The organism is Roseovarius sp. MMSF_3350, from assembly GCF_030733425.1.
In the GTDB taxonomy this organism is placed as follows: Bacteria; Pseudomonadota; Alphaproteobacteria; order Rhodobacterales; family Rhodobacteraceae; genus Roseovarius.
The window spans coordinates 57,441-113,271 of record NZ_JASHIZ010000003.1; the positions used below are offsets into that span (position 1 = coordinate 57,441).

At 64.4% G+C, this 55,831-nt stretch carries 59 protein-coding genes (2 of these 59 only partly in view); 33 read left to right on the forward strand and 26 right to left on the reverse strand.

Annotated features, from left to right (window positions below):
* The 4 genes in view from RBB31_RS04370 to RBB31_RS04385 are tightly spaced (at most 8 nt apart) and all read right to left on the reverse strand, a layout consistent with a single transcriptional unit that may run on beyond the window.
* Positions 1-470: the 5' portion of an ABC transporter ATP-binding protein gene (locus tag RBB31_RS04370; RefSeq protein WP_306128037.1), read on the reverse strand. It extends 217 nt beyond the left edge of the window; the window shows 470 of its 687 coding nt (coding positions 1-470); its start codon is at positions 468-470; the stop codon falls past the left edge of the window.
* Entirely contained in the window at positions 467-1,216 is a 750-nt protein-coding gene (locus tag RBB31_RS04375) for an ABC transporter ATP-binding protein (protein ID WP_306128039.1), read from the reverse strand. The genes RBB31_RS04370 and RBB31_RS04375 overlap by 4 nt, the downstream gene beginning before the upstream one ends.
* Entirely contained in the window at positions 1,209-2,192 is a 984-nt protein-coding gene (locus RBB31_RS04380) for a branched-chain amino acid ABC transporter permease (protein WP_306128266.1), read from the reverse strand. The genes RBB31_RS04375 and RBB31_RS04380 overlap by 8 nt, the downstream gene beginning before the upstream one ends.
* An 8-nt stretch (positions 2,193-2,200) precedes the next feature.
* Positions 2,201-3,121 (reverse strand): branched-chain amino acid ABC transporter permease, encoded by a 921-nt coding sequence (locus RBB31_RS04385; RefSeq protein ID WP_306128040.1) that lies wholly within the window; start codon positions 3,119-3,121, stop codon positions 2,201-2,203.
* 316 nt (positions 3,122-3,437) lie between these two features.
* On the opposite strand from RBB31_RS04385, the gene RBB31_RS04390 reads away from it, so the two are divergent.
* From RBB31_RS04390 to RBB31_RS04440, 11 genes are all read left to right on the forward strand, one after another.
* Positions 3,438-3,740: an STAS domain-containing protein gene (locus tag RBB31_RS04390; protein ID WP_306128041.1), complete on the forward strand. Its 303-nt coding sequence runs from the start codon at positions 3,438-3,440 to the stop codon at positions 3,738-3,740.
* Positions 3,737-4,099 carry a response regulator gene (locus tag RBB31_RS04395; protein ID WP_306128042.1) on the forward strand — a complete coding sequence of 121 codons (363 nt, stop codon included), beginning with the start codon at positions 3,737-3,739 and terminating at the stop codon, positions 4,097-4,099. Before RBB31_RS04390 ends, RBB31_RS04395 begins: the two co-directional genes overlap by 4 nt.
* A 15-nt stretch (positions 4,100-4,114) precedes the next feature.
* The gene (locus RBB31_RS04400; RefSeq protein WP_306128043.1) at positions 4,115-6,295 is read left to right on the forward strand and encodes a chemotaxis protein CheA; all 2,181 of its coding nucleotides are present in this window, start codon (positions 4,115-4,117) and stop codon (positions 6,293-6,295) included.
* Positions 6,288-6,758, forward strand: a complete 471-nt coding sequence (locus tag RBB31_RS04405) for a chemotaxis protein CheW (protein WP_306128044.1) — start codon at positions 6,288-6,290, stop codon at positions 6,756-6,758. The genes RBB31_RS04400 and RBB31_RS04405 overlap by 8 nt, the downstream gene beginning before the upstream one ends.
* Complete coding sequence (locus RBB31_RS04410; RefSeq protein ID WP_306128045.1) at positions 6,755-7,699, forward strand: protein-glutamate O-methyltransferase CheR; 945 nt, start codon at positions 6,755-6,757, stop codon at positions 7,697-7,699. Before RBB31_RS04405 ends, RBB31_RS04410 begins: the two co-directional genes overlap by 4 nt.
* Entirely contained in the window at positions 7,696-8,082 is a 387-nt protein-coding gene (locus RBB31_RS04415; protein WP_306128046.1) for a response regulator, read from the forward strand. The genes RBB31_RS04410 and RBB31_RS04415 overlap by 4 nt, the downstream gene beginning before the upstream one ends.
* 34 nt (positions 8,083-8,116) lie before the next feature.
* Positions 8,117-8,467, forward strand: coding sequence for a hypothetical protein (locus tag RBB31_RS04420; RefSeq protein ID WP_306128047.1), 351 nt, complete (start codon positions 8,117-8,119; stop codon positions 8,465-8,467).
* A gap of 47 nt (positions 8,468-8,514) precedes the next feature.
* Positions 8,515-9,732 (forward strand): PAS domain-containing protein, encoded by a 1,218-nt coding sequence (locus RBB31_RS04425; protein ID WP_306128048.1) that lies wholly within the window; start codon positions 8,515-8,517, stop codon positions 9,730-9,732.
* An 83-nt stretch (positions 9,733-9,815) separates the two neighbouring features.
* Entirely contained in the window at positions 9,816-10,385 is a 570-nt protein-coding gene (locus RBB31_RS04430; protein ID WP_306128049.1) for a PDC sensor domain-containing protein, read from the forward strand.
* Positions 10,386-10,410: 25 nt separating this feature from the next.
* On the forward strand, positions 10,411-12,333 hold the full coding sequence (locus RBB31_RS04435; RefSeq protein ID WP_306128050.1) for a methyl-accepting chemotaxis protein: 1,923 nt from the start codon (positions 10,411-10,413) through the stop codon (positions 12,331-12,333).
* Between the two features lie 36 nt (positions 12,334-12,369).
* Positions 12,370-12,975 (forward strand): chemotaxis protein CheD, encoded by a 606-nt coding sequence (locus RBB31_RS04440; protein WP_306128051.1) that lies wholly within the window; start codon positions 12,370-12,372, stop codon positions 12,973-12,975.
* 291 nt (positions 12,976-13,266) lie between these two features.
* Here RBB31_RS04440 and RBB31_RS04445 read toward each other — a convergent pair whose 3' ends face one another.
* The 14 genes from RBB31_RS04445 to RBB31_RS04510 all read right to left on the reverse strand — a co-directional run bounded on the left by RBB31_RS04445 (position 13,267) and on the right by RBB31_RS04510 (position 28,181).
* Positions 13,267-14,709, reverse strand: a complete 1,443-nt coding sequence (locus tag RBB31_RS04445; RefSeq protein WP_306128052.1) for an ABC transporter ATP-binding protein — start codon at positions 14,707-14,709, stop codon at positions 13,267-13,269.
* Entirely contained in the window at positions 14,706-15,518 is an 813-nt protein-coding gene (locus RBB31_RS04450; protein WP_306128053.1) for an ABC transporter permease, read from the reverse strand. The genes RBB31_RS04445 and RBB31_RS04450 overlap by 4 nt, the downstream gene beginning before the upstream one ends.
* Complete coding sequence (locus tag RBB31_RS04455) at positions 15,515-16,444, reverse strand: ABC transporter permease (protein ID WP_306128054.1); 930 nt, start codon at positions 16,442-16,444, stop codon at positions 15,515-15,517. Before RBB31_RS04455 ends, RBB31_RS04450 begins: the two co-directional genes overlap by 4 nt.
* Positions 16,441-17,940 carry an ABC transporter substrate-binding protein gene (locus RBB31_RS04460; protein WP_306128055.1) on the reverse strand — a complete coding sequence of 500 codons (1,500 nt, stop codon included), beginning with the start codon at positions 17,938-17,940 and terminating at the stop codon, positions 16,441-16,443. Before RBB31_RS04460 ends, RBB31_RS04455 begins: the two co-directional genes overlap by 4 nt.
* 22 nt (positions 17,941-17,962) lie before the next feature.
* Positions 17,963-18,226 (reverse strand): DUF6525 family protein, encoded by a 264-nt coding sequence (locus tag RBB31_RS04465; RefSeq protein WP_306128056.1) that lies wholly within the window; start codon positions 18,224-18,226, stop codon positions 17,963-17,965.
* Positions 18,223-18,855 (reverse strand): DUF1826 domain-containing protein, encoded by a 633-nt coding sequence (locus RBB31_RS04470; protein WP_306128057.1) that lies wholly within the window; start codon positions 18,853-18,855, stop codon positions 18,223-18,225. The genes RBB31_RS04465 and RBB31_RS04470 overlap by 4 nt, the downstream gene beginning before the upstream one ends.
* Entirely contained in the window at positions 18,852-20,063 is a 1,212-nt protein-coding gene (locus RBB31_RS04475) for a GTP-binding protein (RefSeq protein ID WP_371931289.1), read from the reverse strand. The genes RBB31_RS04470 and RBB31_RS04475 overlap by 4 nt, the downstream gene beginning before the upstream one ends.
* A gap of 537 nt (positions 20,064-20,600) precedes the next feature.
* Positions 20,601-21,416 (reverse strand): phosphodiesterase, encoded by an 816-nt coding sequence (locus RBB31_RS04480; protein ID WP_306128059.1) that lies wholly within the window; start codon positions 21,414-21,416, stop codon positions 20,601-20,603.
* Entirely contained in the window at positions 21,416-22,447 is a 1,032-nt protein-coding gene (locus RBB31_RS04485) for an ABC transporter ATP-binding protein (protein WP_306128060.1), read from the reverse strand. The genes RBB31_RS04480 and RBB31_RS04485 overlap by 1 nt, the downstream gene beginning before the upstream one ends.
* Positions 22,444-23,232: an ABC transporter permease gene (locus RBB31_RS04490; protein ID WP_306128061.1), complete on the reverse strand. Its 789-nt coding sequence runs from the start codon at positions 23,230-23,232 to the stop codon at positions 22,444-22,446. The genes RBB31_RS04485 and RBB31_RS04490 overlap by 4 nt, the downstream gene beginning before the upstream one ends.
* 4 nt (positions 23,233-23,236) lie before the next feature.
* A complete protein-coding gene (locus RBB31_RS04495) occupies positions 23,237-24,040 on the reverse strand; it encodes an ABC transporter permease (protein WP_306128062.1) in 804 nt (267 codons plus the stop codon).
* Between the two features lie 59 nt (positions 24,041-24,099).
* Positions 24,100-25,095, reverse strand: coding sequence for an ABC transporter substrate-binding protein (locus RBB31_RS04500; protein WP_306128063.1), 996 nt, complete (start codon positions 25,093-25,095; stop codon positions 24,100-24,102).
* Positions 25,096-25,099: 4 nt separating this feature from the next.
* Complete coding sequence (locus tag RBB31_RS04505) at positions 25,100-26,188, reverse strand: LacI family DNA-binding transcriptional regulator (RefSeq protein ID WP_306128064.1); 1,089 nt, start codon at positions 26,186-26,188, stop codon at positions 25,100-25,102.
* Between the two features lie 1,108 nt (positions 26,189-27,296).
* A complete protein-coding gene (locus RBB31_RS04510) occupies positions 27,297-28,181 on the reverse strand; it encodes a LysR family transcriptional regulator (RefSeq protein ID WP_306128065.1) in 885 nt (294 codons plus the stop codon).
* 148 nt (positions 28,182-28,329) lie between these two features.
* On the opposite strand from RBB31_RS04510, the gene RBB31_RS04515 reads away from it, so the two are divergent.
* From RBB31_RS04515 to RBB31_RS04560, 10 genes are all read left to right on the forward strand, one after another.
* Positions 28,330-29,103, forward strand: a complete 774-nt coding sequence (locus tag RBB31_RS04515; protein WP_306128066.1) for an SDR family oxidoreductase — start codon at positions 28,330-28,332, stop codon at positions 29,101-29,103.
* 100 nt (positions 29,104-29,203) lie between these two features.
* Entirely contained in the window at positions 29,204-30,553 is a 1,350-nt protein-coding gene (locus tag RBB31_RS04520) for an aldehyde dehydrogenase family protein (RefSeq protein WP_306128067.1), read from the forward strand.
* A gap of 9 nt (positions 30,554-30,562) precedes the next feature.
* A complete protein-coding gene (locus tag RBB31_RS04525) occupies positions 30,563-30,820 on the forward strand; it encodes a hypothetical protein (protein ID WP_306128068.1) in 258 nt (85 codons plus the stop codon).
* Positions 30,817-31,371 (forward strand): DUF924 family protein, encoded by a 555-nt coding sequence (locus RBB31_RS04530; RefSeq protein ID WP_306128069.1) that lies wholly within the window; start codon positions 30,817-30,819, stop codon positions 31,369-31,371. Before RBB31_RS04525 ends, RBB31_RS04530 begins: the two co-directional genes overlap by 4 nt.
* Before the next feature lie 34 nt (positions 31,372-31,405).
* Positions 31,406-32,602 carry a low temperature requirement protein A gene (locus tag RBB31_RS04535; protein ID WP_306128070.1) on the forward strand — a complete coding sequence of 399 codons (1,197 nt, stop codon included), beginning with the start codon at positions 31,406-31,408 and terminating at the stop codon, positions 32,600-32,602.
* On the forward strand, positions 32,599-33,270 hold the full coding sequence (locus tag RBB31_RS04540; protein ID WP_306128071.1) for an ion channel: 672 nt from the start codon (positions 32,599-32,601) through the stop codon (positions 33,268-33,270). Before RBB31_RS04535 ends, RBB31_RS04540 begins: the two co-directional genes overlap by 4 nt.
* A gap of 31 nt (positions 33,271-33,301) precedes the next feature.
* Positions 33,302-33,700 carry a nuclear transport factor 2 family protein gene (locus tag RBB31_RS04545; protein ID WP_306128072.1) on the forward strand — a complete coding sequence of 133 codons (399 nt, stop codon included), beginning with the start codon at positions 33,302-33,304 and terminating at the stop codon, positions 33,698-33,700.
* 495 nt (positions 33,701-34,195) lie between these two features.
* Complete coding sequence (locus RBB31_RS04550) at positions 34,196-34,501, forward strand: hypothetical protein (protein ID WP_306128073.1); 306 nt, start codon at positions 34,196-34,198, stop codon at positions 34,499-34,501.
* Between the two features lie 798 nt (positions 34,502-35,299).
* On the forward strand, positions 35,300-35,713 hold the full coding sequence (locus tag RBB31_RS04555) for a hypothetical protein (protein ID WP_306128074.1): 414 nt from the start codon (positions 35,300-35,302) through the stop codon (positions 35,711-35,713).
* Between the two features lie 313 nt (positions 35,714-36,026).
* Positions 36,027-36,392 (forward strand): hypothetical protein, encoded by a 366-nt coding sequence (locus RBB31_RS04560; protein WP_306128075.1) that lies wholly within the window; start codon positions 36,027-36,029, stop codon positions 36,390-36,392.
* Between the two features lie 711 nt (positions 36,393-37,103).
* Here the strand turns inward: RBB31_RS04560 and RBB31_RS04565 are convergent.
* Complete coding sequence (locus tag RBB31_RS04565) at positions 37,104-39,362, reverse strand: adenosylcobalamin-dependent ribonucleoside-diphosphate reductase (protein ID WP_306128076.1); 2,259 nt, start codon at positions 39,360-39,362, stop codon at positions 37,104-37,106.
* 317 nt (positions 39,363-39,679) lie between these two features.
* On the opposite strand from RBB31_RS04565, the gene RBB31_RS04570 reads away from it, so the two are divergent.
* From RBB31_RS04570 to RBB31_RS04580, 3 genes are all read left to right on the forward strand, one after another.
* Positions 39,680-40,114, forward strand: a complete 435-nt coding sequence (locus tag RBB31_RS04570) for a DUF1489 family protein (RefSeq protein ID WP_306128077.1) — start codon at positions 39,680-39,682, stop codon at positions 40,112-40,114.
* Positions 40,115-40,396: 282 nt separating this feature from the next.
* The gene (locus RBB31_RS04575) at positions 40,397-40,993 is read left to right on the forward strand and encodes an outer membrane protein (protein ID WP_306128078.1); all 597 of its coding nucleotides are present in this window, start codon (positions 40,397-40,399) and stop codon (positions 40,991-40,993) included.
* Between the two features lie 304 nt (positions 40,994-41,297).
* The gene (locus RBB31_RS04580; protein WP_306128079.1) at positions 41,298-41,891 is read left to right on the forward strand and encodes an outer membrane protein; all 594 of its coding nucleotides are present in this window, start codon (positions 41,298-41,300) and stop codon (positions 41,889-41,891) included.
* Positions 41,892-42,137: 246 nt separating this feature from the next.
* On the opposite strand, the gene arsC is transcribed toward RBB31_RS04580, so the two are convergent.
* From arsC to RBB31_RS04595, 3 genes are read right to left on the reverse strand one after another with little or no spacing between them, the layout of a single operon-like run.
* Positions 42,138-42,485: an arsenate reductase (glutaredoxin) gene (arsC, locus tag RBB31_RS04585; protein WP_306128080.1), complete on the reverse strand. Its 348-nt coding sequence runs from the start codon at positions 42,483-42,485 to the stop codon at positions 42,138-42,140.
* The gene (locus tag RBB31_RS04590; protein ID WP_306128081.1) at positions 42,476-43,534 is read right to left on the reverse strand and encodes a quinone-dependent dihydroorotate dehydrogenase; all 1,059 of its coding nucleotides are present in this window, start codon (positions 43,532-43,534) and stop codon (positions 42,476-42,478) included. The genes arsC and RBB31_RS04590 overlap by 10 nt, the downstream gene beginning before the upstream one ends.
* Positions 43,531-43,869: a DUF952 domain-containing protein gene (locus tag RBB31_RS04595; protein WP_306128082.1), complete on the reverse strand. Its 339-nt coding sequence runs from the start codon at positions 43,867-43,869 to the stop codon at positions 43,531-43,533. The genes RBB31_RS04590 and RBB31_RS04595 overlap by 4 nt, the downstream gene beginning before the upstream one ends.
* A gap of 102 nt (positions 43,870-43,971) precedes the next feature.
* Between RBB31_RS04595 and RBB31_RS04600 the strand changes: the two genes are divergently transcribed.
* From RBB31_RS04600 to RBB31_RS04610, 3 genes are read left to right on the forward strand one after another with little or no spacing between them, the layout of a single operon-like run.
* A complete protein-coding gene (locus RBB31_RS04600) occupies positions 43,972-45,531 on the forward strand; it encodes a bifunctional UDP-sugar hydrolase/5'-nucleotidase (protein ID WP_306128083.1) in 1,560 nt (519 codons plus the stop codon).
* Positions 45,532-45,589: 58 nt separating this feature from the next.
* A complete protein-coding gene (locus RBB31_RS04605; RefSeq protein WP_306128084.1) occupies positions 45,590-46,777 on the forward strand; it encodes a bifunctional 2-polyprenyl-6-hydroxyphenol methylase/3-demethylubiquinol 3-O-methyltransferase UbiG in 1,188 nt (395 codons plus the stop codon).
* 4 nt (positions 46,778-46,781) lie between these two features.
* The gene (locus RBB31_RS04610; RefSeq protein WP_306128085.1) at positions 46,782-47,447 is read left to right on the forward strand and encodes an SOS response-associated peptidase; all 666 of its coding nucleotides are present in this window, start codon (positions 46,782-46,784) and stop codon (positions 47,445-47,447) included.
* 21 nt (positions 47,448-47,468) lie between these two features.
* On the opposite strand, the gene RBB31_RS04615 is transcribed toward RBB31_RS04610, so the two are convergent.
* The 4 genes from RBB31_RS04615 to RBB31_RS04630 all read right to left on the reverse strand — a co-directional run bounded on the left by RBB31_RS04615 (position 47,469) and on the right by RBB31_RS04630 (position 50,823).
* Positions 47,469-48,464 carry a type I glyceraldehyde-3-phosphate dehydrogenase gene (locus tag RBB31_RS04615; protein WP_306128086.1) on the reverse strand — a complete coding sequence of 332 codons (996 nt, stop codon included), beginning with the start codon at positions 48,462-48,464 and terminating at the stop codon, positions 47,469-47,471.
* Between the two features lie 88 nt (positions 48,465-48,552).
* The gene (locus RBB31_RS04620) at positions 48,553-49,902 is read right to left on the reverse strand and encodes an MATE family efflux transporter (protein WP_306128087.1); all 1,350 of its coding nucleotides are present in this window, start codon (positions 49,900-49,902) and stop codon (positions 48,553-48,555) included.
* Positions 49,895-50,404, reverse strand: a complete 510-nt coding sequence (locus RBB31_RS04625; protein WP_306128088.1) for a PaaI family thioesterase — start codon at positions 50,402-50,404, stop codon at positions 49,895-49,897. Before RBB31_RS04625 ends, RBB31_RS04620 begins: the two co-directional genes overlap by 8 nt.
* Positions 50,401-50,823 (reverse strand): PaaI family thioesterase, encoded by a 423-nt coding sequence (locus RBB31_RS04630; protein ID WP_306128089.1) that lies wholly within the window; start codon positions 50,821-50,823, stop codon positions 50,401-50,403. Before RBB31_RS04630 ends, RBB31_RS04625 begins: the two co-directional genes overlap by 4 nt.
* Before the next feature lie 114 nt (positions 50,824-50,937).
* On the opposite strand from RBB31_RS04630, the gene RBB31_RS04635 reads away from it, so the two are divergent.
* From RBB31_RS04635 to RBB31_RS04660, 6 genes are all read left to right on the forward strand, one after another.
* Positions 50,938-51,306 carry a MerR family DNA-binding transcriptional regulator gene (locus RBB31_RS04635; RefSeq protein ID WP_306128090.1) on the forward strand — a complete coding sequence of 123 codons (369 nt, stop codon included), beginning with the start codon at positions 50,938-50,940 and terminating at the stop codon, positions 51,304-51,306.
* 189 nt (positions 51,307-51,495) lie between these two features.
* Positions 51,496-51,897, forward strand: coding sequence for a MerR family DNA-binding transcriptional regulator (locus RBB31_RS04640; protein ID WP_306128092.1), 402 nt, complete (start codon positions 51,496-51,498; stop codon positions 51,895-51,897).
* Between the two features lie 40 nt (positions 51,898-51,937).
* A complete protein-coding gene (locus RBB31_RS04645) occupies positions 51,938-53,716 on the forward strand; it encodes an acyl-CoA dehydrogenase C-terminal domain-containing protein (protein WP_306128093.1) in 1,779 nt (592 codons plus the stop codon).
* 59 nt (positions 53,717-53,775) lie between these two features.
* Positions 53,776-53,988, forward strand: a complete 213-nt coding sequence (locus RBB31_RS04650) for a hypothetical protein (protein WP_057796430.1) — start codon at positions 53,776-53,778, stop codon at positions 53,986-53,988.
* Positions 53,989-53,999: 11 nt separating this feature from the next.
* A complete protein-coding gene (locus RBB31_RS04655) occupies positions 54,000-55,139 on the forward strand; it encodes an acyl-CoA dehydrogenase family protein (RefSeq protein WP_306128094.1) in 1,140 nt (379 codons plus the stop codon).
* Between the two features lie 145 nt (positions 55,140-55,284).
* A protein-coding gene (locus RBB31_RS04660) for a glutathione S-transferase family protein (protein ID WP_306128095.1) crosses the window boundary here: on the forward strand, positions 55,285-55,831 show its 5' portion. The gene runs 92 nt beyond the window's last position; 547 of the gene's 639 nt are visible here — the first part of the coding sequence; the start codon lies at positions 55,285-55,287; its stop codon lies beyond the right edge, outside the window.

The window sequence follows — 55,831 nt, forward strand, 5'->3', positions numbered from 1 at the left end:
GTCGCCTCGTCGAGGATCATCAGCCTTGGGTTGGTCATCAAGGCGCGGCCAATCGCCAGCATCTGCTGCTCGCCCCCCGACAACGACGCCGCGACCTGCCCCGCCCGTTCGTCCAGCCGCGGGAACAGTTCCGCCACACGCGCCCGGTCCCAAGGGCCGGGCCGGGCCGCCGCCAACAGGTTCTCCGCCACCGTCAGGTCCCGGAAACACCGCCGCCCTTCGGGCACCAACCCGATCCCCAGCCGGGCCGCCCTGTGGCTGGGCAAGCGGTGCAAGTCTTGGCTATCGAACCGCAGCACGCCCCGACTGGGGATCATCCGGCAGATCGCCCGCACGGTGGTGGTCTTGCCCATCCCGTTGCGCCCCATCAGGGCCACGGCCTCGCCCGCGCCCACGTCCAGGTCCACGCCGAACAGTGCCTGGCTTGCGCCATAGCTTGCCTCCAGCCCCTCGACCCGCAACAGGCTCATACTTGCTCTCCCAGATACGCCTCGCGCACCGCCCGGTCCGCCCGGATCTCGGCCACCGTGCCCGTCGCAATGATCCGCCCGTAGACCAGCACGCTGATCCGATCCGCCAGGGCAAAGACCGCGTCCATGTCATGCTCGACCAGCAGGATCGGCGCCGTGCCGCGCAACTCGCTCAGGAAACCCGTCATCCGTTTCGAGCCTTCCGCGCCCAGCCCCGCCATCGGCTCGTCCATCACGAAGGCGCGGGGGCCAAGCGTCAGCGCCACCGCCACTTCCAGCTGCCGCCGCTGCCCGTGAGACAGGTCCGCACAGCGCACCGCCGCCACGTCCCCCAGCCCAACCTGCGCTAGCGCCGCTTCCGCCCGGTCCCGCAATTCCGCATCGCGCAGGGCCGCCCCGAAGAACCGCCAGGGCCGTGTCGCCGCGCCCAGCGCCCCCAACAGCGCGTTCTGCAACACCGTATCCTCCATCGCCAACTGCGAAACCTGGAAGGTCCGGCCCAGCCCGGCCCTGGCCCGCGCCGCCGCCTCCAGCCGGGTAACCTCCGCGCCCCCCAGCCACACCTGCCCCGCATCGGGGCGCATGAGCCCGCAGATCTGTTGGATCAAGGTCGACTTGCCTGCGCCGTTCGGACCGATCACCGCGTGGATTTCCCCCGCCCTCAGGTCCAGCGACACGTCCTCGCTCGCCGTCAGCGCACCGAACCGCTTCGTGATCCCCCGCGTCTCCAGTACCGGCTCAGTCATGCGCCACCGACCTTCCCGCCAAGAGCCCGACGAGGCCGCCCCGCGCGAACAGCACGATCACCAGCAGGATCACCCCCAGCCAGATCAGCCAGAACTCCGTCAGCCCGCCCAGCCAGTGCTCCAGCACCACAAAGACCGCCGCGCCCACGACCGGGCCAAACAGCCGCCCTACACCACCCAGAATGACAAGGATGATGATCTCGCCCGAGAACTGCCAGCTGAACATCGTCGGGCTGACGAACCGGTTGAGATCGGCAAAAAGCGCCCCCGCCAGCCCCGTGATCGCGCCCGAAATCACGAAGGCCACCAGCTTCAGCCGCACCGGGTTCAACCCGACCGTCTCCACCCGCACCGGCACCTGCCGCGCGGCATTGAGCGCAAGGCCGAAAGGCGACCGCATCAGCCGCGCGTTCAGCCACAGCACCGCGCAGAGGATCGCGAAACACAACCCGAAAAATTGGATCGGCACCAAAGTGTTCAGCCCCGGAAATCCGTTGCGCACATAGATCGACAACCCGTCCTCGCCGCCATAGGCGCTCCACGAGATCGCGAAGTAGAAAAACATCTGGCCGAAGGCCAGCGTGATCATGATGAAATAGACCCCGCTCGTGCGCAGGCTCAGCACCCCGATCACCAGCGCCGCCAGCGCAGAGGCCACGACGGCCACCAGCCAGATCACCGGCATGGACTTCGTACCTTCGATCAGCATCGGCCACTCGGCGACAGCGGTGTAGGTCTGCGCATGATGCGCCAGGATGCCCATCGCATAGCCGCCGATGCCAAAGAACACCGCATGGCCCAGGCTCACCAGCCCGCCCAGTCCCAGCGCGATGTTCAGCCCCACCGCGGCCAGCGCCAGGATCGCCACGCGCGTGGCCAGCGTGATCGTGAATGGCTCGTCGACCGCCAGCGCCCACAGCGGCACCGCAACCAGCCCCGCCAGAACCGCGAGGTTGATCAGGGCCTCCCGCCTCATGCCCCCGATCATGCCCTGGCTCCGAACAGGCCCGTGGGCCGCCAGACCAGCACCACGCTCATCAGGATGTAGATCGCCATCGACGCCAACGATGCCCCCACCTGCGTACCCGCCGCCGGCTCCATGAACAGCTTGAAGAACTCGGGCAGAAAGATCCCCCCCAGCGTGTCCGTCAGCCCCACCAGGATCGCACCCACGAAAGCGCCCTTGATCGAGCCTATCCCGCCGATCACGATCACCACGAAGGCAAGGATCAGCACCGGCTCGCCCATCCCCACCTGCACCGACTGGATCGCGCCCACCAGCGCCCCCGCCAGTCCCGCCAGCGCCGCGCCCAGTGCAAAGACCAGCGTGTACAGCTTCGAGATATCCACGCCCAACGCCGCGATCATTTCGCGGTCGTTCTCGCCCGCGCGGATCCGGATGCCCACCCGCGTCCGCTCGATCAGCAACCACAGGCCCACGGCGACCGCCAGCCCCACCCCGATCAGCGCCAGCCGGTACAGCGGATACTGGATCCCGCCGGGTAGCGTCACCGGCCCCGACAGCGCGTCGGGAATGTCCAGGTACAGCGGGAAAGAGCCAAAGAGGTACCGTGTGCCCTCGGAAAAGATCAGGATCAGCGCGAAAGTGGCCAGCACCTGGTCCAGGTGATCGGTCGCGTATAACCGCCGGATCACCGCCACCTCCACAACCGCGCCGACCGCCGCCGCCACGGCCAGCGCCGCGCCCAGCGCCAGCAGGAAACTCCCCGTCGCCGCCGCCACCGCCGCCGCGGCAAAGGCGCCGACCATGTACAGCGACCCGTGCGCGAGGTTGATGAGCCCCATCACCCCGAAGATCAGCGTCAGACCCGCGGCCATCAGAAACAGCATGACGCCGAACTGAAGCCCGTTCAGAACCTGTTCGATGATCAGAATGCTCGACATCCGCGCCGCTTTCCCCTGCCGCTATCCGCTCCCCGATGGCGCGGGGTTAAACCACGCCCGGCGCCCAAGGCCAAGCCCTGGCGGCGCGTCTCGAAGCCGGTGCGCTCCGCTGACGGTCCCCCCCGCCCCCAACGCCCGTGAACGGCCCGGCCAAAGGGGCGGGCATCCGCAGCCCACCGAGTCGCACCCCCACGGCTGCCCGGCTCAGAACCCCGTCGATTCTTTATTGATATCAGTGACTTGGCATTTAACCCGATTTTAAGCCCACGGCTCTAGCCTGCCACGAACCAGGCATGTGCAGTGTGAAGGGCCCCGCATGACAGAGACAGCCAATTCCGTCGACGACGCGTCGCTCGACCTCCCCGAACGATTGGATTTCGCCGCCTGCGAAACCTTGGCGGCAAGTTTTGCTGCCCGGCGCGGCGCCGCCCTGCACCTGCGGGCCGGCAAGGTCGGCTTCCTCGGGGCCCTCGCGGCCGAGATTCTTCTGCGCGCCCGTCTGGAATGGCAGGCCGACGGCACCGCCTTCGACCTGGCCGATCCGTCTCCCGATTTTCTCAGGGGGCTGGCCCTGCTCGGCATCCCCCGACACGCCCTGCTTCAAGAGGATTCCGCATGACCCGCATTCTGGCCGTCGACGATTCAAGAACCATGCGCAGCATGCTGCAACAGGCGCTGACCGGCGCCGGGTTCGAGGTCGAGCTTGCCGAGGACGGGGTCGACGGGCTCGAACGCCTGGAAGCCGCCGATCCCGACCTGATCATCACCGACATCAACATGCCGCGGCTCGACGGGTTCGGCTTCATCGACGGGGTGCGCAAGGGCGACAGGATCTCGTCCGTTCCGATCCTCGTGCTGACCACCGAAAGCGGTGACGCGCTCAAGCAGCGGGCGCGCGATGCCGGGGCCACCGGCTGGATCGTCAAGCCCTTCGACGAAGAGAAGCTCGTCCAGATCATCCAGCGTCTCGTGGTCTGAGGGAGGGCGCCGCACATGAACGATCTCAACCAGATGTTCTTCCAGGAATGCGACGACCTGCTGGAACAACTTTCCTCCGGCCTGAACGATCTCGAGGCCGGCACCGGTGACGCGGAAACCGTCAACAGCATGTTCCGCGCCGTGCACTCGATGAAGGGCGGCGCCGGCGCCTTCGGCCTCGATCAGATGGTCTCCTTCGCCCACGCCTTCGAGAACGTGCTCGACGATATCCGCAGCAACCGTCTCGTGGTGAGCGCCGATGTCGTGAACCTCCTCCTCACGGCCAGCGACCACCTCGCCGACCTGGTCGAGGCCGCCAGTCAGGCCGCAGAACTTCCGCCAGACCAGGGCGCCTCGATCCTCAGCGACCTCAAGCACGTCAGCAACGCCGCTAACGGCACCTCCGGCGATGCGGGGCAGGCTGTTGCAGAGGCCGAAGAGCCCGCTTTCCAACCGACCTTCCTCGCACTCGACGGCGACCTGCCCGCGCTCGACGAGATGGGCGCGCCCGAGGGTAACGGCACTGTCGAGATCCGGTTCAGAGCCTCGCCCCAGCTTTTCGCCAACGGCCATGACCCCGCGATCCTGTTCCGCAGCCTCGAAGCTCTCGGCACGCTCGAGGTCGCGGCCGACCTCTCCGCGCTCGCACCCCTGCGTGACGGCCCATGGTCCGACCCCGCGCTCAGCTGGACGCTGACCTTCACCGCCGACGATTCCGTCGACGAGGCCGCCATCCGCGAAGTCTTCGAATTCGTCGAAGGCCTGTGCGAGCTCGAGATTTCCGCCACCGCGACCGGCCCGGGCGGCCTGCCGCCTCTGCCCGCGCCTTCGGATATGGCGCCGCTTTCGGACGCCACCTCCGCCGATATGATCGCGGCGCCACCCGGCGACAATCTGTCCACGCCCGAACACCCCGCCGCCGCGGTGCCGGCGTCCGGTGCTCCCGCCCCCGCGTCACGGCCCGCAAGTTCGCGCACCAGCACGATCCGCGTCGATCTCCACCGTGTCGACCGCCTGATCAACCTCGTGGGCGAGCTTGTCATCGCCGAGGCGATGCTGCGCCAGTCGATGGACGAGATGCCCAGCTCCGCCAACAGCGGCGTGGACGAGGCCATGAGCCAGCTCAAGACGCTCTCGGGCGCGATCCAGGAAAGCGTCATGGCGATCCGCGCGCAACCCGTGCGCAGCCTCTTCCAGCGCATGTCGCGAATCGTCCGCGAGACAGCCCGAGAGGCCGGGAAATCCGCCCGTCTGGTCACGCTGGGCGACGCCACCGAGGTGGACAAGACCGTCACCGAACGGCTGGTCGAGCCGCTTACCCACATGATCCGCAACGCCATCGACCACGGGCTCGAAATACCCGAGGCGCGGCGCAGCGCCGGCAAGGACGAGCGCGGCACGGTCACGCTCGAGGCCAGCCACCGCTCTGGTCGCGTCGTCATTCTGATCAAGGATGACGGGGCCGGCATCAACCGCGAGAAAGTGCGCCAGATCGCGATCGAGAAGGGCCTGATCCGGCCCGAGGATGATCTCAGCGACAGCGATATCGACAACCTGCTCTTCCGTCCCGGCTTTTCCACCGCGGGCGAAATTTCCAACCTGTCGGGCCGCGGCGTCGGCATGGATGTCGTTCGCAACGAGATCCAGTCGCTGGGCGGGCGCGTCAGCCTGCAATCGGTGCCCGGCCGCGGCACCTCCGTCACGGTCTCCCTGCCGCTCACCCTCGCCGTGCTCGAGGGCATGGTGGTCAAGGTCGCCGACCAGTCGCTGATCGTGCCCACCCTGCCCCTGCGCGAAATGCTGCAACCGGGCCAGGCCAAGGTGCACACGCTCTGTGACGGCGACAACGTGCTGGCGCTCGACGGCGAGATGGTCCCGATCAAGGATCTTGGCGCCGCGCTCGGCTTCCGCTCCACCCCGATGTGCCTGGGCAAGCAGTCCCTGCTTCTGATCGAGGGTGATTCCGGCCACCGCTACGCCCTCGCCGTCGACGGTATCGCCGAGCAGCGCGAGGTCGTGATCAAGGGGCTGGAACAGAACTACCAGAAAATCCCGGGCATCGCCGCGGCCACGATCCTCGGGGACGGGAAAATCGCGCTCATTGTCGACACCGACCAGATGATCGCCCCCCCTGGCCAAGGCGGATGGGTCGACCGCGCCTGGCCAGACACCACAGGAGACGTTCATCATGCATGATACCCAGACCGAATCCCGCACCGTCAACCGGGTGGAGATCGTCTGCTTCACCGTCGAGGATCAGGATTTCAGCATCGAGATTTCCCACGTTCTCGAAATCCGCGGCTGGACAAGCACGACAACGCTGCCCCACGCTCCCGATTTCGTCGTCGGAATGATGAACCTGCGCGGCATCGTCCTGCCCGTGGTCGACCTGTCCCTGCGGCTGGGCTTCGGCAAGACCGAACCGGGCAAGCGCCATGTCATCATCATCGCCCAGATCGACGACAAGATCGTCGGCTTTCTGGTCGACGCCGTCTCCGACATCATCACCGTCGACGAGTCCGAGATGCAGGCGACCCCCGAAGTCTCCTCCTCGCGGACCCAGGCGTTCATCCGCGGCGTCCATTCGCTCGACGACAAGCTCGTGCGCGCGATCGACGTTCGCGAGGTGCTGCCGCAAGAGGCCCCGTTGAGCGCATGAATGACCAACCGCAATCCGCGGCCCCGCCCCTGATCAGCCCCGACGACTTCGCCATGGTCGCCGACCTTCTCAAGCGTATGACCGGCATCCATATCGGCGGCAACAAGCGGGCGATGGTGTCCGGACGCCTGGCCAAGCGGCTCAAGGCGCTGGGGATCGGCTCGGTCGACGCCTATTGCACCTGGCTGCAACAGCCCGGCAATGCCACCGAGCAGGATGCATTCATTTCCGCGCTGACCACCAACATGACCCGGTTCAACCGCGAGGATCACCATTTCACGCACCTCGCCGATCGCATCCTGCCCAATCTAGCCGCCGCCGCCCGCGCGGGCCGCCGCGTGCGGCTCTGGTCCGCCGCCTGCTCGACCGGCGAAGAAGCCTACGACCTGGCCTTTCGCACGCTTGATGCCTGCCCCGAGGCCGCCCGGCTCGACCTGCGCATCCTGGCCACCGACATCGACAAGGCAGCGCTCGAGATCGCCCGCGCCGGCGCCTACCCGGCCTCCAGCCTCACGGATCTGCCGGCCGGCTACGCCGAGCGGCATCTGGACCGCGGCGCAGGGCGAAACGGCATGGTGCGCGTGGCACAGGCGCCGCGCGACCTGATCACGTTCCGCTGCCTGAACCTCAACGGCGAATGGCCGTTCCACGGCGGCTTCGATGTCATCATGTGCCGCAACGTGACGATCTATTTCGACGACGACACGCAGGCCCGGCTGTGGCAGCGCCTCGCGGATCGGATCGCACCGGGCGGCGCGCTCTATGTCGGCCATTCCGAAATGCTGCCCGAACCCATCGCCCGGCGGTTCACCCAGCAGGAGCGTGGCGCCTTCTGCCTGCCCCGGGACGTTTCGCCAGATCCAGCGCACAGGCGCGCTGACGTTCCCCCCCTGAAAACCACCGGCGCCCGGCGTCCAGACAGCAACGGAGCCCTCGGATGAGCCTGAAAGAGAAACTGCATATCCTTGTCGTCGACGACATGTCCACCAGCCGCGGTCTTCTGACCCAGGCGCTCGACGAACTGGGGATCAAGAATTACCGCACCGAGGCTGACGGCCACACCGCCTGGAGCAGCCTTGCTTCCAAGCCCGTGCATCTCGTGATCTCCGATTTCAACATGCCCCGCATGGACGGCCTGCAACTGCTCGAGGCGATCCGTTCGCACCGGGCCATCGCCCGGACCGGGTTCATCCTGGTGACCGGCCGCGCCGACAGGGACATCATCGAGCGGGGCACCCGGCTGGGCATGAACAACTACCTCAAGAAGCCGTTCCAGACCGCGCAGCTCAAGGCCTGCATCGAAAAGGTCGTCGGCCGCCTCTGAGCCGCCGCCCCCCGTCAACCATCAGGAGCATTCCGTGACGCCTCGCCCCATCTCCCGCATTCTCGCCATTCTGGCCGAGGAAACCGACGATCTCGCGGGCATCGCGCAGCGTCTGGACACCCTGATTCCCGAACTGGTCATGCACCTGCCCGAGCATGCCACGGCGGATCTGCGCGACCTTCAGCGGGTCGATGCGCTCTGGCAGCATCTGCGCGACATCTCACGCGTGCTCGACACCGTGTCGGCCTCGGTCGAAACCGGCGCGCGGCTCGATCCCTCCGCGCTGCTCGACCAGGTCCGCCTCGATTATTTCCGGCACCGATTGCTGGATGATCCCGTGAAGCCCGATCTGGGTCGCGGCGACGGCCAGCCGATCCTGTTCTGACACCTCTGCGGCGCGCGGCGCGGCCACCTCTGAAAGGACCTTTCGCGATGCAACAAACGGCAACCGCTACCGACCACCCCACACCGCCCGGGGCCGAGGTCGACTATCCGCCTGAACAGCTTCTTGCCTCGGCAACCGATCCCCGCGGTGTGATCGGCTATGCCAACCAGGAATTCTGCCGGGTCGCGGGCATGCCGAAGGAGGATCTCGTCGGTGCGCCGCACAAGGTCGTGCGCCATCCCGACATGCCCCGCGGCCTTTTCCACCTGATGTGGGCCAGGCTTCATGCCAAGCTTCCGGTCTGCACATATGTCAAGAATTCCACAGCCGATGGCGGCTTCTACTGGGTCTTCGCGACCGTCACGCCGACGCGCGACGGGTACCTTTCGGTCCGGATCAAGCCGCGCTCGGACTTTTTCGACCTGACACGCGACATCTACACCGCCATGCTCGCAGAAGAGGCCGGCGGCATGCCCCCGGACAAAAGCGCCGATTGGATGCTGGGGCGGCTGGCCGAGCAGGGGTACCCCGATTTCGACGCCTACAGCCTTGCCGCGCTCGACGCCGAGTTCAACAGGCGCGAGGATATCGACCAGGCCGCGGAATCCGACCTGAGGAAGATCGCCCAGCTGACAGAGCTGATGAACGAGTCCGATCTACTGGTCCAGAGGATCATCGAGATATTTCAGCAGGTGCGCGGCGAACCGATCAACCTGCGCATCCTCAGCAGCCGGTTGGAGGGCGCGGGGGTCGCGATCGGCACCATCTCCAAGAACTACGAGACGATGTCGTCGGACATGTACCAGATGATCGAGCGTCTGCGCTGCGACGAGACGGGCCTCTTGGTGCGCATGCGCGGCGCCCTTGTCCGCGCCCAAAGCCTGTCTCAGATCGCCGGACTGATGGACCTGACCGCCCGCCAGTCGGCCGTGAAATACGACGCGGCAAACCGCAATCTCGGCGGGCGCGAGATCCTGCATGCCCAATCCGCGTCACTCACCGAGATCAGCCGCGCCGCCGTTTCCGAGGTTGCCAGCCTGGGCAAGCTTGTCCCGGATGTCTGCCGCCAGCTGCGCCGCCGGATCAACGGCCTCGACCTCGTCAAGCTGCTCTGCCGTGTCGAAAGCGGCCGGATGAGCGACGTGGACACCGGCCTTGTCGGCATCATCCACCGTCTCGAGGAGGCCCATCAACAGACCGACCGACACCTTGCCGCGCTCTCCGCCACCGCGTTCCAGATCGACGCCACGTCCAATGCGCTCTGATCTGACGGGGGTTCAGAGGATCTTAAATCTTATCGCCGATCATGCCGGCTGACCTTGACCAAATCCAACCTTCGGAGGGACCCATGAAGAAGACGCTTACCACCCTTGCCGCGACGATTCTCGTCGCCACCGGCGCCCAGGCGGCCGGCGAATATGACGGTGCATTGACCGATCTTGCCAACAGCACCATTGCCGCCTGGGTCGCCGATCCGGTTGTCCTCGGCGCCGTCCGCGCCCAGAACGTCTCGACCGCCAGCCTGACCGAGCACGAGATCATCGCGCTCGACGCCACCTGGCGGCAACAGACCGTCTCGGGCGGTGATCTGGTCGACACCGTGCTGTCGAACACGCTGTCGGCCCACCTCAAGGATATCCACATGCAGGGCGCCGGGCGCTATACCGAGATTTTCGTCACCGACATCCGCGGGCTCAATGTCGGCCAGAGCGGCATCACCTCGGACTATTGGCAGGGGGACGAGGCCAAGTGGCAGGTCCCGCACGAGACGTCAAGCATCCATATCGGCGATATCGAATTCGACGAATCCACCCAGTCCTACCAAAGCCAGGTCAGCGTTCCGATCATGGATGACGGCAGTTTCGTCGGCGTGATCACCGTCGGCGTCAACGTCGAAATGCTTGCCTCCGCAAACTGACAATTCCACCCTAGGGGAGTCCGTGATGACCACGACCGCACCAACCACCGACACCGGTACCGGCCGGATTACCGCCGCCCTGTCGGCGCTCAGCATCCGTTCGAAGCTTGCGGTTGCCGTCGCCCTGGGCTTCCTTCTCACCTTCAGCGTCTGTTTCGCACTGCTCAGCGTCAACCTCAGATCCATGAGCCAGGCAAAACAGGTCGAACACCAGGCCGACTTCGCCGAAATGCTCTCGAGCCAGATGCGCGGACCGATGCAGTTCAAGGACGGAAACCGACTGACCGAAATCTACCAGCCTGCCACCGAAAAGGATCCGTCGCTGGTCGCCGTCGATATTCTGCACGTTTCGGGCGAGCACCTGTCGGCCTACAACGCGCGCGCCACCCCGCAGGCGCAATTGCCCCATGTCTTGCAGGACGCGATCGACACCAAGCGTTTGGCCCAGGTTCAGAATGGCCATATCGACATCGTCGCCGTACCGATCCTGGCCAAGGACGGCGAGACGGTTCTGGGCGCAGCCGGTTTTGCCTGGGACAACGGCATTTTCCTTGCCGCCCAGCAGATGCAGATCCTGCGCGTGCTGGGCATCAGCTCTGTCGTGGCCATCGGCGGACTGGTTGCGATCGTTCTTGCGATCTCGCATCTGGTGACCGGGCCGATCAAGGCGCTCAGCCGCGCCATGCAGGCCGTCTCCGACCATGATTACACGACCGCCATACCGGGCGCCCGGCGCGGCGACGAGATCGGCACGATGGCGCAGGGCCTGGAAGGGTTCCGCGACACGCTGCTGCGCGACCAGACCGAGGCCCGTGAGCGGCAGAAGCTGACGTTGATGCGGCAAAACCTGCTGCACCAGCTTGGCGAGCGCATGTCGCGTCTTTCTGCCGGTCAGACCGATTGCATGATCCAGACGGCGGAGTTCGAAGGGCTCGATTCCGACCACATCGAGATCTGCGACAATTTCAACGACGTCGTCTCGAACCTGCGCAGCATGCTGTCGACCATCGTCTCCACCGCCGACAGCGTGCGCACCAGCTCTCAGGAAATCTCCGAGGTGGCCGAGGAACAGTCCAAGCGCTCCGAGGCGCAGGCCGCAACACTCGAGGAATCCGCCGCCGCCATCGAGGAACTCAATACCAGCGTGCAGACGACCGCCACCCTGGCGATGGACGCCAACGAGCGGATCGCCGACAACAAGACGCGCGCCGCCACCGGCGGCGCGGTCGTCGACCGCACGGTCAAGGCCATGCGCGATATCGAGGAATCCTCCCAACAGATCACCGCTATCATCGGCGTGATCGATGACATCGCGTTCCAGACCAACCTTCTGGCCCTGAACGCCGGCGTCGAGGCCGCGCGCGCCGGGGATTCCGGCCGCGGCTTTGCCGTGGTCGCCTCCGAAGTGCGCGCCCTTGCGCAACGGGCCTCGGATTCCGCAAACGAAATCAAGGAACTCATCATGCGCTCAAGCGAGCATGTCACCGAAGGCAGCGAACTTGCCAACCAGGCTGGCGCGGCGCTCAGCGACATCATCGACGGCGTCAACCACGTCTCCGACCTGGTGTCGCGCATCGCCAGCGGCTCCAGCGAACAGGCGACCAATCTTGCCGAGATCAAGGACAGCGTCACCGAACTCGACAAGGTGACCCAGCAGAACGCCGCCGTGATCGAGGAATCCTCGGCCGCCAGCCGCAGTCTCAGCCACGAGGCGCAACGCATGTCCGACATCCTGCGCCAGTTCAACCTTGACGAGTTGCGCGATACGTCCACCGCCAGCGCCGGACCGGGTGACATGGCACCCCGCAAGACCGGCTGGGAAGGTGAACTCGCCCGGACCGATCCGCACGCGGCCGCCCCGGCCCGGCCGGGCATACCGGCCAAGGCACCCGCGCCCGCCGTCAGTGCCGTCGCGGTGAACGGCGCGGAAGACTGGCATGAATTCTGATCGAACCCCCGCCCCACCGCGGCGCCAGGAGGCAGAATGACACGTCCCGACAGCCGCGGCGGAGCGCAGCCGGTCCGGGCCGGCCTGCGCGGTCAGGCCCCCGGCCCGGTCGAAGGAGCCGTCTTCATTCCGCTGTTTCAGGGCGAAACTCGGATCTCGTCCCGGCGCGACGAGGTCATGACCACGATTCTCGGCTCGTGTATCGCCACCTGCATGTGGGACGCGGTGACCGGTGTGGGCGGCATGAACCACTTCCTGTTGCCAGGCGGGAACAGCGATCGCGGCGACAACATGCGCTATGGCGTGAATGCCATGGAACTGCTGATCAACGGCCTTCTGAAAAAGGGCGCGGACCGCCGTCGCCTCGAGGTCAAGCTTTTCGGCGGCGCCAAGATGTTCGACGGCGGCTCCGAGATCGGGGCCAAGAATGCCAGCTTCGCCAAATGGTACATGGAAAACGAAGGCTTCAGCGTGACGGGCAGTTGCCTCGGCGGCACGAGGGGCCGCAAGATCAGGTTCTGGCCCGTCTCGGGTCGGGTCCAGCAATGCTTCATGTCGAGCATGACGGATCCCGCCCTGCCCGTTCCTGCGCGACCGCAGCGGGACGACACCGCGTCGCAGGGTGATATTCAACTTTTCTGATTATCGGCCCGATTTCGCAATCGTGCCTGGAGGATCAGCTATGGCGCTCCACCGGTTTCCGCAGTCTGACTTCTTCCTCACGCGCGGACGGGCCAAAGTCGCGGATCCGGGAAACCACAGATAGTCTCAAGCAAGCCCGTTTCGCCGGGGCCCACCCGACGGGCAGAAAACTATGGTTCGCCTCGAGACCCCAGCGAGTGCCGGCGCAGTGCCTCGACAGGGAGACCTGACAAGGTGGTACCGAAGCCAGTCGGCATGACATGCGCGTATAGTTCGCGCGTGTCTTGCGGGTCAACGCAATGCCCCTGCAACGATCGGGCCGTTCATTTCCGTGTGCGATCCCTCCGCGCCCAGCGACAGGACGTGGTCCGCCGTCGCCCCGACCAGCGCCGCTTCGTGGCTGACCAGCATCAGGCCGCATCCTTCACGCTCGACGGTTTCGGTGAGAAGGCTGATCACTTGTCTCTGCGTGATCGGATCGAGGCGCGAGGTCGGCTCGTCGGCAAAGATGAACCTGGGCCGGACAAGCAGAAGGCGCAGCAGCGCGAGGCGCTGAAGCTCACCGCCGGAGACGGCGCCGGGCCTGCGGTTCAGCAATACCGGCGCAAGGCCGAGGCGCGGCATCAGAGCATTGATCCGATCTTGCGTCTGACCGTGACGGCGGGCCACATCGGCCAGCGTGCGCCCCAGCGTCCGGTGCCGCGGAAAGGCCGCGACCGGATCCTGGTAGAGCTTCTGAAAGGCGGTCGGCGGAAGGCCCGCGGCCCGTTCCACCCGCCCTGCGACAGGCCGCACAAGACCCAGAACGACATCGCCCAGCGTGGACTTGCCACAACCCGAGGGCCCAGTGACCCCAAGAATGCGTCCTTCGCAGAGATCGAAGGAAATCTCCGAGAATAGCCGGTTGCCGCCGCGCTCTGCCGCAAGGCCGGTGGCGGTCAGCACGGCGGCGCCGGCAGGCGGCTTGCGCCGGGCGGTCCAGGTCTCGGGATCTGCGGCGATCAATTCGCGGCTGTAATCCTTGGCAGGGGCGGCCATGACGGACCGCGTCACGCCAGCCTCCACCACCTTCCCGTCGCGCAGGATGACGATCCGCCCGCCGATCCGCCGCGCCAGTGCAAGGTCGTGGGTGATGACCAACAGCCCCCCGCCCTGCGCCAGTTCCGCCAGCAGCAGGTCGGCCACCTCGTCACGGCGCGCGGCGTCCAGCCCCTTGGTCGGCTCGTCGGCGATGACGATTCGCGCACCGCCCGCCCGCGCTGCAGCGATGGCCACGCGCTGCGCCATGCCGCCCGACAGCTCGTGCGGATACCGGTCCTCGGCACCGCCGAGGCCCAGCCGCGCGAGATCATTCTGCGCCTGCGCGCGCGCCTCGGCAGCGCCCAGCCCGCGCACCAACCGGTGCGCCTCGCTCACCTGCGCCCGGGCCCGCATCAGCGGGTCGAGCGACAGCCACGGCTCCTGCGCCAGGACCGCCATCTCGCGCCCCCAGAGCGGGCGGAATCCCGCGGGCCGCGCGGCGTCAAGCAAACGCTCACCCAGAACCACGCGCCCTTTCGACGAGAGATCCTTGGGCAATGTGCCCATGATGGCCTGTGCCAGCAAGCTCTTGCCCGATCCGGTCTCGCCCAGCACGACCAGCGGCTCGCCGGGGTCTAGATGCAGGGACACCGGGTGCAGGATCGGGGTGTCGCCTTCGGAGACGGTGATGTTCTCGGCACGCAACAGGGTCATGTCTCACGGCTCCCGGCCAATAGTGTCAGTCCAAGCAGCAGCACGAAGGTCGCCACCACCGGCGACAGCAGCGCCAGCGGCGCCTCGCGCCAATAGGGAAGAAGTTCGACCATCATTAGGCCCAGTTCCGGCGTCGGGGCGCGCATTCCCACATGCACGAAGCCCAGCGCCGCGATGGCCATGATCGCCGTTGCCGTCCCAAAGGCGGCGGCGGTCAGCATCATCGGCGCGATTTCGGGCCAGATATGCGTGCGGAAGACATAGACCGGGCCGAAGCCCAGCAGGCGCGACGCCTCGACGGCGGGCGAGGCCAGCGTGTCGCGCGTGGCGGCCCGCGTCAGGCGAAAGAACTCGACCCACAGGACCAGCGACAGCCCGGCCCAGAACCCCAGCGCCGTGCCCGGCACGATCGCCAGCACGATCAGCACCAAAAGCAGCCCCGGCAAGGCCAGAAGCGCATCGGCCAGGATCGTCAGGATCCGGTCGATCCAGCCGCCCCGTGCTGCCGCCAGCGTGCCCAGCACCAGTCCCGCGCCCCCTGCGGTCAGCACCGCGGCGATGGCGATGACGGGCGACAGGCGCAGGGCATGGGCCAGCCGGTGAAAGATCGACCGGCCAAGGTGGTCATGGCCCAGCGGCGCGGTCGCGTCGGGCGCGCCCAGCGCCTGCATCAGCGACTGCGCATAAGGGTCGCCCGGCACGATCATCGGGCCGATCAGGGCAAAGGCGAGCACCGTCGCCACCAGTGTCGCGCCGGCAAGGCGCACGGCCTGTCCTGCGGGACGCGGGATCGCAACAGCATCGGTCATGCGGCCCTCCTTGGATCGATCCGTTGCGTGACAAGGTCGATGACCGCGTTGATCACGACGAAGCTGAGGCCCAGAACCAACGCCGTGCCCTGCACCATCGGCACGTCCCGCGAAAAGATCGCATGCACCAGGGCGTGGCCGATCCCGGGCCAGCCGAACACCGCCTCGACCACCACGACACCCTCGACCAGCGTCACGAATTGCAGGCCGAGATAGGTCAGCAGCGGCACCGACACGTTGCGCAGCCCGTGGCGCATCAGGGTCTGTCGCCGGCTGAGGCCTTTCCACTGGGCGAAGGCGTAATAGGGCATGGCACCCACCCTTGCCATCGCGTCCCGTGCGATGCGCGCGTTCACGGCGGCAAGGCCCAGCGCCAGCGCCAGCGCGGGCAGGATGAAGTGGCGTGCTTCACCATGGCCCGCTGCGGGCAGCAGTTTCAACTGGACCGAAAGGACCAGGATCAGGATCAGCGCCATCAGGAATTGCGGCACCGCCTTCAGCCCCGTCGAGACGATCAGCAGGGCGCGGTCCAGCACGCCGCCCGGGCGCAGGCCCGCCAGTATGCCCAGCGGCGGGCCGATCAGAAGCGACAGCAAAACCGCCACCGCCGCCAGCGCGAGGCTGGCCCCCAACTGGTGGCCGATTTCGGCGATGACGGGATTGCCGGTCACCAGCGAGGTGCCGAAATCCAGCCGCGCGAGATCGCCCAGCCAGTTCAGGAAGGCGGGCAGCGCAGGGCCGCCCAGCCCCAGTTCTTCGCGCACCGCGTCGGCGGCGGCGGTGTTGACGTTGTCGTATCCATAGCGCCCGGCGGCGATGCGATAGGCCGCATCTCCCGGGAGGCTGCGCATCATGGCGAATGTGGCGGCCCCGATCAGGACCGCCACCATCACCGCCTGGATGCCGCGTGTGATCAGTGTCTTCATTGTGCCAGCTTCAGGTCCTGCAACCCAAAAGTCCGCTCCCACGGGTCGATGACGGTGCCCTCGACACCCTCTGCGACGGCCAGCGTCTGGCGGTACCACGCGATCGGAATGATGGGCAGCTCGGCCTGCAGGATCTCGGCGATCCGTGCACGCGCATCCGCGCCACCGTCACCGCGCCCGACACTTCGGGCCAGCTCCGCGATCTCGTCGTTCTGCCATCCCATGGCGCCCCAGTCGCCGGTCGGCGCGTAATCTGACAGCACCGTGCCCACCGGGTTGGGGATCAGGCCGAAGTTCCGCGCGATCAGCCCAAGGTCGAGCGAGCCGTCGGCGTGACCCGAACTGATTTCGCTGGAATTGGTTGTGTTGATGCTCAGTTCCACGCCGATGGCCCGGAATTGCTGCTCCAGCACCGAGGCGACCAGCGGCAGTTCGGGCCGGTCGGGATAGGTGGTGAGCGTCAGCGCAAACCGTTCGCCGTCACGCGTCAGGATGCCGTCGCCGCCCGCTTCCCATCCCAGGTCGGCCAGCATCGCCTTGGCCGCTTCGGGATCATGGGCCAGCGGGTCGAGCGTCTCGTCATGCCATTCTCCCACCGCAGGCGGGAACAACTGCGTGGCGCCTTCGGGGTAGCGCAGAACGGCCTTCGCGATGCCCTCGCGATCGATGGCCAGTGACAGGGCCTGCCGCGCCTCGGGCTCGGTCAGGAAAGGATGCCCGGCGTTAACCTTTAACAGCAAGGTGCGCGGGATGGCGACGGAATGGACGGTCGCCGCCTCGGTCGCATCCAGCCGCGCGACCGAGGCCGGGTCCAGCCCGAAAACGAAATCGGCCTCGCCGGACTCGGCCATCAGCGCGCGGGTTTCGACCCGGCTGACAGCGGCATAGCTGACATTGGGCACGTTGGGCGCGGGGCCCCAGTATTCGGCAAAGGTCTCGGCCTTAAGGCTGAGCGGCGGCGCAAGTTCGGTCACCTTGTAGGGGCCCGTGCCGATGATCTCGACGCCCGCGCCATCCGGGCCGTAGGCGTCCGGCGCCAGGATCTGCGCGCTGTAATGCGCAAGGTAGGCCGGAAGCGCTGCAAAGGGCTCCGACAACGTGAACATCACGACACCGTCGCCTGCTTGGATCGCCTCGACCGGCGCATCCGATAGCGGGCCGGGCTTGCCCTGTGCGATGGTCAGCGCGTTGGCCGCGGCCTCCGGCGTCATCTCGGTACCGTCGTGGAACATCACGCCCTCCCGCAGAGCGAAGGTCCAGGTCAGCCCGTCGTCGGATGTGCTCCAGTCGGTGGCCAGCCCGGGCGTCAACTGACCCTCTGGGTCGGCATTTGTCAGCGTCTCGGTGACACCCATGCGGGTGAAGATATAGCCCGAGGTCGAGGGTTCCGGCGACTGGATCTCGAATTGGGCGACGACATCGAGCGTGTCGTCGGCCAGCGCGGGTGACGTCGCGGCGAGCAGTGCCGCAACGATCAGGGACAGGGTGCGTTTCATGGTCTTCGGTCCTTTGGTCTTGTCATGTCTTTGTGTTGCTGGCCGCACAGGTCAGCCTGTCGCGGGCCAGCGTCATCCGCTCGGCCCGGTCGAGCCGGGCAAGGATGGTGTCGGGCGCTTCACCTTCGGCCCGCGCCTTTTGCCAGATGCGGCGGCACGAGGCCGGCGACCACGCCAGCGCCGCCTGGTGCATCCAGTTGCGCAATGGCTGGGGCAGGGCATCGAAATCACGCATCGGGTCGCTGCGCCGCCGGCGGCGCAGGCTGGTGGCGATGTTGCGGCTCATGCCTCGGCGTCCGGATCGGTGACCGGGTCGAGCGCCAGCATCAGGCGGGTATCGCCCGTGCCCTCGATCGGCGGAGATCGGTGCAGCAGGTGCGGATCGGGTTGCGCCGGCCAGAGCGTGCCGCGCATGACGAAAGGCGATCCGGTCGGCACCGTATGGATGGTGGCCGGCACATCGTCGCGCGCCACACCGTATTGCGTGCCGGCGCCGCGATAGGTGCATACCAGCCGAGCCGTGACCCTGTCGATGTGGAACCGGCGACAGGCATTGGTGGCAATCGGGTCCAGCCGCAGCCGCAGCCACCGCGCACGTGTCATCTCGGCAAAGCTGGCGGCCAGTCCCGCGATATCGTCGATGAGGATCCGACGCTCGGGCGCGTCGGGCAGCCCCGCCTCGTCGCAGGCCAGGGTGACGGCCGAGGCAATCTCGCCGGGTCGCACGATGACGCGGGTCGCGGGCAATGTTTCGGGTGGTAGCGTCTCCAGCCAGTGCAGCACGGTTTCGGGCAGCCTGCGCCGGCAGATCACGCCACCGACTCCCGGCAGCCTGATCGCGCCCATGTCCTCGGGGCCATTGACGCTCAGCACGCCCGTCCCGGCGCCTTTTGGAACAATCGGATGCAGGGTCATGACGCCCTCCGCCACGCGGGGAACGGATCGGGCAGATCGGGCAGGCTGTCCGGTCCCGGCGCCACCGTCGCGGGCACCAGCGCCGCGTCCAGCCGCGCCTTCAGCGCCGGCCAGTCGATACCTGCCCCGATGAACACGATCTCCTGCCGGCGGTCGCCCCACGGCTCCTGCCAGTGCGCCCTCAGGTACTCCTGCGCGCCGGCGTGGTCGGGATGCCGCTCCTTGGGCACCGTGGCCCACCATTGGCCCAGCGGCGTGACCGAAGACAGCGCCCCGGCCAGCGAATATTCCGCCACCCAGTCGGGCCGCGTGGCGATCCAGAAATGTCCCTTGGCCCGGATGACGCCCGGCAGGTCGCCGTTCAGCACCGCCATGATCTTTTCCGGCTCGAACGGCTGCCGCGCGCGATAGACGAAGGAGGCGACCCCGTATTCCTCGGTTTCCGGAACATGGTCCGCAAAGCCGTAAAGCTCCTTGGCCCACATAGGGTGCTCATGCGCCTTTTCGAAATCAAAGAGGCCTGTATCCAGGATCTCGGCCGCCGCGACATCGGAGTGATCTGTCTCGATGATCCTAGCGTCCGCGTTCAGGCTGCGGATGATCTTGCGCGCGGCATCGGTGCGCTCGGGCCCGGCATCGCTGACCTTGTTCAGGATCACCACATCGGCGAACTCGATCTGGTCGGTCAGCAGGTGAACCAGCGTGCGCTCGTCCTCCTCCCCCATCGTCTCGCCGCGGTCGCTCAGAAAGTCGTGGCTGGCATAGTCCTTCAGCAGGTTCACCGCGTCGACAACCGTCACCATCGTATCGAGACGCGACACGTCCGACAGGCTCTCGCCCGCTTCATCGCGAAACTCGAAGGTGGCGGCGACGGGCAAAGGCTCTGAAATGCCGGTGGATTCGATCAGCAGGTAGTCAAAGCGCTGTTCGCCGGCCAGCTTGCGCACCTCCTTCAGCAGATCATCACGCAGGGTGCAGCAGATACAGCCGTTGGACATTTCGACCAGCGTCTCGTCGGTGCGCGAAAGCGCGCTGTCGGCCCGCACGAGGTCGGCGTCGATGTTCACCTCGGACATGTCGTTGACGATCACGGCGACGCGCCGCCCTTCGCGATTGTTCAGGACGCGGTTCAGCAATGTCGTCTTGCCGGCGCCGAGAAACCCGGAAAGAACGGTGACAGGAAGGCGGGGTTGCAAGGCTGTGTTCATATAAGCACCAGTTGACGAGTGGACGAGGTGAACGGTTTGGGATTGGGGTGTCGGCACCCGACGTGCAACGGCCTCGCCGAAAGCCTCGCCCCCGGCAACCCGGGCCGCGTCCCTGCCTTACGTGCGATCTCGGAGCAGTCTCTTTCCGAGGGGTCTTCAGAACGTCTCATTTTTCAGTCCGGGCCAGTCCGCAATATCGAACCTTAGCAGCACAGTTTATGCTACCTTATAACATCACAGTGTTATCTTATATCATTTTGGAAAACGCAAGTAACAGAATGCTTGGTCGGACCGATTTCGCTCGTGACCTGGTTTTCCGTTCAGACTCGAAAACGGTCATCCGGCAAGCCTGCAGCGACCGGACGCCGCATCCGGATACGGAACGTCTGACGCAGCACGGCGGCCAGCGCATCCATCGGAACCTGCCCGTCGCGCCGGGGCCACATCCAGAACACGCGCCTTCCTGTTGGGCATGCGACCGGCGGGACCCACCGAACATGCAACAATCTTGCTCGGGTTCGTTTGTCCCGAACTCGATCAGTCCTGAAACGGCCATGGGCCGGGGAACAGGCCAGTCGGGATGACATCGGAGGCCAGTCCCGGGACGGGCCGGTCGAGCCAGCGATGGACCATGACGGCGCCCGGTTCCAGCATCAGGCGAGGGTCGGCTACCGACCGGTGATCGGTCAGCACCGCGTGGCAGGTCGCCGGCGCGATCTGGCAGGTCACGCGTCCGATCTGGGTGGTCATCGCCCGGTGGACATGGCCGGATATCATGCGGACCGGGCCAGGATGGGCCTCCAGCCGCGCCATCATCGCCGCGCCGTTGCGCAGATTGTCCGCGTCCATCGCGGGAATGCCCGCGTGCATGAAGGGGTGGTGCGTGGCCACGACGGCCGACTGGTCGCCGATGGCGGAAAGCGCGGTGTCGAGAAATTCCATGCCCTCGTCGCAAAGCGCACCGTGATGAGCGCCTTCCAGAAGCGTGTCGAGACCGATCACCGAGAAGGGGCCGAAATCCCGCACCCACTGAACGGGGCCTTTGCGGGGCATCCAGAACGCATCCGCCAACGCCTCGCGCATCGGCGCGCGCTGATCGTGGTTGCCGGGGACGGCATGCCAGGGCAAGGCGAGGCCTTCCATGATCGAGAGGAAATGCGCGTATTCCTCGGGCGTGCCGTGATCGGTCAGGTCGCCGGTGATGATGGCACAGTCGATCCCGCTCCAGAGCGGCAGCTTGGCGTTGATCGTTTCCACCGCGCGGCGCAGTGCATCGGCCGTGTCCGATCGTCCATAGGCCAGCCTGCCGGGGGTGACGATATGGGTGTCGGTAATCTGAACAAAGCCGGGCATCACGCGGCCGTATCCAGCGGGAGAACCAACAACGCCTCCGGCGGAATGGAGATACGCACCTTGTCCCCCGGCTTCGGTGCGCTGAAACCCGCGTGCAGCATGAACAGAGGCCCGGTCATCGCGCCGGACAGGGCGATCCGATAATGCGTGCCAAGAAAGGTCACCGTCTCGACCCGGGCCGCGATCGGGCCTTGCGGGTCGATCCGGATATCCTCGGCCCGGACCAGGACCTGCTGGCCGTCGCTCGCCCTGGGCAGGCCCAGCATGCCGCCCTGCAGATGCAGGGTTTCGCGCTCGATGTGCCCCTCCAGCGGCATCGCATCGCCGACGAACCGGGCCACGAAGCCGGTGGCGGGGTTGCGGTAGAGCGCTTCGGGCGTGCCGATCTGGGCAACCTCGCCCTGGCTCATCACGGCCACGCGGTCCGCAATCGCCATCGCCTCGTCCTGGTCGTGGGTCACGAAGATCGCCGTGATCCCGAACTCGCGCAGCAGCAGCGCCAGCTCGTCGCGCAACTGGCCCCGCAGCGCGGCGTCCAGCGCCGACAACGGCTCGTCCAGCAGCAGCACCCGCGGACGCGGCGCCATCGCGCGGGCCAGTGCGACGCGCTGACGCTGGCCGCCGGACAAGGCGGTGATCGCGCGGTCGGCGTAAGGCTCCAGACGGCAAAGCTCGATAACCTCTTCCACCCGCGCGGCGATCTCGGCCCGTGGCAGCTTCTGCATCTTCAGCCCATAGCCGATGTTGCCGCGCACCGACATGTTGGGGAACAGCGCGTAGGATTGGAACACCATGCCGATCTTGCGGCGGTCGACCGATTGATGGGTCACATCCTCACCGTCGAAGACGATGGAGGCGCCGGGGTCCGGCGTCTCCAGCCCCGCGATGATGCGCAGCAGGGTGGACTTGCCGCAGCCGGAGGGCCCCAGCAGCGAGAGGATCTCGCCCTGCTCGATCTCCAGGTCGGTGGGCCTCAGCGCCCTTGTGCCGCAGGGAAAGGTCTTGGCGATATTGCCGAGTGTCAAAGTCATTGCGTGATCCTTTGGGCGCGGGCGCTGGCCCATTGCATGGCCATCAAAAGCGGGACGATCATCACGAAGAAGACCAGCGTGTAGGCCGAGGCGACTTCGAGCCGCATCGAGGCGTAGCTGTCGGCAAGGCCCACGGGCAGCGTTTTCAGGTATGGCGTGTGCAGCATCCAGGTCAGGTTGAATTCACCGATCGACAGCGTCACCACGGTCAGCGCACCGGCAAGGATGCCGGGCATGGCGTTCGGCACGACGATGTCGATGAACCGCCGCACCGGGCTCGCCCCCAGGGAGGCCGCCCCTTCCTCCAGCGTCTTCAGGTCGATGGCGGCCAGCACTGACAGGACCGACCGAACCATGAAGGGCAGGGTGTAGAGGACATGCCCGACGAGGATGAAGGTCCAGCTGGTGCGGAACCCCTGAACGGTCCCGTAGAGCTGCAGGAGCGCCAGCGCCAGCGCGAGGCCGGGGATTGCCAGGGGAAGCGAGATGAACTCCTCCAGCACGCGGCTGGTCCGGCCGGGATTGCGCGCCAGCACATAGGCGGCCGGCACACCTAGCACGAGCGTGACGGCCAGACAGGCCATCGCCAGTCCGATCGAAAGGAAGATGCTGTCGGAATACAATTCCCAGACCTGGCCGATCCATTTCAGCGTCAGGCCCGAGGACAGGCCACGGAAATAGTTCACCGTCAGCCCGGCCAAAATCGACTGGATGATCGGGATCAGCAGGAACGCGCAGGCCAGCAGCGTGACGGCCAGCGGGAGGTGGCGGGTGACATGTCGCATCGCCTCAGCCCCCCGCCGCGACGGCGCCGCCGGAGAAGCTGCGCGCGATCAGCAGCATCGCCCATGTCACCACCCCCAGCACCACCGACAGGGCCGAGGCCATGGCGATGTTCGCCGACAGCGTGAACTCGGTGTAAATCACCATCGGCAGGACGTCGATGTCGGTGGCAAGCGTAAAGGCGGTGCCGAAGGCCCCCATCGCGGTGGCGAAGGCGATGGCCCCGGCCGCGATCAGCGCGGGCGCAAGCGCGGGCAGCAGCACATCGGTCACGATGCGCCAGGGCGGCGCCCCGAGCGTGCGCGCGGCCTCTTCAAGCGCCGGGTCGATCTTTTCCGCCGCCGCCATGACCGTCAGCAGCACCCGCGGGATCGAGAAATACAGATAGCCCAAGAACAGGCCGAAAATCGAATAGGCAAAGACCCAGTAACCGGGCAAAAGCTGGTTCACGAGCCCCTGCCGCCCGCCCAGCAGGATGATCATGAAACCCACCACGACGCCCGGAAACGCCAGCGGCAAAGTCAGGATCGACAACAGCGTGTTCCGCCCCACGAAGCGGTTGCGCACGAGGTACAGCCCCGCCGTGGTCGAGATCGCCAGCGCCGCCACCGTAACGGCAATCGAGACGACGACCGTCTGGACCAGCGTCGACAGGTAGCGCGGGGTCTGCAGGATCTGAAGGTAGATCGCCCAGCCCGCCTCGCTTTCGCCCGAGGCGAGGATCAGCCGCGCCAGCGGGATCGCCAGAAAGGCCAGCGTGAAGATGACGAGGGGCAGCAGGCAGAGGAATATGAAGTGCCTCTGGGACATTCTCGGCTCCGATCCGGGGGAGGTGCCGGGCAGGCGCGTGCCTGCCCGGCGTCTCGGGGTTACTCGACTTCGTTCAGGTAGCGTTCGCCAAAGGCCGCCTGGGCGCGCTCCATCTCGGCATAGTCCACCGCCACGGCCCGCTCGTAATCGGAGGCCGGCAGGAACTTCTCGGCCACCTCGGCGGGCAGATCGACCGGGCGTGCCGGCTGAAGATAGGCATTGGTCCAGATCGCCTGGCCCTCGTCCGACAGGATGAAATCCAGCACCCGCTTGCCGGCATCCGGGTTCGGCGCATCGGCCACGAGGCTCATGACGTAAGGCACGCGTACCGATCCTTCGCAGGGCAGCACGAACTCGAAATTGCCGTCCTCTTCGTATTTGCCGCGATAGGCGTTGAAGTCGTAGTCGAACAGGATCGGAATCTCGCCCGACACCACGCGGGCGTAGGACGTCTGTTTCGGCACGATCGGGTCGTTCTCGGCCAGCGCGTTGAAATACTCGATGGCCGGGTCGAAACTGCCCAGATCGCCGCCGTTGGCCAGATTCACGGCCACGGCACCGGCATAGCCGACGAAGGCCGAGGACGGATCGAGATAGCCCACCATGCCGCGATACTCCGGCTTGGTCAGGTCGGCCCAGCACTGCGGCACCGGCGCCCCGGCCAGCGCGTCGACATTCACGAACAGGCCAAGCGTGCCGTAGTGGATGGCGAACCAGTTGCCCTCGGGGTCCTTCAGACCTTCCGGGATCTCGTCGAAGCCTTCCGGCTTGTAGGGCTCCACCACACCCTCGGTTCCGGCCTTGATGCCGGTGGTGACGCCGTAATAGGCCACGTCGGCCACCGGGCTTGCCCGTTCCGCCAGAAGCTGGCTCAGGGTCTGGCCCGAGTTCTTGTTGTCATGCGGCATCTGGATGTCGAGCTTTTCGTCGATCGCCTCCAGCATCGAGGCCCAGTCCGCCCATTGCGGGGGACAGTTGTAGCAGATCGCATCCTCGGCCAGCGCGGGCGCGGCGATCGCGGTTGCGAGAAGCGCCGAAAGAACGGTAAGTTTCATGGGTTCATCCTTGTTTGAGTTCGGTCTTGAGCGAGTGAACGGACGGCGGCCAGGTCGCACCCTGGTCGTCGTCGCGGCTTTCCGTCCGGGGCGGCGCAAGCGTGCCCCCCGCGCGGAAATTGAAGGGCAAGGGCGGCTGCTGGATACAGGCCTCCCCTTGCATCAGGTCCAGCAAGGTGCGCGCGGCCTGACGGCCCATGGCGTCGGGCGCGGTCTCGATCGTCGCCAGCGGCACGTCGAGCAGGCGTCCGATCTCGATGCCGTCGAACCCCACCACCGACAGGTCCTGCGGCACGATCTTGCCCATCAGCCGCGCGGCCTTCTGCACCGCGATGGCCAGGAAATCGTTCGACGCGAAGACTGCGCTCAGCCCATCGAGCGTAGAGAGGATCTCAGCCAGAAGCCTGGGCGTGTTGGCCTCCGCCTCGCTCAGCTCGATGAGCGCCGGGTCCGGCATGCCCCGCGCGCGGCACTCGGCGTGAAAGCCCGCATAGCGGTTGCGCGACCGGTCCGAGGTGGAGAACCGCAGCGCCAAAAAGCCCGTGCGCCTGTGGCCCAGCTCTGAGAAACGGCGGGCGACCTCCCGTGCGGCTTCGAAATTGTCCACATGAGCACTGGGCAGGCCATCTATCGGGTCATGGAACATGAGCGACAAGGGAACGCCATGCTGGCACGCCCGCTTCAGCGCCACGCTCTTTTCCGGCGCGACCATGGTGACGATCAGGCCGTCGACCTCTTTCGCCAGAAGGGTCGCGATGGCGTCGTTGTCGGCCTCCCCGTCATAGTTCGAGCTTGCGATCAGAAGCTGATACCCGGTGCCCGAAAGCGCCTCCTGCACACCCTGGACCGCTTCGGCAAAGACCGGATTGGCAAGCGAGGGCACGAGGCACCCGATCGTCATGCTTCGGCTGCTTTGCAAGGCCCGCCCGATGGCGCTGAAGGAAAACCCCAGATCGCGCGCGGCCCTCTCCACGCGATCGCGCACCTCGGCGCTGGCGGGCCCGGATCGGTTGAGCACCCGGCTGGCCGTCGCAATACCGCAGCCGGCCTCCCGCGCGACGTCCTTGATGGTGATCTTCTGCCTCTGGCTCACGCGATTCTTCCATGTGAAAACGTTTCCACCTGTTTGATACGGAAGATTCATAACGTGAATGTGACACCGCCGCTGGCGCCCGGCCACGACGCATCCAGATAAGCCGAGATCTCCTCGATCTCACAAGGCAGTTCCCGGCCTTGCGGCCATCGACTTGTCCATTCTCCAAGCTTATAAGGTCCATTTCAGCCCGCTGTGCGGCGGGCGATGGTAGACGTCAACAACATAGCGAACGAGAACCGAACAAAACTCTTTTGGGTTCAATAGGGTATCTGTGACGTTACGCTGTGGCTCATCGAGAAGCACAGCCTGTCTCGTGTCCACGTCTTGGTTAACCGGCCCCACGCGCAGAACGGCCGGAATGATCAAAAATACCTGCGAAGACACTTTCGGTCACCCATTCCGTTTGATGCCGCGCGGAAAGGACCAAAGGTTGCTTATGATGGGAAGCTTCCAGTCCATGGTGCGACCGGTGAGGATGCGTTCCTCCGGCCCCAGATAGACGACACGTGTACAGGCATCCGCGTTAGACACCGATGCTACCACGAGGCCGAGGCAGAGCGTTAGATTTGAAAAGATGCGCGCATGCATGAAGTTTTCCTTTGAAATTTATCACTGAAGCCTGTCAAGGCTCGCTCAAGACCCGATCAAGAAATGGCGACGCTACCGCTTCTTCACACTCCGAGGTACACGGTGCGCTTGCCTCGGAATGCTCGCACCCATGTAGGATCGGTCAGATATATGAGCCTCGTCAAGGTGCTCAGTGTGACATGTGTTCAAGCTATGCATGGCCTGTCATTCACATCCGGAAATTGCACAAATGCAGACTATTTCTGAAGCAGATCGAAGGGCATCTTGGTCCGTACTGCGGACCTCGGGTCGGAAGACGATGCTGCACGTTGCCACGAAGGGCCGGTTCGGGGGAGCTGCGGCGCAGCGATGGCCAACCTCGTGAATGTCCGAAGAGGGCCGTTCGCGACGGTCCGACATGTCGGGCGGGAAGGGGACCTTCGCTGCGTTCTGCGCGAAGGTCCGAGTTGTAAAACATGGCTCACATTGGCTGCGCTTGCGGGAGGTCAGCTTGTTTTCTGGAAGACCAGATACATCCTCAAATTACATCTTTCCTTCGAAACAATCCCTGCACCCACTCTCGGAACGCAATGATCCGCGCTGGCACGTTGCGACGTTCGGCGTAAAGCAAGGAAAGTTGCATGGGCGGCGGGGCCAGCTTGGGCAATACCTGCACCAGAGCTTCGCGTTTCAGCAGATAACGCACGTCATAGGCAGGAAGCTGGATCAGACCTAACCCTGCGCGCGCCGCGGCGATGTAACTTTCGGCGTTGTTGACCGCCACGCGGCTGCGCATTTGCAGATCGATCAGGCCATTCTTGCCCTCATAGCAAAAGGTTGGCGGCTCAGCTGACAGTCTGGGCCCGTAGTTCACCATCCAGTGTCCAGACAGGTCTGAGGCAGTCTGCGGTGTCCCATGGCGTTCGAGATAGCCGGGGCTTGCACAGGTAATGATTCTCAGATCACCAAGCGTGCGGCAAATGATGTCAGCATCATGCAGGGTGCCGACGCGGATCAAACAGTCGATCCCCTCCGAGATCAGATCGATCTTACGATCGGTCGTGCTGACCTCGATTTCCAGTTCGGGGTTCTCATCGAGCAGCGCAGGCAGTGCGGGGATCACAATACGACGGCCGATCCGGCTGGGCATATCTACCCGCAGCTTTCCCCTGAACCGGGCCGCGTCCCCTCTGAACATCTGGTCGGTGTCCTGAACAGCATCGACAATCTCGCGCGCTGTGCGCAGGAACCGCTGGCCTTCGTCGGTTGGCATCATTTGGCGGGTTGATCGGCGGAGAAGTTGGGTGCCAACCCGATCTTCCAATGCCTGAATCACGGTCGAGACAGTCGAGCGCGGCATCCCAAGCGCGTCCGCCGCGCGGGTGAAGTTCCCGCTCTCCATGACTTGGATGAAGACTTCCATCTGCCGGATACGATCCATGACCCCATTGTTCGGCCAGACTGACGAGTGATGTCAAGATTCGTCGGATTATCCGAACCTTTCCTGCGGTTATTCTGTCTGTAAGCAGGCCGAGAAATGGCTTCGCATAACAACAGAAAGGGAACAACTAATGTCCAGAACATGCATTGAGGGCAAAAACATCCTTATCACCGGTGGGGCCAAGAACCTCGGCGGTTTGATTTCGCGCGACCTCGCGGAGCGTGGGGCCAAAGGCGTCGCCATCCACCATCACGGCGACAACAGCCGGAACGACGCAGAGGCCACCGCAAAGGCCGTCGAAGCCGCCGGTGCCAAAGCCGCCATCCTCAAGGGCGACCTGACAACAGACGCGGCCAATGCCAAGCTCTTCGAAGATGCCAAGGCTGGCCTCGGCAGCATCGACATCGCCATCAACACCGTGGGTCAAGTGCTGCGCAAACCTATTGCCGAAACCTCCGAAGAGGAGTTCGACCAGATGTCGGCTGTGAACAACAAGTCGGCCTATTTCTTCATCAAGCAGGCCGGGAAGCATCTTGAAGATGAAGGCGCGCTTCTGACGATCGTGACCTCGCTTCTGGGGGCCTTTGCACCGGGTTATTCGACCTATGGTGGCGGCAAGGCGCCGGTCGAGCATTACACCCGCGCGGCGGCCAAGGAGTTCGGCGAACGCGGCATTTCGGTCAACGCCATCGGGCCGGGCCCAATGGATACCCCATTCTTCTATGGTCAGGAAAACGACGATACCATCGCCTTTCACAAGATGATGACTGCCTTGTCCGACTATTCGACCAAGGGCCTGACCGACATCGAGGATATCGCACCGTGGGTCCGTTTTATCGTGACCGAGGGCTGGTGGATGACTGGTCAGACGATCCTGATCAACGGCGGCTACACCACCAAGTAACGATTGATCCTGTTTGGACCGGCGGGCGTTCATGTCAGCCGGTCCCCTTCGATTGCGAGAGGAAGTTGCGATGAGCAATCCGTTTCAAGACATTTTCGACTTGCAGAATGACGCGTTCCAGAGCGACCGCAGCAAGACGAAAGCTTGGCGTCTGGACCAACTGGAAAAGTTGGAGAGGATGTTGCTCGACAACCGCGAACGCTGGACCGACGCGCTCTACAAGGATTTCGGAAAGCCGCCCTTCGAGCAGGAATTCGAGATCGTCGTGCCGATGGGCAACATCAATTACTACCGCGACAACCTGGACGATCTGATGGCCCCCGAGCCGGTCGCGTTGCCCGCAGGGCTGGCCGAGACCGGGCATGAGGGCGTGATCCACCGCGAGCCCTTTGGTGTGACACTTGTGATCGGACCCTTCAACGCGCCTATCCTGCTGCTGCTCGATCCTGCCATCGCGGCCCTGGCGGCGGGTAACCCGGTCATGCTAAAGCCTGCCAACACCACCCCCGCCACGGCCAGGTTGTTTGCCGAGCTCGTGCCAAAGTATTTCGACCCGCGTGACGTGGCAGTCGTCACCGGCGGGCGGGACGAGATTTCCGCACTTCTGGAATTGCCATTTGATTTCATCTTCTTCACCGGCTCTTCAAAGGTTGGGAAGGTGGTGATGCGCGCCGCCGCTGAACATCTGACGCCGGTGATCCTCGAACTTGGCGGGCAGAACCCGACGCTGGTAGACACCAGCGCCGATCTGGAACGCGCGGCCGACTACATCGCCTGGGGCCAAAACGCAATTTCCGGGCAATGGTGCATCGCGCCCGGCTATGTCTGCGTGCATGAAGATGTCGCAGATGCCTTCGTCGAGAAAGTGAAGGCCTCGATCCGCAGGATGTATGGCGATGATCCGAAGAAGAGCCCGGATTTCGCGCGGATGATAAGCGAAAAAGATGCCGAGCGCGTGGCGTCCTACATCGTCGAAGATCAGATTGTCCTGGGTGGTCGGCACAGCAAGGCAGACCGCTATGTCGAGCCGACGCTGCTCTATCCCGCTGGGTGGAGCGACCCGGCCATGCAGCAGGAGATCTTCGGACCGGTATTGCCGATCCTGCGCTATCGCGATCTCGCTGACGTCGTCGGCAGAATCAAGACGCTCGACAAACCGCTCGCCGCCTATGTCTTCAGCCGGGATCGGGCGGTGGCCGAACGGTTCATCCATTCGGTTTCCTTCGGCGGCGGTTGCGTCAACATGACGAACCTGCATTGCTGGGTAGACAGCCTGCCATTCGGCGGTGTTGGTAGTTCCGGCATGGGAAAATATTATGGCAAAGCCGGGTTCGATGCGCTCAGCAACCTCAAATCCATGCTGGTTTCGCCCGTTGATCAACTGCTCGATGTGTTTCCGCCTTATGTGGAAAAGGACATCGAGAAACTGCTGGCCCCCTTTGCCGGATAGTATAACCTCATGCATATACTTACGCTTATCTTCTGCGGCTTGGCCCTTCTGGCGGTCTTCTGGCTGGTTTCGCGCATCTCGCGGTCTTCCCTGCGCGACCTGCTTCCTGCCTATCTTGTGGTTTGGCTGATCGTCAGTGCGATTAACATGTGGATCGGTGTGACACACGCGGGTTACACGGTCATGGAAGAAGCGCTGGTTTTTCTGCCGGTCTTCGGCGGTCCGGCCCTCGCTGCGATATTTCTGGCAAGGCGGAAACGCACATGACCTTTGCGAGAGCTCAGCCGCGGACGATTTCAGACGTGTTGACCTTCTGGAGCCGATCCCGCAATCACTGGTTTTCCCACGATCCGATATTCGACCGCCGGCTTACCAGGCAGTTTGGTTCGTTGCATCAGCAGGCGGCGTCGGGCGCGCTCGGCGGCTGGGAAGAGACACCGAATGGATGTCTCGCGTTGCTGATCCTTCTCGATCAGTATCCGCGAAATGCGTTTCGCGGGAAGGCGCAGATGTATGCGCACGACGCCGAGGCGCGTCGGATCGCCCGTCGCATGGTCGATCACGAGTTTGTCGAGAAGGTGCCGGAAGAATTGCAGCTTTTCTGCCTTCTACCCTTCGCCCATTCCGAGAATATTGCGGATCAGGAGCAATCGGTCGAGTTGCATCGCAGGTTTCTGCCGGGCGGTCTCGATCGGGCCCGTCGCCACCGGAAAATCATTGCACGGTTCGGGCGCTTTCCGCACCGCAACGCGATACTCGGTCGCGCGGCCCGACCAACAGAGACCGACTTTCTAAGAAACGGCGGGTTTCAGGGGTGATTTTGCGTCACACCAGCCCATTAGGAGACTCTCAATGACAACACCTTTTCTTGACCGCTTCGCTCCGTCATCGGCGCTCCGTGAGAGGGAAGGCGGAACGCATCTGAAAGTCACGACAGTCGAGTTGTTCTTCGATCTGGTCTATGTGTTCACGATCATCCAACTCTCGCATTACCTGCTGGAGCATCAGACCTGGCTGGGCGCGCTGGAGGCGGCGACGCTCTTCGCGGGCGTCTGGTGGGCTTGGAACTATACGGCATGGGCCGCGAACTGGATCGATCCGGACAAGACGGCGGGACGGATTCTCATGCTGGTGCTGATGGCCTGCGCGCTCATGATGGCGGTGGCGATCCACTATGCCTTCGAATACCGGGCATGGCTTTTCGCGCTGGCTTATGTCGCCATGGCGCTGATCCGTGCGTTCTATATGGCCGCCGTGATGCGCGGCACACGGATGGGACAGAACTACTGGCAGCTCGGCATGTGGTCGGTTCTCTCGGGTGTCTTCTGGATCGCCGGCGCGCTGATTGAGCCTTTGCGCCTGCCTCTTTGGATCGTCGCGGTGCTGATCGACTACGCGGGACCCTACGCAGGCTACCATGTGCCGGGCCACGGGCAGACCCCGATGGAAACATGGACCTTGAAGGGCCTGCATCTGCTGGAACGCAACCAGCTCATCTTCATCATCGCGCTGGGCGAAAGCATTCTCCTGCTGGGACATACCATGGTCGATGCCGATCTCTCCGTGCCCCTCTTTCTGACGGCAGCTATCGGCTTCGCGCTTATCGTCTCGATGTGGTGGCTCTACTTCGTGCATTCCGGCGAAGCGGGCGAGGAGGCGTTCCACTCTTCCGGAGATCACACCAAACTCGGCCGCGCGAGCCTCGCCTACGCCCACGGGATCATGGTTTGCGGGGCCATCGTGGTGGCGGTCGCCATCGAGATCATCGTCGCGCACCCCACCGATGCGGTTCATCTTCCGTCCATCTTGATCGCCTGCGCCGGGCCGATGATCTTCATGACCGGCAACACGCTGTTCCGCCTGGGCCTCGGCCGGAAAATCCCTTGGACCTACGCCTTGCCTTTCGCGGCAATGCCGCTGATCGGCTGGTTCGTGCATGAGACCCATGCCTCCGGCATCGTGCTGGGCCTGGGGATGCTGCTGGCCGGGCTGGCGGTGGCCGCGGTGAACCCGGACCGCAGCGGGCTGAAGGTCGGGACGCCGTCGTGATCGCCTCCGCTGACGACAGGCCCATGCCCGCCCTGTCGGAGGTCGCCAAGACAGGCGCCCTTATGGCGGCGGTGATCGTCCACAACCTGATCTATCCTCTCAGCACCTGGGGCGGCGTCTGGCCGGCGCTGTTCTATGGGTTTTACGCAGGAATGTTCTGGGCCGGTATCTGGGCTCTGACGGCGGATCGCGCGATGCGCTTCTTGGCGACGCTGACCTCGCTCGCCGTCTTCGCGGCCGGGATCGTCAATTCCTACTCGCCCTCTTCCGCGGCTGCGTTGGCAGTCTACCTGACCTCAATCGCGCATCACCTCGTGATCCTGATCGTGCTGACGCGCTACACGTTCACCCGGCGCGAGGTATTCACAGAAGTCATCCTGGCTGCTACAGCGCTCTACCTCATCCTCGGCTCGATCTTTGCGGCAATCTATGGGCTGATCTTCTGGTTCGACCCCAGCGCCTTTACCTCGGCTACCGGTGGTGAGGTCGGATGGCAGCAGCTACTCTATTACAGCTACGTGACTCTCACGACCCTCGGCTACGGCGACGTGCTGCCGGTCGGCCACGTCGCGCAATCCATGGCGGCGTTCGAGGCGATCGCCGGTACGCTCTATACCGTCCTGCTGCTGTCACGGCTGGTCGGGATGCATACCCCGGGCAGTGCCTGATCTCATTACCTCTAACCGAAAGGACAACACCATGCCGACCCGCAGACAGATCGTTATGGCCACCGCCGTCCTCGTGTTCGCTCCTGGCCTTGCAGTCGCCGACGACCTGACCCCACCCGAAACGGTGGTCAGCGAACTCCTCGCAGCTATGGAGGTGAATGACGCTTATCGCATCCGCACTGTTTTTGCAGAAGATGCGAGCCATACCTACGGCGATAGAAGCCCCAAAACCGGTGAGGATTTCCGCGCCTGGCTGGCCTCTGACATCATAGAACCGCATGGACGTGTGGACGGAGCGGAACTGGCCGGCGATGGCAACGCAGTGGTGGTCACGGGGCAGTATCGCAACGATGACGGCTACAGCAGTGCAGCCGATTTCCTGATGACAGTTGAAGATGGGAGAATCATCAGTTGGCAAATGCGGTACTGATCGGCGTGAGGATTAAGACCAGCTTGCAACAAATGTGGTTCTCCCAACAATCGTGCATAACGCGACATAGTTTTGCGGCCTGATGGCGGCGGTGATCGTTTACAAGCTGATGTCACCAGCCAGCATATCGGGCGTGGTCTCTCCAAAGTCATTCCGGAAACCACGTCGCTCTACCGCATCCCCGGCTCGACCTTCGCAGCGATCGCTGGACCACTCTATACGGTCCATGCCGCTGCCACGGCTGGTCGGGATGCACACGACCGAGCCCCGCGACTTTATATAGCTGCTCTATAGCGTTTCAGAAAAGTGGTCAGAGATGCGCCCCTTAGCATTGGCCTATACCGGACGTTCGTCGCAAAGTTTATGAATGGCAGGAATGGGCCGTTCTCGATAGTTCGACAGTCGGGGCGGCTACCTCTACTCGAGGCAACCTCGGCGTGTCGACATCCAGTGCTCAAAGAAACTTAGGCTGGCGTAGTGCTGGCTCCCGGCGTCGTGGACCACGCGCACCCGGACATCGAGTTGCAGTATTCCTTGCCGGATGTGTGGTCGGTGCGCATCTTCGTGGCGCTCTGCCGCAAGCATATGGTGCGACCCTATCGCTATCCTCGGCAGCGGCGCACCCCCCTCATTGTCCGGACGCGGCAAATCAGCTTCGGGCGCACGGTCGCAACCGAGTTCCGCGCACTCTACCGCGAGTCAACGGCGTATTTCGAAGCGACGGTGAACCATCTCATCGCCGACGCAATGAAATCCGATGGCGATGACGAAGCGCTCGAGCGGCGCCAGCTTCCGAGATAGCACGCCGAGCCAAGCCGTCCGCCTGGGCGGGGACGGCGAGGACTATTCCGGGCAAACCCGTCGCGGCGCTGCGTGCGCCGACAATCCTGGACCACATCACCAAGGGCAATCCGGCACCATCATGTGATGTTGTATTCTGGGATCCTGATGTCGGGGTCAGCATGCTCCTTCTGGTCAAATAGAACGGGCGCCACCGCGCCCGTGGAAGATTCCCGTCGGTGGCCGGGACTTCGAAGACCGCCTGGGACGGACTTCTCTGACAGACGAAATGGAACTTCGCTTCGGATGCACGTTGTCGCTTCCGCTCACGCGGATACCACCAGCTCTGAGGAGTGATCATGTCCCCGCAGCGCGCTGCGTCTTCAGTGGTGCACAACAATGTTCACGAGCGCCCAGACCATCTGGATCTTGCCCTGCCTCCTTTCTCGTCGCTCGTCGCGCGGTCCTCAACGGCATCTCCATGCCGGTCCGTCATACCGAAGAGATGGGATGATTGATTCCAGCCAGAAGCATTTTCTCGCCAGGGATCAAAAAATCTTTGTGGTAACCGGTCCCACGGCCAGGAGTCCGCATTCGGCATCATGGGGCCGATTGACGACCCTGAAAGCGAGATTCCCCGCAGTGCCGAACAAAACTGAAGTTTTTGCTTCGTGCCGGCGGCGATTGGCCAATCTCCATATCAACGCCGAAACAACGACCATTCAGCCGACGCAGCAAAAGGAGGATCATCTCGGAGAAACAACATGCGGACGGGCTTGATGCTGCCACGAACGGCAGACGCGCAAAAGGAGGACCACTATGCTGCGTAACCTACCCACAATTGCCCTGTCCGCAGACCTGCAACTCGCTGCCGCACGGGCGCATTTCGACAAGCACGGATCGGCTCTGTGCAACGCCGCGGGGCTAATCGACGGCGAGGCCGGAACGGCCCGCGTCCTGCGTTTGATTACCGGCTTGCGCGAAGCGTCGCGTCTCGACCGGGCGACGCGGCGCAGGCTCGTCGATCTGCACCGGCTGCTGTCTTTCGATCTGGTCAGCGATAGTCTCGACCCGGACCTATCACCTTGGAGCCTTCTCGATCCCGCGAGCCCGGAAGTGGAAGAGCTCTGTCTTCTCACCGACCGACTGTATGACCTGCTGGTCGAAATCGGAGAGCTGGACGACGAGCGGGATGCCGTGGCGCTTGCTCTCCCGTCGCGGGACGCGGCCTGACCTGCGGCGCCGGCCACGCGCGGTTTGCACGGCCGGCGTCATGCCCTCGGACGAATGCAAGGTCCGATACTCAGCCTTGCACCATCGTGGAACGTCTTCGCCGATGCGGCGCGACAAAAAAAATCATGCGCCGGGCAGTTTTCTTCTTCGTCGTCCGGATGATCGACCAATGTTCTCATCACCAGCACAGAAGTCCAGTCATTGAGAACAACCGAAAGGAACCTGCCAACGTCCACCTTCTCCCTGCGACGGAACATGACGCCGATGAACCAGGCACACCACCGATTCCGACACTGCATGAAGCGAGAACATCATGCTCAATTCCACCACCCTCAACACCACCACCACCGACACCGCCGAGGCCCGTCTCGGCGCGGCTTACACTGCGGAGCAGCACCTCCGCCGTCACGGCGCGAGCCTCTGCGACCTGCTGGATGCGCTCGATGATCCGAGCGGGTTCGCGGCGCTCTGTGACCTGCATGGCGCCTTCGGTGCGCCGATCCCGAACGCCGATGTCGTCGAGGCCGCGCTGCGCGACATCCGGCGCATCCTGGCCGACCAGCCACCGTCGTCGCTCGACCGGATCGGTCACGAACGGGGTCTGCCAGCCTCAGGCATGACCCTCTGGCACGGCGCGCGCGTCAGCGAACTCCTCGCGCGGTTCCCTCGAACCGAGTGAAACTCGGCCGTGTCCTTCAGGTGGCGTGCAAGCGCCGCCTGAGCGTCTATCCTGACGAAATCGGGATGGAGCAGGATGTCTGTGAAGTTACGCTAAGGCTCATTGAGAAGCACAGCCTGTCTCGTGTCCACGTCTGGGTGAACCGGCCCTACACGCGGATCGGTCGGAATGATCAAAAATACCTGCGAAGACACTTACGGTTACCAGTTCTGCGACGGGCATGACTCGAAACACGAAGCCATTCGGGCGTAGGCGCGAGTCGAAGTTGCCCTGCGCCACTGGCGATCGGCATGAAAAACCAAATGGTTCTCGAAGAAGGGCGGCGAAAGCCGCCCTTTTTTGCGCCCCGTTACGTGGGTCGTCGTTCCAATGTTGCCTATCGCCTCATCCCATGACTTCGAGACAATGACTGACGCACTCACCTCGGTGAACCGGTGAACGGTGACAGTTGCGCAAAAGTCCAGGCGCGCTATCGGCCCAGACCAAACCCAAGAAAAATTCCCAGTAGCGCTTCTGTTGCGTGTTTTCACTTCCCAAACCCATCTGGTCCGACTCGAACCCTCGTTCGCGCGAGAAACCGTAGAAAAACCAGAAGATCCAGCGCCTACGCCCGATTGACCTTTTTCGCTTGCAAAATGGACATTTCAAGCCCGCCGGTGGCCATTAATTGGTAGTCAGAACATCGGAACAGCCGTTAACCCGCTGCCCGCCTCACGCGCATTTGGAGTGCCCGCAGGACGCGCAGGTCAGGCAGCCCTCGACCTTGCGCATGTCATAGCTTCCGCAGGCCGGGCAGGCCGGACCCCGCGGCGCGTCAAGGTTCACCACATTGGCCGTCGGGTCCTCCTTCAGGCCCAGCCCCTCGCCTTCGAGAAAGCCGATATTGATCATGTGGCTCTCCAGCACGCCGCCGATCGCGGCCAGCATCGAGGGGATGTATTTCCCGTTCATCCACGCCCCGCCGCGCGGATCGAACACCGCCTTCAGTTCCTCGACCACGAAACTCACGTCGCCGCCCCGCCGGAACACCGCACTGATCATCCGCGTCAGCGCCACGGTCCAGGCGAAATGCTCCATGTTCTTGGAGTTGATGAACACCTCGAAGGGCCGCCGCCGCCCGTCCAGCACGATATCGTTCACGGTCACGTAGATCGCATGGCTGCTGTCGGGCCACTTGAGCTTGTAAGTCGCACCCTCCAGCTCCGTCGGCCGGTCCAGCGGCTCGGACATATAGACAACCTCGCCACCCTCCACGGGCATCGGCACCTTGTCCTCGGATTCCACGCTCAGCACGCTGCCGGTGATGTCGTTGGGCCGGTACGTGGTGCATCCCTTGCAGCCCGTGTCCCAGGCCTGCATGTAGACTTCCTTGAACGCCTCGAACCCGATATCGGCAGGCACATTGATCGTCTTGGAGATACTACTGTCGACCCATTTCTGCGCCGCCGCCTGCATTTTCACATGTGCCTGCGGTTCCAGCGTCTGGGCATTGACGAAATAGTCCGGCAGTTCCGCGTCGCCTTTCGTCTCGCGCCACATCTGCACGGCGTAATCCACCACCTCTTCCTCGGTGCGGCTGCCATCCTTCTGCAACACCTTGCGGGTATAGGAATAGGCAAAGACCGGCTCGATGCCGCTGCTGACATTCCCCGCATAAAGGCTGATCGTCCCGGTGGGCGCAACACTGGTCAACAGCGCGTTGCGGATCCCGTGCTCGGCCACCGCCGCGCGCACATCCTCGTCCATCGCCTGCATCATGCCGCTCTGCAAATAGGGTTCCGCCTCGAACAGCGGAAACGCCCCCTTCTCCTTGGCCAGGTCCACCGACGCCAGGTACGCCGCCCGCGCGATCGCCTTCATCCACGCCTCGCACTGCGCCGCCGCGTCGTCGTCGCCGTAACGCAGCCCGCACATCAAGAGCGCATCGGCCAGCCCCGTGACCCCCAGCCCGATCCGCCGCTTGGCCTGCGCCTCGGCGCGCTGCTCGGGCAGCGGAAATTTCGATGCGTCCACCACGTTGTCCATCATCCGCACCGCCGTGCCCACCAGCTCGGCCAGCGCGCCCTCGTCGATGCCCGCCCCCGCCTCGAACGGCTCCGTCACCAGCCGCGCCAGGTTGATCGACCCCAGCAGGCACGCGCCGTAAGGCGGCAACGGCTGCTCGCCACAGGGGTTCGTCGCCGCGATCGTCTCGGCATAATGCAGGTTGTTGGCCTTGTTGATCCGGTCGATGAAGATCACGCCCGGCTCGGCGAAATCATAGGTCGCCCGCATGATCCGGTTCCACAAGTCGCGCGCCTGCACCGTCTTGTAGACCTTGTCGCTGAACACCAGGTCCCATGGCCCGTCCGCCTTGACGGCCTCCATGAAATCGTCCGTCACCAGCACGCTCAGGTTGAACATCCGCAGCCGCGCCGCATCGCCCTTCACCCCGATGAACTCCTCGACATCCGGGTGATCGCACCGCATCGTCGCCATCATCGCCCCGCGCCGGCTGCCGGCACTCATGATTGTCCGGCACATCGCGTCCCACACGTCCATGAAGCTGAGCGGCCCGCTGGCATCGGCGGCCACGCCCTCGACCAACGCGCCCTTCGGCCGGATTGTCGAGAAATCATACCCGATGCCACCACCCTGCTGCATGGTCAGCGCCGCCTCGCGCAATCCGTCGAAGATGCCGTTCATGTTGTCGGGGATCGTGCCCATGACGAAACAGTTGAACAGCGTCACCGCCCGGCCCGTCCCGGCCCCCGCGGTGATCCGCCCGGCCGGCAGGAACCGGAAATCCTCCAGCGCGTGATAGAACCGCTCTTCCCAGATGTCCGGCTCGGCCTCGACAGCCGCCACCGCCCGCGCGATCCGCCGCCAGCTGTCCTCCACCGTGCCATCCACCGGCGTGCCGTCCGCCTCTTTCAGGCGGTACTTCATATCCCAGATGGCCCCGGCGATAGGAGCGGCGAATCGAGTCATGCGGGGACCTGTTTTGTCTAGTGTTTTCGGGCAGCGATAGTGGCGAGCGAGACGTAGCACACTAGTCGTTGTAGCCGTTCGGGTCAATCCTCCGAACTATCTTCTACCACCCTGCAGCCCTTTCCTCTGGCCGAAAATATCCCAGGGGGTTTGGGGGACTGGTCCCCCATACAAAGGGGGTTTGGGGGCCCCGCCCCCAAGGCCTGCGTGGCCCGAACGCAGTCACCCCTGCGTGCCAACGGCACACCACAAGGTCGCACCCGCTTGAATTCCCCCGCCCCGACCATAGGATATGCCGGGTGGAAATGGGGGCAGTCGTGACAGACCCGAAAATACATCTCGTCAAGCTCTCGGTCGGCTCGGAAACCGTCGAAAGCCTCATCGCCTGGCAATCCGGCAAGCAGGCGCAGGGCCCCGACGGATTGCCGCGCCACGTCACCCGCATGTGGCCCCGGCGCGAGACCGAGTTGCTCGAGGGCGGCTCGATCTACTGGGTGATCCAGGGCCTGATCCAGTGCCGGCAGCGGATCATTCGGCTCGACGAGGTCACCCGCGCCGACGGCATCCGCCGCTGCGGTATCGTGCTGGAGCCGGACATCATCCGCACCACCACCGCCCGCAAGCGCCCGTTCCAGGGCTGGCGCTACCTCGCCGCCGCGGACGCGCCCGCCGACCTGCCGAAAAACCGTCAGGACGAAGACGCGTTGCCCGCGGGTCTCAGCGCCGCGCTGGCGGATATCGGCGTACTCTGACCCTCACTCTTCATTTATGCACACACCGTCGATCACCGGCGAACAGAGCTTGCCGCGTGACCGGCAGGTTCTTGCTTTCAAACCTTGAATCCTGTCGGGATTTCAGCAGGTTCCCGCCGATGATCCGCTGTATTTCGGCACCTGACCGCACCTCACACCGACGTGATCGCGCGTGTCGGCCTCCCCCCCTTGTCGCAGCTTCACGCCAAGGCATATCTGCCGTCACACAGCGCCGAAAAGACGCGCTGCGGAACGAAACAGACATGCCGAAAGGAAAGCATGATGAAACGAGCAACTTCGATCCTCGCCAGCGCCCTCGCTCTGGGCGCCGTCCCCGCATTCGCAGGCAACACCTCGGCTCCGGTCGAGGACACCATCGTCGCCGCGCCGCAACCGGCTCCGGCGCCCACCAATTTCGGCCCTAACTGGACCGGTGCCTATGGTGGTGTCCAGCTCGGCTACGGTGATGTCGACACCAATGTGTCAGGCGGCGACGACGGCGTGATCGGCGGTCTGACCGCGGGTTACGACTATGATTTCGGCACGTTCGTGCTGGGTGGCGGCCTTGACTACGACTTCGCCGATATCGGCGTGGCCAACAATGCCGCGACGCTTGAAAACGTGTTCCGCGCCAAGGTCCGCGGCGGCTACAAGCTGGGCGATGGCCTGCTCTATGCCACCGGCGGTTACGCCCAGGCCGACACCGACAACCTCGGCAGCGATGACGGCTACTTCATCGGCGGCGGCTACGAGCACATGATCACCCAGAACTTCTCGATGGGTGGCGAACTGCTTTATCACGAGTTCGACAACTACAATGGCACCGCCACCGACGTCGAAGCGACGACGCTCCAGGTGCGCGGCACATTCCGCTTCTAGGCACCGTTCGAGTCTCTGTCAGGACATTGGCCCGGGGCGGCATTTCGCCGGCCCGGGCCTAACTTTGTGAAATACACCAAAGTTCGTAAAGTTCCATCATTTCTTTGAGGCGAGTCAAAAAAAGCGGATTTCCGCCAAAGGTGTATCCCCCGCGCATCGCCCTTGAAAATAACGCGCGCCAGACAAGCCAATCCGGCACCTTTTCTTGCCCGGTGGGCGTTCCACGCCATATGCCCGAGACAAAGGCGCACGCCCCGCGTTCCGTCTCCCAACCGCAAGTAAATGGTCCTGAAAGGATAACAGTATGCACCGAGCAACCACTCTTCTCGCAGCCGCCTTCGCCCTCGGCGCCGCGCCCGCGTTCGCAGGCAACCTCACGCCGCCCGCCGACGATATCGTCACCCCGCCGCCGCCGCCTGTCGCCGCGACCCCCAACTGGACCGGTCTCTACGGCGGTGTGCAACTGGGCTACAACAACCTCGACTCCAACATCTCCGGTGGGGACGACACTGTCATCGGCGGCCTGTTCGTCGGCTACGACTACGACTTCGGCAACTTCGTGCTGGGCAGCAGCCTCGACTACGACTTCACCGAGGCCGAAGTCTCGACCGCGCCGAACCCGCAGGTCGACCTGGAAAACATCTTCCGCGCCAAGCTGCGTGCCGGCTACAAGCTTGGCAACGGTCTGATCTACGGCACCGGCGGCTATGCCAAGGCGTTCACGGACAACCTCGGCGACGACGATGGCTACTTCGTCGGCGCAGGCTACGAAACGATGGTCACCGACAGCTTCTCGCTCGGTGGCGAACTGCTCTACCACGAGTTCGACAATTTCAACGGCTCCAACGCCGATGTCGAGCCGACGACGGTTCAACTGCGCGGCACGTTCCGCTTCTGATCGGACAAGATCATCCTGCCCGGCACCTCCGGGCAGGATCCACGGATCGAGGCGCCTCCCGCCCCCGGGCGGAGGCGCCTTTTTCACGCGCGGCGGGCCCCGTCGCGGCGTTGCGCAACGCGCGGTCCGGTAGGCCGCATTCTCCGCGAAAACGGCACCGTCGCCGCACACCCCGAATACCGACGCGATACCGACGTGCCGTTTCAGGCCACATCGCGCCCATTAACCTTCGATTTGAAACGCCCGCTATAGGATGTCCAGCACGGCCTCCGGCGGCCGACCGATCGCCGCCTTCTCCCGCGCGAACACGATCGGCCGCTCGATCAGGATCGGATGCGCCGCCATCGCGGCCAGCAAGGTCTCTTCCGGGCTGTCCAGCGGCAATCCCAGCTCCTTGAAACGGGATTCTCCTCGGCGGATCAGGTCCTTGGCGGGAATATCCAACAGCGCCAGCGCGTTACGCAACTCAGCCACGTCCGGCGCGTCTTCAAGATAGCGGCGCACCTTCACCTCAAGGTCCCGCTCCTCCAGCAGGGCCAGCGTCTGGCGCGACTTCGAACATCGCGGGTTGTGCCATATCTCGATCAAAGCCATGCGTCCCTCCCCGTGCCAATCGCCGCGCCGATATTCGAAAAACCGTTTTCTTCCAATAGCTTGTCCAGCCCTCCAGCGATGCGCTCCACCAGGCCGATCCCTTCATAAACCATCGCCGAGTACAGCTGAACCGCGCTCGCCCCGGCCCTGATTTTTTCCAGCGCCTGCTCGGCAGTTCCGACACCGCCCACACCGATCAGCGGCATCCGCCCATCGGTCAGCTGCGACAGCCGCGCCAGCACCTTCGTCGACCGCTCGAACAGCGGCGCCCCCGACAGCCCGCCTGCCTCATCCTTCACCGGGCTTCGTAGCCCGCTCCGGTCCAGCGTGGTGTTGGTGGCGATGACCGCCGCAACACCGCCCGCCTGCGCAACATCGGCCACCTCGGACAGTTCCAAGTCACTGAGATCCGGGGCGATTTTGAGAAAGATCGGGATCGGATTTTCCAACCAGCTTCGCGCCTCCATCACGCCTTTCAGCAGCGCTGCCAGCGCCTCGGCGCCTTGCAGGTCGCGCAGCTTCTCGGTGTTGGGGCTGGAGACATTGACGGTCGCGAAATCCAGATGCGGCCCGCAGCGCGCCAGCACCCGGGCGAAATCCTCGGCGCGGTCCACGCTGTCCTTGTTGGCACCAAGGTTCAGCCCGATCACCGCATCCCTGGGACGTGTCGCAAGGCGCTGCACCACGTCCTCCATACCCTTGTTGTTAAAGCCGAAACGGTTGATCACCGCTCGGTCCTCGGCCAGCCGGAACAGCCTTGGTCTGGGGTTGCCCGCCTGCGGTTTCGGTGTCACCGCTCCCGCCTCGATGAACCCGAACCCGGCCCGAGAGAGCGGCGACAACGCCACCGCGTTCTTGTCGAACCCCGCCGCCAGCCCGATCGGGTTGGCCAACCGCAGTCCCGCCACCTCGCAGCGCAACCGCGCCGACGTGACCAGCCCCGGCAGCGGCACCAGCCCGGCCCTGAGCGCCTGCAAGGCCAGCCCGTGCGCCCGCTCCGGGTCCATCCGATGCATCAGGCCAAGCCCGATCCGGTCGGCCAGTGTCATGCCGCGCCCACCGGGAACTGGTGCGTGCCATCGACCAGCGGCAGGGGCTGGGCCCAGACCACATCCTCGAGCCGCAGAACCCTGTAAAGATGGGGAAATTTGTCGCCGCCACGGGATGTCTCCCAAGCCAGGTCCTCGCCCAGCCGGTCGGTCTCGACCGCCACCAGCACCAGGTCGTCCTCACCCTCGAAATGCTTCGCCGCCGTCTCCGGCGCCTGCATCGGCGTCGAGAAATGAATGTAACCGTCCGCCACATCCACCGGCGCGCCGCGCGTTTCCTTTTCGGACCGCAGCGCGGCCCACTCGTCTGCCCGGAAAATCTTGTAGATCAGCATGTCTTGGTGATGCCCCGCCACATGCGCCCGGTCAAGCAGATTGCCTTTGACGCATCGCCAACCATGCCGCACTCTGCCTGCATTCCCTCAGGAGACACGCTCATGCGATTCATTTCCCTTGCCCTCTCCGGCATCCTGTCCGCCACCGCCGCTCAGGCCGACTATACGCTCAACATATTGCACACCAACGATTTTCACGCCCGGTTCGAGCCGATCAGCAAATACAACTCCACCTGCGCCCCCGAGGACAACGACGCCGGCGAATGCTTCGGCGGCTCCGCGCGTCTGGCCACCGCGATCGAACAGGCCCGCGCCGACGCTCCCAACCCGGTGCTGTTCGACGGCGGGGATCAGTTTCAGGGCACGCTGTTCTACAATTATTACAAGGGCAAGCTGGCCGCCGAAATGATGAACCGCCTGGGATACGACGCCATGACCGTGGGCAACCACGAGTTCGATGACGGCCCCGAGGTGCTGCGCGGCTTCATGGACGCGGTCGAGTTTCCCGTGCTGATGTCCAACGCCGATATCAGCCGCGAGGCGCTGCTGAAGGACGTAGTTCAAAAGTCCACCGTTATCGAACGCGGCGGCGAAAAGATCGGCCTCATCGGCCTTACCCCCCAGGACACCGACGAGCTGGCCAGCCCCGGCCCGAACGTCATCTTCACCGATCCCGTCGATGCCGTCCAGCACGAGGTCGACAGGCTGACCGAACAGGGCATCAACAAGATCATCGTGCTGTCGCATTCAGGGTACGGGGTGGACCAGCGCGTGGCCGAGGCCACGACGGGCGTCGACGTGATCGTGGGCGGCCATTCCAATACCTATCTTGCCAATGACGACCCCGACGCCGCCGGCCCATACCCCACGATGGTGGGCAATACGGCCATCGTGCAGGCCTATGCCTATGGCAAGTTCCTGGGTCGTCTCGACGTGGTGTTCAACGACGCAGGCGAGGTCACGTCAGCCACCGGCAACCCGTTGATCATGGACGCCGCCGTGTCCGAGGATGCCGAGGTTGTCTCGCGCATTCAGGAAGCCGCCAAGCCGCTGGATGAGATCCGCAACAAGGTCGTGGCCGAAGCAACCGATGCCATCAACGGCGACCGCGACGCCTGCCGCGCCGGGGAATGCGCCATGGGCAATGCCGTGGCCGAGGCGATGCTGGCCCGCGTGGCCGACCAGGGCGTGCAGATCGCCCTGATGAATGGCGGCGGCGTACGCGCCTCGATAGATGCCGGCGCCGTCACGATGGGCGAGGTGCTGACAGTGCTGCCCTTCCAGAATACGCTTTCGACCTTCCGCATCGACGGAGCCACGCTGAAGGAGGCTCTGGAAAACGGCGTCAGCCAGGTCGGAGAAGGCGCGGGCCGCTTCCCGCAGGTCGCCGGCATGAGCTTCGTCTTCGACCCGTCCGCCGAGCCCGGATCGCGCGTCACGGAAGTGACCGTGGGCGGCGAACCCCTTGATCTCGAACGCGATTATCTTGCCGTGTCCAACGACTATCTGCGCAACGGCGGCGACGGGTATTCCATGCTGCGCGACGCCGCCGATGCCTATGATTTCGGGCCCGACGTGGCCGATGTCCTGGCCGAGTACCTGGCACAGAACTCGCCCGTCTCGCCCATGACGGACGGGCGAATCCGGCAGGCGGGGCAATAGCCCCCGCCACGGTCCGCACGGGCTATGCAATACCGATGCCACGCGGCATAAAGGCGCCATGAACAAGGTGCGCGACCAGTACGAGGCCTATCCCTATCCCGAGCGGGATCCGAGGGACGAGAAAAAGCGGCTTATCCTGGGCTCGCCGTCGCTGCCGCAGGAGATCGACCATTACGTCTTCGGCGGTCAGCGGGACTGGTCGCAGCCGCTGCGTATCTTCGTGGCCGGTGGTGGCACGGGCGACGGCCTCATCCAGCTGACGGCGCTTCTGACGCAATATGGCAAGCCGTATCAGGCGACCTATATCGATCTCTCCGCCGCTTCACGGAAGGTGGCGGAGGCACGGGCAAGGACGCGCGGGCTGAAGAACATCACCTTCGTCACAGGCAGCCTGCTGGACGCGCCGGACCATGGTCCCTTCGACTACATCGACTGCTGCGGCGTACTGCATCATCTGCCCGACCCGGACGCCGGCTTCACCGCGCTGCGCCAGGCCCTCGCCCCCGGCGGTGGCATAGGCTTCATGGTCTACGCCCCCTATGGCCGCTCCGGTGTCTATCCCTTGCAGGAAGCCTTCACCGCCCTTTACGAAGACATGTCCCCGAAGGACCGGCTGAAGGCCGCGCGCCAGGTCGTCGAGCGCTTGCCGGCGGGCCACCCCTTCAAGTCCAACACCAATCTCAACGATCACAAGAGCGGCGACGCGGGGTTTTACGACCTGCTGCTGCACAGCACCGACCGCGCCTATGACGTGCAATCGCTGACCGACACGCTCGACCGCACCGGCTGGTCCTTTGCGGGCTTCACCGTTCCGATCCTCTATGACCTCGCTCGTTTGGCGCCGGTGCCTGCGGGGATGGACCCGGTCGCGGCTATGGCCGTGGCCGAGAAACTCAACGGCACGATCCGCACCCACACGGGCTATGCCACCGACACGCCGCGACCCGTGGCCTCTGGCAAGACGCGCACGCTCGTGCCGCACATCAAGGGGCTGCATGCCGCGCAGCTGGCCCGCGCCGTGGCCCAGGGGCAGACGCCTGCACTCGACACGGACGGCATCAGGGACGCGCTCAGCCTGCCTCGACAGACCGCCCCCCTGCTGGCCGCCATCGATGGCCGCCGCAGCCTGCAGGAGATCGCAGGGCATGCCGGAATGGACCCGATCACCTTCGGCGGGCATTGGAGCCAGGTGGAAAAGGCGCTCCTGCCCTGGGGAATGCTGGTCTACTCGAACGTGCTGAGATAGGCCGATGTGCGGACGTTTCGCCGTCACCCTGCCGCAGGACGCCATGGCCCGGCTCTTTGCCGCGCGGCCCGTTAACGATTTGCCAGCGGTTCCCAATTACAACGTCTGTCCGACCAATGATGTGCATGTGGTGACCTCCGATGGCACCGACCGGCAGCTTGGGTCGATGCGCTGGGGTTTCATCCCGCACTGGTACAAGAATCCCGCTGACGGCCCGTTACTGATCAACGCCCGGGCCGAGACCATCGCGGAAAAGCCCGCATTCCGGGCGGCGGCGCGCGAGCGGCGCTGCCTGATCCCGGCCAGCGGATTTTACGAATGGACCAAGGACGAGGACGGCAACCGCCTGCCCTGGTTCATCCACCCGGCCCGGGGCGACGCACTGGCGTTCGCGGGCGTCTACCAGTCGTGGGACAAGGGCGATGAACCTATGGTCACCTGCGCGATCGTCACCACCGGGGCGAACGAACCGATGCAGCAGATCCATCACCGGATGCCGGTGATCCTGGCCGAAAAGGATTGGCCGCTCTGGCTGGGCGAGGCAGGCCACGGTGCGGCCACGCTGATGACCGCGGCACCGGACGACGCGCTGAACTTCTACCGCGTTGACCCGAAGGTCAATTCCAACCGCGCCTCCGGTCCTGACCTGATCGACCCGCTCGACGACTGATTATTCGTACGAATAATCTATTTACCGGCCCGCCATCAGCCGCGCCATATCGAGCATTCGGCAGGAAAAGCCCCACTCGTTGTCATACCAGCCGAAGACCCGCAGCAACCCGCCGGTCGACACGCTGGTCTCGGGGCCGACGAGGACGAGCGATTCCGGCCGCCCCCGCAGGTCCGAGCTGACCAGCGGTTGCTCGGTCCAGCCGAACACGCCGCCGGGCCGCACCGCGCCCTGCAGCACCGTATTCACCGCCGCCGCGTCCACCCTCTCGCGCGTCTGCACCGTCAGGTCGATGCACGACACGCTGGCCGTGGGCACGCGGATTGCCCGGGCCTCGATCCGGCCTTTCAGATGCGGCAGGACAAGCCCGGTCTGATCCTGCGCGCTGGTCGTCGTCGGCACCATCGAGAGGGCCGCGGCGCGGCTGCGCTCGGGCGCGGCGCGGGGCTTGTCCACCGTGGGCTGGCTGCCAGTATAGCAGTGCACCGTCGTCATCTGGCCACTGACCAGCCCGAGCGCCTCGTCCAGAAGGCGCGCCAGCGGGGCCAGAGCGTTGGTCGTGCAGGAGGCGTTCGAGACGATCCGGTGCTCGCCCAGCTCGCCTTCGTTCGCGCCCATGACTAGCGTCACGTCCGCCTCCGGCGAGGGGCCGGAGATCAGAACCTTCCGCGCTCCGGCCTCGAGGCCGCGCTCGGCCACGGCGCGCTTGCCACCCATGCCGGTGCATTCCAGCACGATGTCCACGCCTTTCAGATCCAGACGGCGCAGGTCCGCCTCGGCATGGAAAGGAATGTGCCGCCCGCCCACGATCAGCGTCGACTCTGCAAAGCCAACCTCCTCCGGCCACGGTCCGAAAACACTGTCGTACTGAAAGAGGTAGGCACAGGTGCTCAACGGCTCGATATCGTTGATCGCAACCAGCTCGAAATCCCGGGCATCACGCAGCAGGATCCGCAGCAGCGTCCGGCCGATACGACCGAAACCGTTGATGGCAACACGGATCGGCGGATTAGACATGTCGGTGACTCCTGTGTTTGGTTTCGGATCGAACAATCGCCGCGACATTAAGGGCTTTCCAGCCGTGAAATATTATTTGATCAAATTCCTAGCGCGCGGCGGCACCCCCGGTGTGCCCGGTCCGGGCAACGGAGGCTTCCAGCGCCGGATACCGAAACCACAGCGTCGCGCCCCGCGCAACGAAGCTGATCAATAACGCCAGCCACAGCCCGTGGTTGCCCAGCCACGGCACAAGGACCATTGCTGCCAGGACATAGAGGATCAGGCTAAGCGCCATCATGTTGCGCATGTCCCCGGCCCGCGTCGCACCGATGAAGATGCCATCCAGCATGAACGGCGCGACGCCGACCACCGGCGCGATACAGACATAGACCAGAAAAGCGCGCGCCTCGGCCTGCACCTCCGGCGCCTTGGCCATCAGGTCGATGATCGCCCCGCCCCACAGCGCAAAGGCAAGCGCCATCAGCACCACGATGGCCATCGCCCAGATGCTCGTCAGGAGCGCCCCCCGGCGCAGCCGCGCGACGCTGCCCTGTCCGAAGGCCTGCCCGACAAGCGCCTCGGCGGCAAAGGCGAAACCGTCGAGCGCGTGGGCTGAAATGTTCAGGAACTGCAATAGCACCTGGTTGGCCGCGAGAGTGACATCCCCGAAACCGCCGCCGAGCAGCAGGAACGAGATAAATATCGCCTGAAGCATCAGCGAACGTAGTAGAATATCGCGATTGACCGCCATCATGCGCGCGAGTTGCACCCTGTCGAACACCCGGCCCCAATCGCGCCACGCGGGCATGCCCCAGACGTCGCGGCACAGCCACAGGCCAAGGATGAGGCCCGACCACTCGGCAATGAAGGTGGCCCATGCCACACCGGCCACGCCAAGGTCCAACCCCAGCACGAACCACAGGTCCAACAGGATGTTCACGCCGTTCATCACCACCTGCAGCACCAGCACCGCGCGGGTCCGCTCCAGCGCGATCAGCCAGCCGGTCACTCCGTATAGCGCGATGAGTGCCGGTGCGCTCCAGACACGGATCGCCATGTACTCCAGTGCCAGCGCCTCCACCTCCGCACTGGCCGGAGACACGAGGAATGCGCCGGAGAAGAGCGGCAATTGCAAAGCGATGACACCGATGCCGCCCGCCAGCCCGATCATCACCGACCGGGTCAACATGGCGGCCACCTCGGCGGAACGCCCGGCCCCGTGGGCCTGACTGGTCAGGCCGGTCGTACCCATGCGCAGAAAGCCGAATATCCAGTAGACCCCGGTAAGGATGATCGCCCCGATACCGACCGCCCCGATCGGGACCGCCTCGCCCATTTGTCCGACCACGCCGGTGTCGACCGCGCCGAGGATCGGCACGGTTGCGTTCGATAGCACGATCGGTATGGCGATGTTCAGGACGCGTCTGTGCGTGACCTCCGCCGGGGTCTCAGCCATCGCGGCGCGGCATCAGAAAGTGCCCCGTGGCCTGCGCGAAGGGGCGCGCGCGGTTGTCCTGCCACGCCTCGGCGCGGACCGAGGCATAGCGCCGCCCCGAGCGGGTGACCACGGCGCGGGCATAGGCGTCTCGCGGCAGGCCCGAGCGCAGGTAATCCACGGTGAAATCAATTGTCTTGGGCAGGCGGGGCACGTCACCGGCCTCGAACGCCTCGACCGCCAGTTCGCCGGACTCCATCTCGTCCCACAGCATTGCCCAACTCAGTGTGATGATCGACGTCACCTCGAGGAAGGCCGCCGTCGCCCCACCATGCAGCGCCGGCAAGAGCGGATTGCCGATCAGCTTTTCGTCGAAGGGCATTAGCCCGGTCAACTCGTCGCCGCGCCGGTCGAACTCGATCCCCATGAACCGGATATAGGGCACACCTTCGACCAGCGCGCGCAGGGCCGCGTCGCGGCGTTGCTTGATCACCTGAACGGGTTCGGGACGCGCGCGGCTCATGTCTTGTCCGCCACGGTAAAGGTGCCGGTGGCCTGTGCCACGGGCCGGTCGGCATCGTCGTCCAGCGTCTGCGCCCGAACGAAGGCGACCGAACGGGTGATATGGTAGCACTCGGCCCGCGCCCGGATCGCCTGGCCGGGCTTGGCCGGCCGCATGTAGTCGATGCGCAGGTCGATCGTCGCGGTGGCCCCGGGCGAGTCCGGGTGGCTCATCACCGCGGCGCCACAGCACGTATCCATCAGCGCCGACACCGCCCCGCCGTGGATCACGCCGGATTCCGGGTCGCCGACGAGGTGCTCGGCATAGTCCATCTTCATCTCGGCCACGCCGTCGCCCACATGGGTGATCTCCATCCCCATCGCCTTGGCGTGCGGTATCGCGCCCATGAATTGCGCGGCGATCTTGTTGTTGTTGGTCATGAAACGTCCTGCGGCTTGGTCGCCTCTTTATGGTCTCTAATCCAGATGCGCCGCAAGGGTGCCTGTTGCGCGATCCGACCTATGTCTCTTAAGTAGACGTGAGGAGGACCCGTAATGTCAGAGCAACGCCTGTCATTCAAGGAGATGTGCGCCAGGTTCGACGTGACCCCGCGCACGCTTCGGTACTACGAATACATCGAATTGCTCAGCCCCGACCGCGAGGGGCGTTCCCGCTATTACGGTCCCCGCGAAGTGGCCCGCATGACCCTGATCTTGCGCGGTCGTCGCTGGGGCTTTGCCCTCGAGGATATCCGCCAGTGGCTCGAGATCTACGAGGAAAAAGGGACCGACGCCCAGTTGCGCACCTGGATCGACCTTGCCGACCGCCAACTCGAGGAATTGCGCAGCCAGAAGGAACAGCTGGAGCAGTCCATCGCCGAGCTGAAAGAGGCCCGCGATTCGACCGAAAAGTCGCTTGGCTAGAGCCTCCCGCGCCGGCAATTTCAGATTAATTCCGCACATAAATTGCGCCGCTCGCCGGTTGACCTTGCCTGATCTTACGTAAAGCGCAAAGTGACGTTACGTAGCGGTTACGTAAACCGGGCAACGTGTTGTACCGGTACGCATCGCCTCACATGTTCCGGCCAGTTGATCAGATTTATGGAAAGCGACATGACCGACGAAACGATGACAATTCGCGAGATGTGCGACGCGTTCAACGTGACGCCGCGGACCCTGCGTTTCTACGAGGCGAAAGAGCTGCTCTTCCCCCGCCGGGAAGGTCAGAAGCGACTGTTCACCAAGAGCGACCGCGCCCGGCTCAAGCTGATCCTGCGCGGCAAGCGCTTCGGTTTCAGCCTCGAGGAAATCCGCCAGCTTCTGAACCTTTACGACCGTGGCGACCAGCAGCTGACGCAGCTGGAGACGACTTACGAGATCGCCAAGGACCGGCTGGAAGAGCTTGAACGCCAGCGCGACGAACTGACCGCCGCCATCGACGAGCTGCGCGACCAGATGAAATGGGGCGAGAGGATGATCTCCTCGCTCCGCCAGACACCGAAAGCCGCGGAATGATCCCCGGCCCGACACTGTGATGTTTTAGGGAGACCACCACATGCCGAGCTACACCCCGCCCACCAAGGACATGCAGTTCATTCTGCACGATGTCCTGAAGGTCAGCACCACCGACACCCCCGGCTATGCCGAACTGGATCGTGATTTCACCGGCGCCGTGCTGGAAGAGGCCGGCAAGATCGCGTCCGAGGTTCTGGCCCCGCTCAACGTCGTGGGCGACACCGAGGGCTGCAAGCTGGAAAACGGCGTCGTCCGCACGCCCACCGGCTTCAAGGCGGCCTTCGACCAGGTGCGCGAGGGTGGCTGGACGGCGCTCGACCTGCCCGAGGAATTCGGCGGGCAGAACATGCCCTATATCCTGGGCACCGCGGTGGGCGAGATGTTCTCGGCCGCGAACCAGGCCTTCACCATGTACCAGGGCCTCACACACGGCGCGGCCTCGGCAATCCTGGCCCATGGGTCCGAGGATCAGAAAGCGACCTACCTGCCCAAGATGGCGTCCTGCGACTGGACCGGCACGATGAACCTGACCGAGCCGCATTGCGGCACCGACCTTGGGCTCATGCGCACCAAGGCGGAACCGCAGGGTGACGGCAGCTACAAGATCACCGGCCAGAAGATCTTCATCTCGTCGGGCGAGCACGACATGGCCGACAACATCATCCACTTGGTGCTGGCCAAGATCCCCGGCGGCCCCGAGGGTATCAAGGGCGTCAGCCTCTTCATCGTGCCGAAGTTCATCGTCAAGGACGACGGCTCGCTGGGCGAACGCAACGGCGTCGCCTGCGGCAAGATCGAGGAGAAGATGGGCATCCACGGCAACTCGACCTGCGTCATGAACTATGACGAGGCGACGGGCTACCTGCTGGGTGAAGAGCACAAGGGCATGCGCGCCATGTTCACCATGATGAACGAGGCCCGAATCGGCGTCGGCATGCAGGGCCTGGCCCAGGCCGATGTCGCCTACCAGAACGCGCTGGCATACGCCAAGGACCGTCTGCAAGGCCGCGACGTGACCGGCGTCAAGAACCCCGATGGCCCGGCTGACCCGCTGATCGTGCATCCGGATATCCGCCGCGCGCTCTTGGACCAGAAAAGCTTTGTCGAAGGCGCCCGCGCGTTCCTTCTGTGGGGCAGCCAGATGATCGACCAGTCACATCGCGGCAATGACGCCGCCGCCGAAGGGATGGTCAGCCTGCTGACCCCGATCATCAAGGGCTTTTTGACCGACGAGGGCTTTGACATGACGATCCTCGCCCAGCAGGTCTATGGCGGCCACGGCTATATCGAGGAATGGGGCATGTCCCAGTTCGCCCGCGACGCCCGGATCGCCATGATCTACGAAGGCGCCAACGGCGTCCAGGCGCTCGATCTGGTGGGCCGCAAGCTGGCGCAGGACGGCGGCAAGCACGTCATGGCCTTCTTCGACATGGTCAAGGCGTTCATCAAGGAAAACGAGGGCCATCCGGCGCTGAAGTCCGATTTCCTCGACCCGCTCAAGGAAAGCTCCAAGCACCTGCAACAGGCCGGCATGTTCTTCATGCAGAACGGCATGAAGAACCCCAATGCCGCGCTGTCGGGATCGTATGACTTCATGCACCTTTTCGGGCATGTCTGCCTGGGCCTGATGTGGGCGCAGATGGCCAAGGCCGCGCACGCGGCGATCGAAGCGGGCGAAGGCGACACGGCCTTCTACAAGACCAAGATCGCCACGGGCCGCTTCTACATGAAACGCCGCCTGCCCGCTACGGGCATGCACCTGGCGCGCATCGAGTCCGGCGCCGAGCCGGTAATGGAGCTTGAAGCCGAGGCATTCTGAACCCTGTAGGGTGGGTTTCAAACCCACCCTGCGCCCGCCACGATGACTGGGAGGACATCATGCCGAAACGCTTTCGCCTGACCCGCCGCTTCAACGCCGCGATGACCGAGGACGGCTATCGCCGCCTGCGAAAATTCGCGCAGGAAGCGGGACTCGACGAAGGCGAGGCGCTGTCCTTCCTCTTCGAGAATTTCGACAGCGTGATCGACGAGGACACGTTCGGTCACCGTCTGCGCATCTTCAATTCCGAACTCGACGCCCGCAAACGCTAGGGAGGCCCCTCATGTCCGCATGGATGACCGAAGAGCACGAAATGCTCACCGAGATGACGGCCAAGTTCATCACCGAGGAATGGGGCCCGCATTTCGAGCGCTGGCGCAAGGCCGGCATAATGGACCGCGAGATCTGGCAGCAGGCCGGCGCGCTGGGCCTGCTCTGCCCCTCGATCCCCGAGGAATACGGCGGCGCGGGCGGTGATTTCGGCCACGAGGCGGTGATCTGCATCGAGCAATCCCGCGCCAATCTCGCAAGCTGGGGCAACCCGATCCACTCCGGGATCGTGGCGCATTACCTCTTGGCCTATGGTAGCGAGGAACAAAAGAAGCGCTGGCTGCCCAAGATGGTTTCGGGCGACATGGTCGGCGCGCTGGCCATGACCGAACCCGGCGCCGGCTCGGACCTGCAAGGCATGAAGACCAAGGCCCTGCGCGAGGGCAATTCCTATCGCCTGACGGGGCAAAAAACGTTCATCACGAACGGCCAGCACGCCGACCTGATCATCGTCGCCGCCAAGACCGATTCCACACAGGGGGCGAAGGGCATCTCGCTCGTCGTGGTCGAAACCGAGGGTGCCGAGGGGTTCAGCCGCGGCCGCAACCTCGACAAGAACGGGCTGAAGGCCGGCGACACGTCCGAGCTCTTCTTCGACAATGTCGAGATTCCCCCTGAGAACATCCTCGGCGGCGAAGAGGGCCGTGGCTTCTACCAGATGATGGAGCAACTGCCCCAGGAACGCCTGATAATCGCCTGCGGCGCCCAAGGCGCTCTGGAAGGCGGCGTCGCCCGCACCATTGCCTACACCAAGGAGCGCGAGGCGTTCGGCGCGCCCATCTTCGACAAGTTCCAGACGATCCGCTTTACCCTGACCGAGTGCCTGACCAAGACCAAGGTCTGTCGCGCGTTCCTCGACGAATGTATCGAGGAACACCTGCACGGCAAGCTGAGCGTCGAGAAGGCCGCGATGGCGAAATACTGGCTGACCGATACGCAGTTCGAGGTGCTGGACGCCTGCGTGCAACTGCATGGCGGCTACGGCTACATGACCGAGTACGACATCGCTGAGATGTGGGCCGACGCGCGGGTGCAGCGCATTTACGGCGGCACCAACGAGATCATGAAAGAACTGATTTCGAGGTCGCTATGATTTTCTGGCCCGACCGCATGACACAGCGCGCTGGACGCCTTCGGCGAGAGTATTTGGGGAAAAGTGAAAGCGCATTCCGCCTTTCATCGTTCTTCAAATACTCGATTGCGGCGCCTGCCACGAACACCACACCGGGAGTGAGAACATGACGATCAAGCTGTACTGTTTCGGAGAAAGCGGCAACGCCTACAAGGCGGCGCTGGCGCTGGAGCTTTCCGGCCTCGACTGGGAGCCGGTGAAGGTCGATTTCTTCGGCGGAGAAACCCGGGGCGACGCGTACCGAAAAGACGTCAACGAGATGGGCGAAGCGCCGGTCATGATCGACGGCGATCTGCGCCTGACCCAGTCGGGCGTGATACAGCAATACGTCACCGACAAGACGGGCAAGTTCGGCGGTCAGGATCAGTCGGAAAAATACGAGGTTCTGCGCTGGGTGCTGTGGGACAATCACAAGCTTAGCAGCCAGGCCGGGATGACGCGGTTCCTGATGAACTTCCTGCCCGAGGACAAGCGCCCGGCGGAGGTCATCACCTTCACCCAGGGGCGCCTGAAAGCCGCCTATACTACTCTGAACGACCGGCTTGAGGGGCGCGACTGGATCGTGGGCGACGGGGTGACCAACGCGGACATCTCCTGCTGCGCTTACCTTTTCTATCCCGAACCCTTCGGCTTTGACCGCGCCGAGTGGCCGA

Bases quoted from the DNA above. Each gene is read 5' to 3' on its own strand.
- RBB31_RS04375 (WP_306128039.1), bottom strand. From the start codon at position 1,216: ATGACTGAGCCGGTACTGGAGACGCGGGGGATCACGAAGCGGTTCGGT.
- RBB31_RS04380 (WP_306128266.1), bottom strand. From the start codon at position 2,192: ATGAGGCGGGAGGCCCTGATCAACCTCGCGGTTCTGGCGGGGCTGGTT.
- RBB31_RS04385 (WP_306128040.1), bottom strand. From the start codon at position 3,121: ATGTCGAGCATTCTGATCATCGAACAGGTTCTGAACGGGCTTCAGTTC.
- RBB31_RS04390 (WP_306128041.1), top strand. From the start codon at position 3,438: ATGACAGAGACAGCCAATTCCGTCGACGACGCGTCGCTCGACCTCCCC.
- RBB31_RS04395 (WP_306128042.1), top strand. From the start codon at position 3,737: ATGACCCGCATTCTGGCCGTCGACGATTCAAGAACCATGCGCAGCATG.
- RBB31_RS04400 (WP_306128043.1), top strand. From the start codon at position 4,115: ATGAACGATCTCAACCAGATGTTCTTCCAGGAATGCGACGACCTGCTG.
- RBB31_RS04405 (WP_306128044.1), top strand. From the start codon at position 6,288: ATGCATGATACCCAGACCGAATCCCGCACCGTCAACCGGGTGGAGATC.
- RBB31_RS04410 (WP_306128045.1), top strand. From the start codon at position 6,755: ATGAATGACCAACCGCAATCCGCGGCCCCGCCCCTGATCAGCCCCGAC.
- RBB31_RS04415 (WP_306128046.1), top strand. From the start codon at position 7,696: ATGAGCCTGAAAGAGAAACTGCATATCCTTGTCGTCGACGACATGTCC.
- RBB31_RS04425 (WP_306128048.1), top strand. From the start codon at position 8,515: ATGCAACAAACGGCAACCGCTACCGACCACCCCACACCGCCCGGGGCC.
- RBB31_RS04430 (WP_306128049.1), top strand. From the start codon at position 9,816: ATGAAGAAGACGCTTACCACCCTTGCCGCGACGATTCTCGTCGCCACC.
- RBB31_RS04435 (WP_306128050.1), top strand. From the start codon at position 10,411: ATGACCACGACCGCACCAACCACCGACACCGGTACCGGCCGGATTACC.
- RBB31_RS04440 (WP_306128051.1), top strand. From the start codon at position 12,370: ATGACACGTCCCGACAGCCGCGGCGGAGCGCAGCCGGTCCGGGCCGGC.
- RBB31_RS04445 (WP_306128052.1), bottom strand. From the start codon at position 14,709: ATGACCCTGTTGCGTGCCGAGAACATCACCGTCTCCGAAGGCGACACC.
- RBB31_RS04450 (WP_306128053.1), bottom strand. From the start codon at position 15,518: ATGACCGATGCTGTTGCGATCCCGCGTCCCGCAGGACAGGCCGTGCGC.
- RBB31_RS04455 (WP_306128054.1), bottom strand. From the start codon at position 16,444: ATGAAGACACTGATCACACGCGGCATCCAGGCGGTGATGGTGGCGGTC.
- RBB31_RS04460 (WP_306128055.1), bottom strand. From the start codon at position 17,940: ATGAAACGCACCCTGTCCCTGATCGTTGCGGCACTGCTCGCCGCGACG.
- RBB31_RS04465 (WP_306128056.1), bottom strand. From the start codon at position 18,226: ATGAGCCGCAACATCGCCACCAGCCTGCGCCGCCGGCGGCGCAGCGAC.
- RBB31_RS04470 (WP_306128057.1), bottom strand. From the start codon at position 18,855: ATGACCCTGCATCCGATTGTTCCAAAAGGCGCCGGGACGGGCGTGCTG.
- RBB31_RS04475 (WP_371931289.1), bottom strand. From the start codon at position 20,063: ATGAACACAGCCTTGCAACCCCGCCTTCCTGTCACCGTTCTTTCCGGG.
- RBB31_RS04480 (WP_306128059.1), bottom strand. From the start codon at position 21,416: ATGCCCGGCTTTGTTCAGATTACCGACACCCATATCGTCACCCCCGGC.
- RBB31_RS04485 (WP_306128060.1), bottom strand. From the start codon at position 22,447: ATGACTTTGACACTCGGCAATATCGCCAAGACCTTTCCCTGCGGCACA.
- RBB31_RS04490 (WP_306128061.1), bottom strand. From the start codon at position 23,232: ATGCGACATGTCACCCGCCACCTCCCGCTGGCCGTCACGCTGCTGGCC.
- RBB31_RS04495 (WP_306128062.1), bottom strand. From the start codon at position 24,040: ATGTCCCAGAGGCACTTCATATTCCTCTGCCTGCTGCCCCTCGTCATC.
- RBB31_RS04500 (WP_306128063.1), bottom strand. From the start codon at position 25,095: ATGAAACTTACCGTTCTTTCGGCGCTTCTCGCAACCGCGATCGCCGCG.
- RBB31_RS04510 (WP_306128065.1), bottom strand. From the start codon at position 28,181: ATGGAAGTCTTCATCCAAGTCATGGAGAGCGGGAACTTCACCCGCGCG.
- RBB31_RS04515 (WP_306128066.1), top strand. From the start codon at position 28,330: ATGTCCAGAACATGCATTGAGGGCAAAAACATCCTTATCACCGGTGGG.
- RBB31_RS04525 (WP_306128068.1), top strand. From the start codon at position 30,563: ATGCATATACTTACGCTTATCTTCTGCGGCTTGGCCCTTCTGGCGGTC.
- RBB31_RS04530 (WP_306128069.1), top strand. From the start codon at position 30,817: ATGACCTTTGCGAGAGCTCAGCCGCGGACGATTTCAGACGTGTTGACC.
- RBB31_RS04535 (WP_306128070.1), top strand. From the start codon at position 31,406: ATGACAACACCTTTTCTTGACCGCTTCGCTCCGTCATCGGCGCTCCGT.
- RBB31_RS04545 (WP_306128072.1), top strand. From the start codon at position 33,302: ATGCCGACCCGCAGACAGATCGTTATGGCCACCGCCGTCCTCGTGTTC.
- RBB31_RS04555 (WP_306128074.1), top strand. From the start codon at position 35,300: ATGCTGCGTAACCTACCCACAATTGCCCTGTCCGCAGACCTGCAACTC.
- RBB31_RS04560 (WP_306128075.1), top strand. From the start codon at position 36,027: ATGCTCAATTCCACCACCCTCAACACCACCACCACCGACACCGCCGAG.
- RBB31_RS04565 (WP_306128076.1), bottom strand. From the start codon at position 39,362: ATGACTCGATTCGCCGCTCCTATCGCCGGGGCCATCTGGGATATGAAG.
- RBB31_RS04575 (WP_306128078.1), top strand. From the start codon at position 40,397: ATGAAACGAGCAACTTCGATCCTCGCCAGCGCCCTCGCTCTGGGCGCC.
- RBB31_RS04580 (WP_306128079.1), top strand. From the start codon at position 41,298: ATGCACCGAGCAACCACTCTTCTCGCAGCCGCCTTCGCCCTCGGCGCC.
- arsC (WP_306128080.1), bottom strand. From the start codon at position 42,485: ATGGCTTTGATCGAGATATGGCACAACCCGCGATGTTCGAAGTCGCGC.
- RBB31_RS04590 (WP_306128081.1), bottom strand. From the start codon at position 43,534: ATGACACTGGCCGACCGGATCGGGCTTGGCCTGATGCATCGGATGGAC.
- RBB31_RS04595 (WP_306128082.1), bottom strand. From the start codon at position 43,869: ATGCTGATCTACAAGATTTTCCGGGCAGACGAGTGGGCCGCGCTGCGG.
- RBB31_RS04600 (WP_306128083.1), top strand. From the start codon at position 43,972: ATGCGATTCATTTCCCTTGCCCTCTCCGGCATCCTGTCCGCCACCGCC.
- RBB31_RS04605 (WP_306128084.1), top strand. From the start codon at position 45,590: ATGAACAAGGTGCGCGACCAGTACGAGGCCTATCCCTATCCCGAGCGG.
- RBB31_RS04610 (WP_306128085.1), top strand. From the start codon at position 46,782: ATGTGCGGACGTTTCGCCGTCACCCTGCCGCAGGACGCCATGGCCCGG.
- RBB31_RS04615 (WP_306128086.1), bottom strand. From the start codon at position 48,464: ATGTCTAATCCGCCGATCCGTGTTGCCATCAACGGTTTCGGTCGTATC.
- RBB31_RS04620 (WP_306128087.1), bottom strand. From the start codon at position 49,902: ATGGCTGAGACCCCGGCGGAGGTCACGCACAGACGCGTCCTGAACATC.
- RBB31_RS04625 (WP_306128088.1), bottom strand. From the start codon at position 50,404: ATGAGCCGCGCGCGTCCCGAACCCGTTCAGGTGATCAAGCAACGCCGC.
- RBB31_RS04630 (WP_306128089.1), bottom strand. From the start codon at position 50,823: ATGACCAACAACAACAAGATCGCCGCGCAATTCATGGGCGCGATACCG.
- RBB31_RS04635 (WP_306128090.1), top strand. From the start codon at position 50,938: ATGTCAGAGCAACGCCTGTCATTCAAGGAGATGTGCGCCAGGTTCGAC.
- RBB31_RS04640 (WP_306128092.1), top strand. From the start codon at position 51,496: ATGACCGACGAAACGATGACAATTCGCGAGATGTGCGACGCGTTCAAC.
- RBB31_RS04645 (WP_306128093.1), top strand. From the start codon at position 51,938: ATGCCGAGCTACACCCCGCCCACCAAGGACATGCAGTTCATTCTGCAC.
- RBB31_RS04650 (WP_057796430.1), top strand. From the start codon at position 53,776: ATGCCGAAACGCTTTCGCCTGACCCGCCGCTTCAACGCCGCGATGACC.
- RBB31_RS04655 (WP_306128094.1), top strand. From the start codon at position 54,000: ATGTCCGCATGGATGACCGAAGAGCACGAAATGCTCACCGAGATGACG.